General features: G+C 59.6%; 57 protein-coding genes, 2 tRNA genes, 1 pseudogene and 1 riboswitch (2 of these 61 only partly in view). Of the genes and pseudogenes, 30 read left to right on the top strand and 30 right to left on the bottom strand.

What is annotated here, in order from left to right:
- Positions 1-138, top strand: partial view of a tetraacyldisaccharide 4'-kinase gene (lpxK, locus tag ACTG36_RS02230; protein WP_375281116.1) — the 3' end only. It extends 837 nt beyond the left edge of the window; the window shows 138 of its 975 coding nt (coding positions 838-975); its start codon lies beyond the left edge, outside the window; it ends in the stop codon at positions 136-138.
- Positions 139-177: 39 nt separating this feature from the next.
- Here the strand turns inward: lpxK and ACTG36_RS02225 are convergent.
- A pseudogene (locus ACTG36_RS02225) lies at positions 178-696 on the bottom strand (DsbA family protein).
- A gap of 143 nt (positions 697-839) precedes the next feature.
- Positions 840-1,355, bottom strand: a complete 516-nt coding sequence (locus ACTG36_RS02220; protein ID WP_375281117.1) for a DUF721 domain-containing protein — start codon at positions 1,353-1,355, stop codon at positions 840-842.
- Positions 1,356-1,422: 67 nt separating this feature from the next.
- Between ACTG36_RS02220 and mutY the strand changes: the two genes are divergently transcribed.
- Both mutY and ACTG36_RS02210 read left to right on the top strand, forming a co-directional pair.
- A complete protein-coding gene (gene mutY / locus ACTG36_RS02215) occupies positions 1,423-2,481 on the top strand; it encodes an A/G-specific adenine glycosylase (protein ID WP_375281118.1) in 1,059 nt (352 codons plus the stop codon).
- A gap of 50 nt (positions 2,482-2,531) precedes the next feature.
- Positions 2,532-3,680 (top strand): alkane 1-monooxygenase, encoded by a 1,149-nt coding sequence (locus ACTG36_RS02210; protein WP_375281119.1) that lies wholly within the window; start codon positions 2,532-2,534, stop codon positions 3,678-3,680.
- Here the strand turns inward: ACTG36_RS02210 and galE are convergent, their stop codons facing one another.
- From galE to ACTG36_RS02185, 5 genes are all read right to left on the bottom strand, one after another.
- Positions 3,681-4,685 (bottom strand): UDP-glucose 4-epimerase GalE, encoded by a 1,005-nt coding sequence (gene galE, locus ACTG36_RS02205; RefSeq protein WP_375281120.1) that lies wholly within the window; start codon positions 4,683-4,685, stop codon positions 3,681-3,683.
- A 154-nt stretch (positions 4,686-4,839) separates the two neighbouring features.
- A complete protein-coding gene (locus tag ACTG36_RS02200; RefSeq protein ID WP_375281121.1) occupies positions 4,840-5,949 on the bottom strand; it encodes a site-specific DNA-methyltransferase in 1,110 nt (369 codons plus the stop codon).
- 111 nt (positions 5,950-6,060) lie between these two features.
- Positions 6,061-6,669, bottom strand: a complete 609-nt coding sequence (locus tag ACTG36_RS02195) for a ribonuclease HII (RefSeq protein WP_375281122.1) — start codon at positions 6,667-6,669, stop codon at positions 6,061-6,063.
- A gap of 41 nt (positions 6,670-6,710) precedes the next feature.
- Entirely contained in the window at positions 6,711-6,866 is a 156-nt protein-coding gene (locus ACTG36_RS02190) for a hypothetical protein (RefSeq protein ID WP_375281123.1), read from the bottom strand.
- Positions 6,867-7,049: 183 nt separating this feature from the next.
- A complete protein-coding gene (locus ACTG36_RS02185) occupies positions 7,050-7,469 on the bottom strand; it encodes a hypothetical protein (protein WP_375281124.1) in 420 nt (139 codons plus the stop codon).
- Positions 7,470-7,634: 165 nt separating this feature from the next.
- On the opposite strand from ACTG36_RS02185, the gene ACTG36_RS02180 reads away from it, so the two are divergent.
- The 3 genes from ACTG36_RS02180 (at position 7,635) to ACTG36_RS02170 (ending at position 9,079) form a co-directional block, all read left to right on the top strand.
- Entirely contained in the window at positions 7,635-7,916 is a 282-nt protein-coding gene (locus ACTG36_RS02180) for a hypothetical protein (protein ID WP_375281125.1), read from the top strand.
- Positions 7,888-8,592: a winged helix-turn-helix domain-containing protein gene (locus ACTG36_RS02175; RefSeq protein WP_375281126.1), complete on the top strand. Its 705-nt coding sequence runs from the start codon at positions 7,888-7,890 to the stop codon at positions 8,590-8,592. The genes ACTG36_RS02180 and ACTG36_RS02175 overlap by 29 nt, the downstream gene beginning before the upstream one ends.
- Before the next feature lie 61 nt (positions 8,593-8,653).
- Positions 8,654-9,079 carry a hypothetical protein gene (locus ACTG36_RS02170; RefSeq protein WP_375281127.1) on the top strand — a complete coding sequence of 142 codons (426 nt, stop codon included), beginning with the start codon at positions 8,654-8,656 and terminating at the stop codon, positions 9,077-9,079.
- On the opposite strand, the gene ACTG36_RS02165 is transcribed toward ACTG36_RS02170, so the two are convergent.
- A complete protein-coding gene (locus ACTG36_RS02165) occupies positions 9,076-10,533 on the bottom strand; it encodes an NAD-dependent succinate-semialdehyde dehydrogenase (protein WP_439141317.1) in 1,458 nt (485 codons plus the stop codon). The genes ACTG36_RS02170 and ACTG36_RS02165 overlap by 4 nt on opposite strands.
- A gap of 170 nt (positions 10,534-10,703) precedes the next feature.
- On the opposite strand from ACTG36_RS02165, the gene ACTG36_RS02160 reads away from it, so the two are divergent.
- Genes ACTG36_RS02160 through ACTG36_RS02135 form a run of 6 tightly spaced genes read left to right on the top strand, consistent with a single transcriptional unit; the run spans position 10,704 to position 17,696 of the window.
- The gene (locus ACTG36_RS02160; protein WP_375281129.1) at positions 10,704-11,303 is read left to right on the top strand and encodes a TetR/AcrR family transcriptional regulator; all 600 of its coding nucleotides are present in this window, start codon (positions 10,704-10,706) and stop codon (positions 11,301-11,303) included.
- A 4-nt stretch (positions 11,304-11,307) separates the two neighbouring features.
- Positions 11,308-12,471: an acyl-CoA dehydrogenase family protein gene (locus ACTG36_RS02155; RefSeq protein WP_375281130.1), complete on the top strand. Its 1,164-nt coding sequence runs from the start codon at positions 11,308-11,310 to the stop codon at positions 12,469-12,471.
- Positions 12,471-14,078: a carboxyl transferase domain-containing protein gene (locus ACTG36_RS02150; RefSeq protein WP_375281131.1), complete on the top strand. Its 1,608-nt coding sequence runs from the start codon at positions 12,471-12,473 to the stop codon at positions 14,076-14,078. Before ACTG36_RS02155 ends, ACTG36_RS02150 begins: the two co-directional genes overlap by 1 nt.
- A gap of 9 nt (positions 14,079-14,087) precedes the next feature.
- Positions 14,088-16,067, top strand: a complete 1,980-nt coding sequence (locus tag ACTG36_RS02145) for an acetyl/propionyl/methylcrotonyl-CoA carboxylase subunit alpha (protein ID WP_439141314.1) — start codon at positions 14,088-14,090, stop codon at positions 16,065-16,067.
- A complete protein-coding gene (locus ACTG36_RS02140; RefSeq protein WP_375281133.1) occupies positions 16,060-16,908 on the top strand; it encodes a hydroxymethylglutaryl-CoA lyase in 849 nt (282 codons plus the stop codon). Before ACTG36_RS02145 ends, ACTG36_RS02140 begins: the two co-directional genes overlap by 8 nt.
- Positions 16,905-17,696, top strand: coding sequence for a crotonase/enoyl-CoA hydratase family protein (locus ACTG36_RS02135; RefSeq protein ID WP_375281134.1), 792 nt, complete (start codon positions 16,905-16,907; stop codon positions 17,694-17,696). The genes ACTG36_RS02140 and ACTG36_RS02135 overlap by 4 nt, the downstream gene beginning before the upstream one ends.
- On the opposite strand, the gene ACTG36_RS02130 is transcribed toward ACTG36_RS02135, so the two are convergent.
- The 7 genes from ACTG36_RS02130 to ACTG36_RS02100 form a co-directional block, all read right to left on the bottom strand.
- On the bottom strand, positions 17,693-18,823 hold the full coding sequence (locus ACTG36_RS02130) for a phenylacetate--CoA ligase family protein (protein WP_375281135.1): 1,131 nt from the start codon (positions 18,821-18,823) through the stop codon (positions 17,693-17,695). The genes ACTG36_RS02135 and ACTG36_RS02130 overlap by 4 nt on opposite strands.
- Entirely contained in the window at positions 18,820-19,647 is an 828-nt protein-coding gene (locus ACTG36_RS02125; protein WP_375281136.1) for an ABC transporter ATP-binding protein, read from the bottom strand. The genes ACTG36_RS02130 and ACTG36_RS02125 overlap by 4 nt, the downstream gene beginning before the upstream one ends.
- 67 nt (positions 19,648-19,714) lie before the next feature.
- On the bottom strand, positions 19,715-20,998 hold the full coding sequence (locus ACTG36_RS02120) for an ABC transporter substrate-binding protein (RefSeq protein WP_375281137.1): 1,284 nt from the start codon (positions 20,996-20,998) through the stop codon (positions 19,715-19,717).
- Positions 20,999-21,062: 64 nt separating this feature from the next.
- Entirely contained in the window at positions 21,063-22,139 is a 1,077-nt protein-coding gene (locus tag ACTG36_RS02115; RefSeq protein ID WP_375281138.1) for a branched-chain amino acid ABC transporter permease, read from the bottom strand.
- An 18-nt stretch (positions 22,140-22,157) separates the two neighbouring features.
- A complete protein-coding gene (locus ACTG36_RS02110) occupies positions 22,158-23,153 on the bottom strand; it encodes a branched-chain amino acid ABC transporter permease (protein WP_439141310.1) in 996 nt (331 codons plus the stop codon).
- 17 nt (positions 23,154-23,170) lie between these two features.
- Positions 23,171-23,992: an ABC transporter ATP-binding protein gene (locus tag ACTG36_RS02105; protein ID WP_375282056.1), complete on the bottom strand. Its 822-nt coding sequence runs from the start codon at positions 23,990-23,992 to the stop codon at positions 23,171-23,173.
- The gene (locus ACTG36_RS02100; RefSeq protein ID WP_375282055.1) at positions 23,989-25,947 is read right to left on the bottom strand and encodes an AMP-binding protein; all 1,959 of its coding nucleotides are present in this window, start codon (positions 25,945-25,947) and stop codon (positions 23,989-23,991) included. Before ACTG36_RS02100 ends, ACTG36_RS02105 begins: the two co-directional genes overlap by 4 nt.
- A gap of 147 nt (positions 25,948-26,094) precedes the next feature.
- On the opposite strand from ACTG36_RS02100, the gene ACTG36_RS02095 reads away from it, so the two are divergent.
- Together ACTG36_RS02095 and ACTG36_RS02090 are read left to right on the top strand one after the other, a co-directional pair.
- Positions 26,095-28,011: a PAS-domain containing protein gene (locus tag ACTG36_RS02095; protein WP_375282054.1), complete on the top strand. Its 1,917-nt coding sequence runs from the start codon at positions 26,095-26,097 to the stop codon at positions 28,009-28,011.
- Positions 28,008-28,712, top strand: coding sequence for a response regulator transcription factor (locus ACTG36_RS02090; RefSeq protein ID WP_375282053.1), 705 nt, complete (start codon positions 28,008-28,010; stop codon positions 28,710-28,712). Before ACTG36_RS02095 ends, ACTG36_RS02090 begins: the two co-directional genes overlap by 4 nt.
- Here the strand turns inward: ACTG36_RS02090 and mmsB are convergent.
- Genes mmsB through ACTG36_RS02065 form a run of 5 tightly spaced genes read right to left on the bottom strand, consistent with a single transcriptional unit; the run spans position 28,709 to position 33,695 of the window.
- On the bottom strand, positions 28,709-29,578 hold the full coding sequence (mmsB, locus tag ACTG36_RS02085) for a 3-hydroxyisobutyrate dehydrogenase (RefSeq protein WP_375282052.1): 870 nt from the start codon (positions 29,576-29,578) through the stop codon (positions 28,709-28,711). The genes ACTG36_RS02090 and mmsB overlap by 4 nt on opposite strands.
- A complete protein-coding gene (locus ACTG36_RS02080) occupies positions 29,575-30,612 on the bottom strand; it encodes an enoyl-CoA hydratase/isomerase family protein (protein ID WP_375282051.1) in 1,038 nt (345 codons plus the stop codon). Before ACTG36_RS02080 ends, mmsB begins: the two co-directional genes overlap by 4 nt.
- A gap of 3 nt (positions 30,613-30,615) precedes the next feature.
- On the bottom strand, positions 30,616-31,761 hold the full coding sequence (locus ACTG36_RS02075; protein ID WP_375282050.1) for an acyl-CoA dehydrogenase family protein: 1,146 nt from the start codon (positions 31,759-31,761) through the stop codon (positions 30,616-30,618).
- Entirely contained in the window at positions 31,758-32,948 is a 1,191-nt protein-coding gene (locus tag ACTG36_RS02070) for an acetyl-CoA C-acyltransferase (protein ID WP_375282049.1), read from the bottom strand. The genes ACTG36_RS02075 and ACTG36_RS02070 overlap by 4 nt, the downstream gene beginning before the upstream one ends.
- A gap of 9 nt (positions 32,949-32,957) precedes the next feature.
- Positions 32,958-33,695 (bottom strand): SDR family NAD(P)-dependent oxidoreductase, encoded by a 738-nt coding sequence (locus ACTG36_RS02065; RefSeq protein ID WP_375282048.1) that lies wholly within the window; start codon positions 33,693-33,695, stop codon positions 32,958-32,960.
- Positions 33,696-33,764: 69 nt separating this feature from the next.
- On the opposite strand from ACTG36_RS02065, the gene ACTG36_RS02060 reads away from it, so the two are divergent.
- Positions 33,765-34,775 carry an AraC family transcriptional regulator gene (locus ACTG36_RS02060; protein ID WP_375282047.1) on the top strand — a complete coding sequence of 337 codons (1,011 nt, stop codon included), beginning with the start codon at positions 33,765-33,767 and terminating at the stop codon, positions 34,773-34,775.
- Here the strand turns inward: ACTG36_RS02060 and ACTG36_RS02055 are convergent.
- The 3 genes from ACTG36_RS02055 to ACTG36_RS02045 all read right to left on the bottom strand — a co-directional run bounded on the left by ACTG36_RS02055 (position 34,772) and on the right by ACTG36_RS02045 (position 36,755).
- On the bottom strand, positions 34,772-35,845 hold the full coding sequence (locus ACTG36_RS02055; protein WP_375282046.1) for a Gfo/Idh/MocA family protein: 1,074 nt from the start codon (positions 35,843-35,845) through the stop codon (positions 34,772-34,774). The genes ACTG36_RS02060 and ACTG36_RS02055 overlap by 4 nt on opposite strands.
- Positions 35,832-36,614 carry a ThuA domain-containing protein gene (locus ACTG36_RS02050; protein WP_439141304.1) on the bottom strand — a complete coding sequence of 261 codons (783 nt, stop codon included), beginning with the start codon at positions 36,612-36,614 and terminating at the stop codon, positions 35,832-35,834. Before ACTG36_RS02050 ends, ACTG36_RS02055 begins: the two co-directional genes overlap by 14 nt.
- A gap of 64 nt (positions 36,615-36,678) precedes the next feature.
- A tRNA-Arg gene (locus ACTG36_RS02045) sits at positions 36,679-36,755 on the bottom strand.
- A 99-nt stretch (positions 36,756-36,854) separates the two neighbouring features.
- On the opposite strand from ACTG36_RS02045, the gene ACTG36_RS02040 reads away from it, so the two are divergent.
- From ACTG36_RS02040 to ACTG36_RS02030, 3 genes are all read left to right on the top strand, one after another.
- Complete coding sequence (locus ACTG36_RS02040; RefSeq protein WP_439141302.1) at positions 36,855-37,880, top strand: LacI family DNA-binding transcriptional regulator; 1,026 nt, start codon at positions 36,855-36,857, stop codon at positions 37,878-37,880.
- Positions 37,881-37,883: 3 nt separating this feature from the next.
- The gene (locus ACTG36_RS02035) at positions 37,884-38,303 is read left to right on the top strand and encodes a hypothetical protein (RefSeq protein ID WP_439141300.1); all 420 of its coding nucleotides are present in this window, start codon (positions 37,884-37,886) and stop codon (positions 38,301-38,303) included.
- Positions 38,304-38,372: 69 nt separating this feature from the next.
- Entirely contained in the window at positions 38,373-39,119 is a 747-nt protein-coding gene (locus tag ACTG36_RS02030) for an O-methyltransferase (protein WP_439141298.1), read from the top strand.
- Here the strand turns inward: ACTG36_RS02030 and ACTG36_RS02025 are convergent.
- Positions 39,114-39,189 (bottom strand) — tRNA-Lys (locus ACTG36_RS02025). The two genes, ACTG36_RS02030 and ACTG36_RS02025, sit on opposite strands and share 6 nt — an antisense overlap.
- Before the next feature lie 96 nt (positions 39,190-39,285).
- On the opposite strand from ACTG36_RS02025, the gene dapF reads away from it, so the two are divergent.
- The 8 genes from dapF to ACTG36_RS01985 all read left to right on the top strand — a co-directional run bounded on the left by dapF (position 39,286) and on the right by ACTG36_RS01985 (position 46,194).
- A complete protein-coding gene (dapF, locus tag ACTG36_RS02020; protein WP_375279669.1) occupies positions 39,286-40,101 on the top strand; it encodes a diaminopimelate epimerase in 816 nt (271 codons plus the stop codon).
- The gene (gene mtaB / locus ACTG36_RS02015; protein WP_375279668.1) at positions 40,098-41,360 is read left to right on the top strand and encodes a tRNA (N(6)-L-threonylcarbamoyladenosine(37)-C(2))-methylthiotransferase MtaB; all 1,263 of its coding nucleotides are present in this window, start codon (positions 40,098-40,100) and stop codon (positions 41,358-41,360) included. The genes dapF and mtaB overlap by 4 nt, the downstream gene beginning before the upstream one ends.
- A gap of 24 nt (positions 41,361-41,384) precedes the next feature.
- The gene (locus ACTG36_RS02010; protein WP_375279667.1) at positions 41,385-42,011 is read left to right on the top strand and encodes a glutathione S-transferase; all 627 of its coding nucleotides are present in this window, start codon (positions 41,385-41,387) and stop codon (positions 42,009-42,011) included.
- 16 nt (positions 42,012-42,027) lie between these two features.
- Positions 42,028-42,645 carry an FMN-binding negative transcriptional regulator gene (locus tag ACTG36_RS02005; RefSeq protein ID WP_375279666.1) on the top strand — a complete coding sequence of 206 codons (618 nt, stop codon included), beginning with the start codon at positions 42,028-42,030 and terminating at the stop codon, positions 42,643-42,645.
- A gap of 4 nt (positions 42,646-42,649) precedes the next feature.
- Positions 42,650-43,252: a glutathione S-transferase gene (locus ACTG36_RS02000; protein ID WP_375279665.1), complete on the top strand. Its 603-nt coding sequence runs from the start codon at positions 42,650-42,652 to the stop codon at positions 43,250-43,252.
- 148 nt (positions 43,253-43,400) lie between these two features.
- Positions 43,401-43,964 carry a ubiquinol-cytochrome c reductase iron-sulfur subunit gene (gene petA, locus ACTG36_RS01995; RefSeq protein WP_375279664.1) on the top strand — a complete coding sequence of 188 codons (564 nt, stop codon included), beginning with the start codon at positions 43,401-43,403 and terminating at the stop codon, positions 43,962-43,964.
- A gap of 12 nt (positions 43,965-43,976) precedes the next feature.
- The gene (locus tag ACTG36_RS01990) at positions 43,977-45,320 is read left to right on the top strand and encodes a cytochrome b (protein ID WP_375279663.1); all 1,344 of its coding nucleotides are present in this window, start codon (positions 43,977-43,979) and stop codon (positions 45,318-45,320) included.
- Positions 45,321-45,336: 16 nt separating this feature from the next.
- Positions 45,337-46,194: a cytochrome c1 gene (locus tag ACTG36_RS01985; RefSeq protein WP_375279662.1), complete on the top strand. Its 858-nt coding sequence runs from the start codon at positions 45,337-45,339 to the stop codon at positions 46,192-46,194.
- Positions 46,195-46,245: 51 nt separating this feature from the next.
- Here ACTG36_RS01985 and ACTG36_RS01980 read toward each other — a convergent pair whose 3' ends face one another.
- From ACTG36_RS01980 to ACTG36_RS01970, 3 genes are read right to left on the bottom strand one after another with little or no spacing between them, the layout of a single operon-like run.
- On the bottom strand, positions 46,246-46,938 hold the full coding sequence (locus ACTG36_RS01980) for a thiamine ABC transporter ATP-binding protein (RefSeq protein WP_375279661.1): 693 nt from the start codon (positions 46,936-46,938) through the stop codon (positions 46,246-46,248).
- Entirely contained in the window at positions 46,925-48,421 is a 1,497-nt protein-coding gene (locus ACTG36_RS01975; protein ID WP_375279660.1) for a thiamine/thiamine pyrophosphate ABC transporter permease ThiP, read from the bottom strand. Before ACTG36_RS01975 ends, ACTG36_RS01980 begins: the two co-directional genes overlap by 14 nt.
- Positions 48,397-49,383: a thiamine ABC transporter substrate-binding protein gene (locus ACTG36_RS01970; RefSeq protein ID WP_375279659.1), complete on the bottom strand. Its 987-nt coding sequence runs from the start codon at positions 49,381-49,383 to the stop codon at positions 48,397-48,399. Before ACTG36_RS01970 ends, ACTG36_RS01975 begins: the two co-directional genes overlap by 25 nt.
- A gap of 41 nt (positions 49,384-49,424) precedes the next feature.
- A riboswitch (TPP riboswitch) is annotated at positions 49,425-49,529 on the bottom strand.
- A 72-nt stretch (positions 49,530-49,601) separates the two neighbouring features.
- Between ACTG36_RS01970 and aroC the strand changes: the two genes are divergently transcribed.
- Positions 49,602-50,705 (top strand): chorismate synthase, encoded by a 1,104-nt coding sequence (gene aroC / locus ACTG36_RS01965; RefSeq protein WP_375279658.1) that lies wholly within the window; start codon positions 49,602-49,604, stop codon positions 50,703-50,705.
- Here aroC and ACTG36_RS01960 read toward each other — a convergent pair.
- The 3 genes from ACTG36_RS01960 to ACTG36_RS01950 form a co-directional block, all read right to left on the bottom strand.
- Positions 50,702-51,568, bottom strand: a complete 867-nt coding sequence (locus ACTG36_RS01960) for a DMT family transporter (RefSeq protein WP_375279686.1) — start codon at positions 51,566-51,568, stop codon at positions 50,702-50,704. The genes aroC and ACTG36_RS01960 overlap by 4 nt on opposite strands.
- A 75-nt stretch (positions 51,569-51,643) precedes the next feature.
- Positions 51,644-51,934, bottom strand: a complete 291-nt coding sequence (locus ACTG36_RS01955; protein WP_235262021.1) for an HU family DNA-binding protein — start codon at positions 51,932-51,934, stop codon at positions 51,644-51,646.
- 143 nt (positions 51,935-52,077) lie between these two features.
- Positions 52,078-53,553 (bottom strand): AMP nucleosidase, encoded by a 1,476-nt coding sequence (locus ACTG36_RS01950; protein ID WP_439141383.1) that lies wholly within the window; start codon positions 53,551-53,553, stop codon positions 52,078-52,080.
- A gap of 188 nt (positions 53,554-53,741) precedes the next feature.
- On the opposite strand from ACTG36_RS01950, the gene ACTG36_RS01945 reads away from it, so the two are divergent.
- The 3 genes from ACTG36_RS01945 to ACTG36_RS01935 all read left to right on the top strand — a co-directional run.
- Complete coding sequence (locus tag ACTG36_RS01945) at positions 53,742-54,722, top strand: DNA topoisomerase IB (RefSeq protein WP_375279656.1); 981 nt, start codon at positions 53,742-53,744, stop codon at positions 54,720-54,722.
- Positions 54,723-54,796: 74 nt separating this feature from the next.
- Positions 54,797-55,552: a class II aldolase and adducin N-terminal domain-containing protein gene (locus ACTG36_RS01940; protein ID WP_375279655.1), complete on the top strand. Its 756-nt coding sequence runs from the start codon at positions 54,797-54,799 to the stop codon at positions 55,550-55,552.
- On the top strand, positions 55,542-55,884 hold the beginning of the coding sequence (locus ACTG36_RS01935; RefSeq protein ID WP_375279654.1) for a sterol desaturase family protein. 641 nt of this gene lie beyond the right edge of the window; 343 of the gene's 984 nt are visible here — the first part of the coding sequence; its start codon is at positions 55,542-55,544; its stop codon lies beyond the right edge, outside the window. The genes ACTG36_RS01940 and ACTG36_RS01935 overlap by 11 nt, the downstream gene beginning before the upstream one ends.

The raw sequence follows: 55,884 nt of genomic DNA, 5'->3' as shown, positions 1-55,884 counted from the left end.
GGTCTACAGTTGGTCACGACCGAAAAAGACGCCATTCGCCTGCCTGACACCTTCCGTCCCAAGGTCATTACGATCCCTGTGCGACTGTCCGTGCAAGACTGGTCCGCCTTGGACAAAAAAATCGCGGCACTAACCTAGCGCCGCGATCTATTTCGTTCGCCCGATGATGGGGACTGACTAGTTGGCCTCGGCCAGCTTTTCGTCCAACTCAGCTGCAAAATCCGCATAGTTCATGTTGGAATATTTTTCACCATTGATGATGAAGGTCGGTGTGCTGGTGACATTGTCCAACTCAGCATTGGACCGATACCACGCCATCAGCTCCTGCGCGGTGTCACCGTCCGCCATGCAGGCATCCAGTTCTTCATCCGTGATGCCCGCGATTTTGCCGATCTGCCGCAGGGAGGCCGCGATGGCAGCGCCATCTTCCTGACGGGCCCATTCCTGCTGTGTTTCATAAAGCACGTTGGTGATCCCAAAGAACCGCATCTCACCGCCGCAACGCGCCACCATGGAGGCCCACAATCCCGGCTGATCGAAATAGACCTCACGTTAGGTGAAACCGATCTGGTCGGTGTCGATGTAGTTCTCTTTCAACTGCTGATACTGGTTGGCGTGAAACGACGCACAATACGGGCAAGTGTAGGACGCATATTCGATCACCTGAACCGGCGCATCGGGATTGCCTTGCAGCATGTCGACCACATTAAACAGCGGACGTTCCGCATCGCTTGTGGCCTGCGCCACAGCCGACGATGGCTGGTTCTTGAAATAGGCGTCACCGGCAATGGCCACTACAGCAACAGACGCGAGGAGGAAATTATTAATCGGAACGTCTTTCAGGTGTCGGAAGGACGCTTGGATATGACATTGGCCCCTAGCGCCTCAAGCGCAAGCCGCAATGCTTCGTTTTCGACAGGCGCGGCAACATGTTGCGCCGCAGCCCGCGCCTCAGGCGCGGGGCCGGTCTTGGCTTTGGGGGCGTGGTCGAAGGCCATTTGCCCCTCGGCAAAGCCGGTGCGCGCGGTCTGGGTGATGCGGATGCGCGCAATGGCGTTGTAGCCATAGCAGGCGTTCACCTTTTCGCGGATCTGTTCTTTTTGCATTTCCAGCATCGGGGCCTGCGCACCCGACGTCAGCACCGTCAACGTGGCCCCGAACCCGCCCTTGGCGTAGCTGACATCAACGGGATGGGCGATCTTGGCCGTGGCCTTCCCGACGATTTCGACCCAATGGGTCAAAACACGGGTCTGGGCGAAGCCACGGGTTTCAGTCGCGCCCCGGATGCTTTTCTGCATCAAGGTCGACGCACGGGAGAATCCGCGCTTGGCGTTATAGGATCGGGACTGTTTCATTGTTGCGCGCTACTCTAAACCCATCTGGGAACAACGCCAGACCCACCACCACCGAAAGGGCAATAACTTGGGGAAAACCGCAGTCACTTCCGCGTTATTGGACTGGTATGACATCCACGCCCGCGAAATGCCGTGGCGCGTGATGCCTGCCCAGCGCAAAGCGGGCGTTCGCCCCGATCCCTATGCGGTCTGGCTGTCCGAAGTGATGCTGCAGCAAACCACCGTCGCCGCAGTGCGCGACTATCACCGCAAATTCACCTCCATCTGGCCGACAGTTGCGGACTTGGCCGCGGCGAAGGACGCCGATGTGATGGCCGCTTGGGCGGGTCTTGGATATTACGCCCGCGCGCGGAACTTGTTGAAATGCGCGCGCGTGATTGTGGCAGATCACGGCGGTGTCTTTCCACAGACCTACGATGCGCTGATCGCTCTGCCCGGCATTGGCCCCTACACGGCTGCCGCCATTTCAGCGATTGCCTTTGATGAACCGTCGACGGTGCTGGATGGCAACGTGGAACGGGTGATGGCACGACTTTATGATGACCACACGCCCCTGCCCGCCGCAAAGCCCGTGTTTATGAACTACGCAGAGAGGCACACGTCACAAGACCGCCCTGGCGACTACGCGCAGGCGGTCATGGATCTGGGCGCCACCATCTGCACCCCCAAAACCCCGGCCTGCGGCATTTGCCCTGTGCGGCCTGACTGTAACGCGCAATCGGCGGGATCGCAGGCGACCCTGCCCAAGAAGACCCCGAAAAAACCCAAACCCACGCGGCATGGCATAGCCTATATCGCGCGTCGTGCCGATGGTGCGTGGCTGCTGGAAACCCGCCCCGACAAAGGGCTTTTGGGCGGAATGTTGGGCTGGCCGACGACAGAGTGGGGCGATGATCCGGCACCCGCAGCACCCTGTGACGCGGTGTGGGAGACGCTGAACGAACCGGCACGTCATACCTTCACCCATTTTCATCTGATCTTAACCGTTCAGACCGCATGGCTTGCGCAAAGTGCCACGCCCGATCGGGGGCATTTTGTGGATGGGGCTGAATTCAACGCCACAGCCCTGCCCACCGTGATGCAAAAGGCCTACACCCTTGCCGCTGCGACGCTACGGCAGGTTTGATATACCGAGGCAACTGCTTATGATGCGGTAACTTGAAGGACCCAAAGCCCATGACCTCCTTTCCGATCGTGTCCCAATCCAACATGGCCCGCATCAGCCGCGCCGCGCCATTCTGGCTGTCCGCGGTATTGATCCCACTTGCGTGGATCGGGGCCGTGTTTGGGGGCTGGACGGTGCTGCTGTTACCGGTGGCCACGTGGTACCTGTTCTCCGCCATTGACGCACTGGCCGGCACCTATGAGGCAAACGCCGACCTTGAAACGTCGGACGATGATCTGTTCTGGTATCGCGCCATCACCATCATCTGGGCGCCTCTGCAATTTGTAACAGTGTTTGGCATCCTGTGGTACGTGGCGGCCTCAGGCCATTTGTCCGGCCTTGAAATGGTCGGACTGTTCTTTGGGATCGGCGTCATTTCCGGAACCATCGGCATTACCTATTCCCATGAGCTGTGCCATCAAAAGCCAAAGTTGGAACGTTGGATGGCGGACATTCTGCTGGCGATGGTTCTCTATTCCCATTTCCGCAGCGAACACCTGCTGGTGCATCACCGCTATGTGGCCACGCCACGCGACCCTGTGACCGCGCGCTATAACGAAGGGTTTCACCGCTATTTCCCCCGTGTGCTGACCCAACAGCCTGTGTCTGCCTTTAAGGCCGAGGCCGCGATGCTGGCCCGCAAAAAACTGCCGTGGCACGATCTGTCCAACCCCTTCTGGCGCTATGCGGCGTTGCAGCTTGGGATGCTGACGCTTGCGGTGCTCATCGGCGGGTGGCTAGGTCTTGCGCTTTTTGTTTGGCAGGCGTTCATTGCCATTTGGCAGTTGGAACTGGTCAACTATGTCGAACACTACGGCCTGACGCGCAAACATCTGGGCGACGGCAAATATGAACACGTCAAGCCGCGCCATTCGTGGAACGCGTCGCAAATGGCGTCCAACTGGCTGCTCATCAACCTGCAGCGCCATTCCGATCACCACTACAAACCCGACCGGCGGTTCCCGCTGCTGCAAACCTACGATGACACTGAGGCCCCGCAGCTGCCTTACGGCTATCCGATCATGACCATGGCCGCGATGATCCCACCGATCTGGCGTCGGATCATGAACCCCAAAGTGCGTGCGTGGCGCAAACAGTATTATCCTGAGATCACCGATTGGGCGCCCTACAAAACGGCAGCCAATCCAATGCCGCGCTGATCACTTATCGTTGCGGCGCTGTCCGCTGACCCAAGCCCAGCTGGACCGGCACATGTCGGCCAGCGTGCGCGTGGCTTCAAACCCCAGCTCCGCCTTGGCCTTGTCAGGCCGCGCCGTCAGAACAGCCACATCCCCATCGCGACGCGGTGCAATCGCATAGGCAATGTCGTCACCACAGGCCGCACCATAGGCCCTCACCACGTCCAGAACGGATGATCCCTCACCTGTGCCCAGATTGACCGTGTGGCTTTCACCTGTGTCGATCAGCCGTTTGAGCGACAGCACATGGCCGTTTGCCAGATCCTCCACATGGATATAATCGCGTACGCCAGTGCCATCAGGCGTATCATAGTCGTCGCCAAACACGCTGAGTTTTGCCAGATCGCCCGTGGCAACCTTCGCGATATAGGGCACCAGATTGTTCGGGATATCCTCAGGATCCTCACCGATCATGGCAGATCGGTGCGCGCCCACGGGGTTGAAATACCGTAAAATACCAACGGCCCAGTCATCCGTCAGCTGTTCCAAAATCTGTTCGCCTGCGATTTTCGTGAACGCATAGGGGGAGGTGTAGGTGCGGGGATGATCTTCGGGGATCGGCTGCACATCGGTGTCGCCGTAGACTGTAGCTGAGGAGGAAAAGACGATCCGCCGACAGCCCCCGGCCTCCATCGCGGCCAACACGTTGAGCAAGCCGCCCACGTTGGTGTGCATATAGTCGAGAGGTTTTTCCACGCTCTCGCCGACGGCCTTTTTCGCCGCAAAATGCACCACGCCGTCGATCTGGTGCGCCGCAAACGCCGCGTCCAAATCGGTACGGTTCAGAACATCGCCCTCGACCACATGGACCCGATCGCCAGCAATATCCTGCAAACGCGCGGGCACATCCGGCTTCGCGTTCGAGAAATTGTCGAAAATTACGACCTCAAACCCTGCGTCGATCAGTGCCAAATAGGTGTGGGACCCAATATAACCTGCCCCACCCGTCAAAAGAATTTTCGCCATTACATGCCCCGTTCATCAATGCCGCCCTTATGGCGAGGTTTCAGAACAGAAAAAACCCCTTGTCAGGTCTTGGGAACCGACAAGGGGCAAAAGTGGTGCCACGGCTGGAGGCCGCAGGCACAGGCGGTAATCGTAAATTCTGGGGTGTGTCGGCTTAGTTGGCCCGCATTTCGGACCGGATTTGCTGACGCAACAGATCAATCGGGACTTTCTTGCCCTCACGGCGGAAGTGCCAGTAGGTCCAGCCATTGCAGCTGGGCGCGTTTTCACACGCCGCGCCGACCTGATGGATCGATCCTTTGGAATCAGCACCAATCAAGGTGCCGTCAGCGCGGACTTTGGCCTTGTGGCGGCCATTGATGGACCACAACTCCTCACCCGGGCGCAACATGCCACGTTCGACGACCTGACCGAACGGCACACGCGGTTCGGCGCGCTTGGATTGCGTGACTTGCAATGCGTCGCTGTCAAACTTGCGGATTTTGGCCAGACGCTTTTCAGCAACAGCGCGGTATTCAGCCTCACGTTCGATCCCGATGTAGTCGCGGCCCAGCATCTTGGCGACAGCCCCTGTGGTGCCGGTGCCAAAGAACGGGTCAAGCACGACGTCACCGGGGTTGGTGGTGCCCAGCAGCGCACGGTGCAGCAGGCTTTCGGGTTTTTGTGTCGGGTGGGCTTTCTCGCCGGCTTCGTTTTTCAAACGCTCATGTCCTGTACAAATCGGGAGCACCCAGTCGCTGCGCATCTGTGTGCCTTCGTTCAGCGCCTTTAGCGCTTCATAGTTAAAGGTGTATTTCGACTTCTCGGATTTGGACGCCCAGATCAGGGTCTCATGGGCGTTGGTCAGCCGCTTGCCGCGGAAGTTTGGCATCGGGTTCGATTTGCGCCAGACCACATCGTTGAGGATCCAGAAGCCTTGGTTCTGAAGCTCAGCCCCCATGCGAAACACGTTGTGATAGCTGCCGATGACCCAAATCGCGCCATCGGGTTTCAGGATGCGACGCGCAGCCTTGAGCCAAGCGGTCGTGAACTCATCATAGATGCGGAAGCTTTCGAACTGGTCCCAATCGTTGTCGACCGCGTCGACCTTGGAATTGTCCGGACGGTGCAAATCACCACGCAGCTGCAAGTTATAGGGGGGGTCCGCAAAGATCAGGTCAACACTGCCCTCGGGCAGGCTGTTCATGACGTCAATGCAGTCACCATCAATGATCGTATTCAGCGGCAGTGCAGGCGCACTTTCCGCGTTCATTTTCTTTGTCATCGTCTGCCTCTGTCCCACGGCGGTTATCCGCTCGTTTGTTGGGACCAATGTGAGTCATTGCTGATTCGCAGTCAAAAACTTTATTGAATCAAGAGGTTACGATTTTTCTTGTCACAACATATTGTGGATCGGTTTGAACGACCGTCTATGGTGTGGGGTAATCCCAAGATTTTGGATCGCAGACATGTGGCTTTTCGATCCATATCCCGCGTTCGTTTCCCAACCATAGCCGGGATACTGTTGCGCCAATTCAACCATGATCCGGTCGCGACATATTTTGGCCACAATTGAGGCCGCCGCGATGGACAAAGACCGCGCGTCGCCTTTGACCACGGTTGTCGCGGGGCAGGTCAGCGCCCGTGGGATCATATTTCCGTCAATCAGCGCATGGTCCACTTGGCCCAATCCGGCGACCGCACGTTCCATTGCAAGGTGGGACGCGCGCAGGATGTTGATTTCGTCGATTTCCTCCACCGTCGCATGGGCGATGGAAACCTCAGCGGTGGCAAAGATCAGGGGTTCCAGCACAGCGCGGCGTTTCGCGGTCAGTGCTTTGCTGTCGTTCAGACCATCGGGGATGTTGGCGGGGTCCAGAATAACGGCAGCGGCTGTAACGGGCCCTGCAAGCGGGCCGCGCCCGACCTCATCCACGCCAGCGATGCGTAGGGCGCCCGTGGCGCGCAGGTCATTTTCAAAGGAAAAATCAGGTGTGCTTTTCATGGGAACGGGTCAATCAGACCCGCCGCCCCAAAGCAACCAGATCAGAGCCAGAAGGACCCCGACAAGCGACGCCCCTTGGTATAGTTGTCTGCAGCGGGTGTTTTCGCGGCTTTGGTCTTGGCAGGCTGTGGCTTTGTCTCACGGCGCTGCGCGGGCTTGGCGGATTGGAATTTGGCGGTCAAGCGGTCTTGGATCATCTTCTCTCTCACTCTGGTTATGATGCTAATATAGTCAGTACTCCTGACCCAGTTAGCCGCACAGCCGCATCCCCGATTTGCACAATTTGCATGGAACAAACAAAAGAGGCAGGGGGCCATGTCCTCCCCCCTGCCTCAAATCGGGCGACCCAGTGGGCAGGCCGCCCGTGATCCGCGCCGGCCTTAGTGCCGGTTGAAGCGGAACCCTTCGTTGCGCAGACACCGCGCACGCCAGCCCGCCCGACGTTGACCATTTTGAGTGCGGAACTGGACGTGGCAGCGATCTGGCAGACGCGACACGTAGTTGTAGTTGTTGTTCATGCAGCGCTGCGGGAAAAACCGGATCGGATCGCCGTTGCGGCGGATGACCCGACGCAGGCAGTTGTCAGGCAGCCTCAGATGCGCATTGGGATCCACACGCGGACGTTCGGGGCGCGTATCAGAGTCGCGACTGTTGTGAATGGCAGCCCCCAGCAGCAGCAGCGTGATGATCCCCACAACGGCATCTTCCTCGGAGAACGAGGCCTGCGCGGGGCTGGGCGCCATGCTGGTGAGGGACAATGAAATGGCAAGAACGCCTGCCGTCAGAGTTTTGGTAGACATTGGGTCGATCCTTTCGGTTGTGCCGACAGTGGGCGTCGACGGGACTGGATCAACGATGGCTGTTGGGCGGTTTGCCTCTCAATAACGGCGCGCGGTTATGGGATGGCGCACAAAAGCCGGTCGGCAGATATTGAATAACAATCCACCAAAGGTCATGGTTCAGGCATGACACGTACTCTTATTCTGACAGCCACGCTGATGGCCCTTTCGGGAACGGCCCAAGCGGCCTGTTTCGCCGACTACAAAGCCAAGCGTGACGATCCCCTTCGGCTGCACTACGGTGTGGCGGAAATTACAGGCGACTGCACGGTGAACGCTGCTACGCAGGAGCTGACCCCACGGCTGGCCCAAGACGATTGGCAACTGCTGAGCGTCGAGGGCGTCTTTGACGAGGCCGGATTGGAAGAGAGGGAAGAGAGTGCAGGAGAAAACTACCTCCGCTATTGAGGCGCGCCAGACCGGCAATCGGATTGTCATCGGCGGGATCGCGGCCATCGTCCTAATCCTAGGGACGGCGGCAGTGTTGCTGTTTTTGAACCTGCCCGATGCCAACGCGTTCAATGCGCGGGTGGAACAGTTGTTTGTGGAAAACGCATCGCTGACCGGCCAAGCGGAAATCAAACTGCTTGAAATTCTGGCCCAGTCCGGCACCGCCTTCAGTGCCACCTTGGACAGCTACCGTTTTGTGATTTTCGTGCTGCTGGTCTTTGCGACGGCCCTTCTGATCGCGGCGGTGGCGTTCCTCGTTATGCTGATCGCGATGAACCGGCGGATGGGCCAGATTGAACGCAAAGGGATTGAGGTAAATTCCCTGCTGATCAGCCGCGACCAGAATATGGTTTATCTTAATAACTTCGAATTCAAGCTGACCGATGCGGCCATTGAAACCCTATCCGTTCTGGCCGAGGCCCGTATGGATGATGAGGTTTTGTCCGGGGCTGAAATTGAGGGCGTGATTTCCGGCCGTCCGTCGTCTGACTGCGAAGAAGCCGCCGGTGCCACGCGGATCAAACGGCTGCGCGATACTTTAGGCAACCAGATGATTTCGGAACTGCTGGTGCGTAACATCGCACGGCGAGGGTATATGCTGGCGATCGATAAAGATGTCATCCGAATGGTATGATGGGGAATCCGCATTACCGGTTCCCCGTTAAACCGCTGGGTGGAGCACCCACATCACTAACATGAAGAGACGAGACTTTCTTCGCTCTGCCGGGGCGACAGCGATCATCCCAGTGCTGCCGTTGCCTGCTGTGGCCGTCCCAGTGGCCGCTGCCCCAGTTCAAGCCATCCAGCTGAACTGGGCGGCCTTGTTTGCACGCACCCACGCCAAAGCATCCCCCGCGTTGATCCAGTCATGGTTAGGCGTTGGTCCAGCACAGGCGCAGGCTGTCATGACCGGTTTGGTGGAACGGGGCATCGTGGGCGCCCCTGTCGCGGGAACGGCAGCCGCGGTACAGCCCATCTATCAAAGCCGCGCCGTGCCTGGTGCACGTGTGGCCGTTGCCAAGGTCAAAGACATGGTCGAAGGTTTCGTGCGCGATGCGTTGGACGATGATCCCGAAGACCACGAGGACGACACCCATGACGCATCGCCCGACGCTGGCTAGTCGATGCTGCCCATGCAGATGTATTTCGATTCCATGAATTCATCCAAACCCTGATAGCCGCCTTCGCGACCAAGGCCGGAGGATTTCACGCCTCCAAACGGGGCCTCTGCGGTGGACACATGGCCGGTGTTCACGCCCACCATCCCGTAATCCAACGCCTCAGACACACGCCACGCGCGCCCGATGTCACGGCTGTAGAAATACGACGCAAGGCCGAATTCCGTGGCATTGGCCGCATCTACGGCCTCTTGTTCTTCGGTGAACTTGAACAGGGGGGCGACGGGGCCAAAGGTTTCTTCAGTCGCGACCGCCATGTCTGAGGTCACACCGGTAAGGATCGTGGGTTGGAAGAACGTCCCGCCCTTCTCATGCGGTTTGCCACCCAGTTTGATGTCCGCGCCCTTGGCGGTCGCATCTGCGATGTGATTGGTGACCTTTTCAAGGGCTGCTTCGTTGATCAGGGGACCGAAAACCACGCCCTCCTCCGCGCCATTGCCGACCTTCATGCCCGCGACCTTTTCGGCCAGCTTTTCGGCAAAGGCATCGTAGACGCCCGCCTGCACGTAGATGCGGTTTGCGCAAACGCAGGTCTGGCCGTTGTTGCGGTATTTCGACAGGATCGCGCCCTCAACGGCGGCATCCAGATCGGCGTCGTCGAACACAATGAACGGTGCGTTGCCGCCCAATTCCAGACCTAGCTTCTTGATCGTCTTTGCCGATTGTTCGTAGAGCATCGCGCCCACACGGGTGGACCCGGTAAAGGTGATTTTGCGCACTGTCGGGCTGGATGTCATGACACCCCCGATGGTCGCAGCGTCGCCAGTGATGACTGAGAACAGGCCGGACGGCAGCCCCGCCTCTTGCGCCAGAACAGCCATGGCGGTGGCAGAAAACGGCGTCAGTTCGGACGGTTTCAGAACCATGGCGCAGCCTGCCACAAACGCGGGGCCCGCTTTGCGGGTGATCATCGCGTTGGGGAAGTTCCACGGCGTGATTGCAGCGGTCACGCCCACGGGCTGTTTGATGGTGATGATCCGTTTGTCGGGCGTGTTCGTCGGGGTCACGTCGCCATAGGCACGACGGGCCTCTTCCGAGAACCACTCAAGAAAAGACGCGCCATAGCCCACTTCGCCCCGCGCCTCGGCCAGGGGTTTGCCCTGTTCGGCGGTCAGAATCTGGGCGAGGTCCTCTTGGTTGGCCATCATCAGGTCGAACCAGCGGCGCAACACGTTGCTGCGCTCTTTCGCGGTTGTCTTGGCCCATTCCTTTTGGGCGACTGCGGCGGCATCGATGGCCTCTTGCGTCTCGGCTGCGCCAAGGTCGGGGATGTGGCCGATCAGATCGCCGGTCGCGGGGTTCGTGACGGCGATGCCTGTTCCATTCGCCTCAATCCAGCGGTGCCCGACAAGGGCGGCTTCGCGCAGCAGGGCGGGGTTTTTCAACGACAGGGTCATGGGGGCGGCCTTTGCTTTCTGGTCAATGCTGACGCGCAGGTTTCACGCCGCGCGGGGTGCGGTCAAGCCAGAAGTAGCCGCACATTGGGATCGGTCAGTCACGCGGACAGGCTGGACAGAGCGAAAATCGCCGCCTATAGAATAAATGAACGTACATTCATTTTAGCAGCATGGCCAAAGAACACCAAACCAAACAGTTCATCCGAAACGCCGCGCGCAAGCTCTTTGCCGCGCGCGGCTACAACGCGGTCGCCATGCGCGACATCGCGGAGGCCATCGGCAAACAACCGGGCGGCATTTACAACCATTTCGGATCGAAACAGGCGATTTTGGTCGATCTGATGCAAGAGAACCTTGAACGGGCGGAGGCCGCAGCGATTGCGCCCTTGACCGACCTGTCGGACCCTGCTGACCGGCTTGAGGCCTTTGTGCGCGGCCATATCGCCCACAACATCGACAACCCCGACGACATTTTCATCGCCTATATGGAATTGCGCAGCCTTGAGGGCGCGGGATCAAAACAGATTATGGCCCAACGCGACGCCTATGAGGCCGCCTTGCGCGGCGTCTTGCGCGATGGGCAGGCCAGCGGTGCCTTTGCCATCGCTGACCCCGCCATTCAGGCCCGCGCCATCCTGTCCATGCTGGGCGGCATCACCGTCTGGTATCGCCAGACCGGCCCGCAAAGCCCTGCGGATATCACCGAATGCTACGTCCAAGCCGCGCTGCAAAGCGTCGGCGCGACCTACACCGCCCCCTTAGAAAGGTAACACCATGTTCAACGCTTCCATGACTTTCGACCTTGGCGAAGACGTGAATGCCCTGCGCGACATGGTCCACCGCTGGGCCCAAGACCGCGTCAAACCGCTGGCCGCCGAGGCGGACGCAAAGAACCTCTTTCCGGCTGATCTTTGGGCCGAAATGGGGGAGCTTGGCCTGCTGGGCATCACCATTTCCGAAGACGATGGTGGCGCGGGCATGGGATACCTTGCCCATGTCATCGCGGTTGAAGAAATCGCGCGGGCGTCGGCCTCCGTGTCGTTGTCCTACGGCGCGCATTCGAACCTGTGTGTGAACCAGATCGGGTTGAACGGCACAGCAGACCAAAAAGCACGGTATCTGCCGGACTTGATCTCGGGCGCGTCTGTCGGTGCGCTGGCCATGTCCGAAGCCGGGGCCGGGTCCGACGTTGTGGGCATGAAATTGCGGGCAGAAAAGAAGAACGACCGCTTCATCCTGAACGGAACCAAATACTGGATCACCAACGGGGGCGAGGCGAACACGTTGGTCGTCTATGCCAAAACGGACCCCGACGCAGGGTCCAAAGGCATCACCGCCTTCCTGATCGAAAAATCCATGCCGGGCTTCAGCCAGTCAGACCACTTCGACAAGCTCGGCATGCGGGGGTCGAACACGGTTGAACTGGTGTTTGAAGACGTTGAGGTGCCTTTCGAAAACATCTTGGGCGAAGAAGGCCGTGGTGTGCAGGTTCTTATGTCTGGTCTGGATTATGAACGTGTGGTGTTGTCGGGCATCGGCACCGGCATCATGGCCGCCTGTCTGGACGAAATCATGCCCTACATGGTTGAACGCAAACAATTCGGTCAGTCCATTGGGCAGTTCCAGCTGATGCAGGGCAAGATTGCCGATATGTATACCAAACTGAACAGCGCGCGCGCCTATGTGTATGAGGTCGCAAAGGCCTGTGATCGGGGCGATGTGACCCGTCAGGATGCCGCCGCCTGCGTGCTTTACGCGTCAGAGGAGGCGATGGTCGTCGCCCATCAGGCGGTGCAGGCCATGGGCGGGACCGGGTTCATGAACGATACCGCCGTCAGCCGTATTTTCCGCGACGCCAAACTGATGGAAATTGGGGCGGGTACCTCAGAAATCCGTCGCATGTTGGTGGGCCGCGAATTGATGGCGGCGATGGTCTGATGGCGGTTCTACGATCCGATATTTCGCCGCGGTCCGAAGGTTTCAAAACCAACCAAGCCGCCCATGAGGCCGGTCTGGCCGAAGTCGCGGCCGCCGCTGATCTGGCCATGGCCGGTGGCGGTGACAAAGCGCGGCAAAGGCATCTGTCGCGGGGCAAACTTCTGCCGCGTGACCGGATCGCCGGTCTGCTTGATCCGGGATCGCCGTTCCTTGAGGTCGGCCTGTTCGGGGCGCATGGGCTCTATGACGGGGCCTCTCCGTCTGCCGGTGTGATCGCCGGTGTGGGCCGCGTGCAGGGCCGCGACGTGATGATCCTGTGCAATGATGCCACCGTGAAAGGCGGCACCTACTTTCCCATGACGGTGAAAAAACACCTGCGCGCCCAAGAGATCGCGGAGGAAAACCACCTGCCCTGCATCTATCTGGTGGACAGCGGCGGTGCGAACCTGCCCAATCAGGATGAGGTGTTCCCCGACCGCGACCATTTCGGACGCATCTTTTTCAATCAGGCACGGATGTCGGCCAAAGGGATCGCGCAGATCGCGGTGGTCATGGGGTCGTGCACGGCGGGCGGCGCCTATGTGCCCGCCATGTCCGATGTGACGATCATTGTGAAGGACCAAGGTACAATCTTTCTCGCAGGCCCCCCACTGGTCAAAGCCGCCACGGGGGAGGTTGTGTCAGCCGAGGAACTGGGCGGCGGCGATGCCCACACACGCCTGTCCGGTGTGGCCGATTATCTGGCCAATGACGACGCCCATGCGCTGGCCTTGGCGCGTGAGGCTGTGCGCAATCTGAACACGGCCCCAACCCATGCGCTGAACCTGCAAAGCCCCGAAGACCCACTTTACGATCCGGCGGAATTGCTGGGCGTGGTGCCTGCCGACCTCAAAACCCCCTATGACATCCGAGAGGTCATAGCGCGTCTGGTTGACGGGTCGCGGTTCGATGAATTTAAGGCCCGTTATGGCACAACATTGGTCTGCGGCTTCGCCCATGTGATGGGAATGCCCGTGGGCATCATCGCCAACAACGGAGTTCTCTTTTCCGAAAGCGCCGTCAAAGGTGCGCATTTCGTACAGCTGTGTTCACGACGCAAAATCCCGTTGGTATTCTTGCAAAACATCACCGGGTTCATGGTGGGCAAATCATACGAAAACGGCGGCATTGCCAAAGACGGTGCGAAGCTGGTCACGGCGGTGGCGACCACATCGGTGCCCAAGATCACTATGTTGGTCGGCGGGTCCTTTGGCGCAGGAAACTACGGCATGTGTGGCCGCGCCTATGCGCCCCGATTTTTGTGGACCTGGCCGAACAGCCGCATCAGCGTCATGGGCGGCGAACAGGCGGCAGGGGTTCTGGCGACAGTGAAACGCACGGCATTGGAACGTCAGGGCACGGACTGGTCGGCCGAGGAGGAGGCCGCGTTCAAACAGCCCACCATTGATATGTTCGCGTGCCAAAGCCATCCTCTTTATGCCTCCGCCCGTCTTTGGGACGACGGGATTATCGACCCGCGCACGTCACGCGATGTGCTGGCGCTGTCCTTGCGCACGGCCCTGAACGCACCCATAGAGGACACGCAGTTTGGCGTGTTCCGGATGTGAGGGCGGGCGATGTTTGACAAGATCCTGATCGCAAACCGTGGCGAAATCGCCTGCCGCGTCATCACGACTGCACGGCGGCTGGGCGTGCGCACGGTTGCCGTGTTTTCCGATGCCGACGCGGGCGCGAAACATGTGCGGCTGGCCGATGAGGCTGCGCACATCGGTGCCTCAGATGTCACCGAAAGCTACCTCAAAGGGGATCGCATTATTGAGGCCGCTTTGAAGACCGGCGCGCAGGCGATCCACCCGGGCTATGGCTTTTTGTCCGAGAACCCGCAGTTCGTGCAGGCGGTGGCGGACGCAGGTCTAACGTTCATCGGCCCGTCGGCGGACGCGATCACGGCCATGGGCCTCAAGGACGCCGCGAAGGCGTTGATGGTGACAGCAGGCGTGCCTGTGGTGCCGGGCTATCATGGCGCGGATCAGGACGCCGCCTTCTTATCGGGCGAGGCCGACAAAATCGGCTATCCGGTGTTGATCAAAGCCCGCGCAGGCGGCGGCGGCAAGGGCATGCGTCTGGTCGAGGACCCTGCGGATTTCGGAGATGCCTTGGCCGCAGCCCAGCGGGAAGGGCAGGCGAGCTTTGGCGACCCTGCCTGCCTGATCGAGAAATACATCACCCACCCCCGCCACATCGAAATTCAGGTCTGTGGGGACAGCCATGGCAATGTCATCCACCTGTTCGAGCGCGATTGTTCCCTGCAACGTCGCCACCAAAAGGTGATCGAAGAGGCCCCTGCCCCCGACATGCCCGACGCGGTTCGGGCCGCCATGGGTAAAGCAGCGGTCGAGGCTGCACGCGCGATCAATTACGTAGGCGCGGGCACGGTGGAATTCATCGTCGACGGGTCCGGACCGCTGCGCGAGGATGGCTTTTGGTTCATGGAAATGAACACGCGATTGCAGGTCGAACACCCCGTGTCCGAGGCCATCACAGGTCTTGATTTCGTGGAATTGCAGCTGCGTGTCGCGGCGGGGGAGGCCCTGCCTGTGCAGCAAGAAGACCTGACCATCAACGGCTGGTCGATGGAAGCCCGCGTCTATGCCGAGGACGTGCCCAAGGGCTTTTTGCCCGCCACAGGCACGTTGCACCATCTTTCGTTTCCAAATGGCACTGCCTTTGAACGCGGGTCCGTACGGATCGATTCCGGTGTGGACCAAGGCGATGAGATCAGCCCGTTCTACGACCCGATGATCGCCAAGGTCATCGTCCACGCCCCCACCCGCGCCGCCGCCGCCAGCCTGATGGCATCAACGTTAAAGGACTGCCGCATCGCGGGGTGCGTAACGAATGTGGAGTTTCTGACGGCCCTCGCACGGCATGACGGGTTCCGGCGTGGTGAGGTCGACACGGGGCTGATTGCCCGCGATCTAGAGGCGTTGACCGCACGGGAGGAGGGCGACGCCACCACTGAAGCACTGGCTGCCGTTGCGGCGTTGGACGTTGTCGATGAAAACGTCGGTTGGGCCGCGATGGCGGGCTTTCGCACTTGGGGGCCTGCAGCGCATTCCGTCGATTTGATGAACGGTGGTGATGTGCAAACCCACCGTGTCACGCTCCTTGGCGCAAACAGTTTTGATGTGGATGGAACCGTGTTGACCATTGCGCCACAGCCAAGCGGTTGGCGAGTGACCTCGGAAGGCCAAACGTTTGCGGCACATGTCGTACGCTATGACAATACGCTTGCGGTGTTCCGCGACGGGCGCTGCGATGTCTTTGCTGTGCCGGACCCCTTGGCGCAGGACACAGCAGAGGCAGGCGGCAGCGACGCGGTCACCGCGCCCATGCCCGGTGTGGTCAGTCAGGTCATTGCTGCCGCCGGGGACATGGTTGCCAAGGGCGATCCCCTCCTGATCCTTGAGGCGATGAAGATGGAACACACCTTGCGCGCGCCCCGCGATGGAACAGTGGCCGAGGTCATGTGTGCCACTGGGGATCAAGTAAGCGATGGTATCATCCTGCTGCAGATGGACCCTGCGGATGACTGACCTCGTCACGCTGTTTGAAATGGCCCCCCGCGACGGGTTGCAAAACGAAGCCCGCCAGATTGCGACCGCAGACAAGGTGCGGCTGGTGGACATGCTCAGCACATGCGGCTTTCGCAAGATTGAAGTCACAAGTTTTGTCAGCCCCAAATGGGTGCCGCAAATGGCCGATGCGGCAGAGGTTTTGGGCAGGATCAGCCGTGCGGATGGGGTGGCCTATACCGCCCTCACCCCCAATCTGCGCGGGTTGGAGGGTGCGATGGCGGCCCGAGCGGACGAGGTCGCGGTCTTTGCCTCTGCCTCCGAAGGGTTCAGCCGCAAAAACATCAACTGTTCCATTGCCGAAAGCCTTGAAAGGTTTGCGCCTGTGGTCGCTGCCGCAACGGTGCCGGTCCGCGGCTACGTGTCCTGCGTCACCGATTGCCCCTATGACGGGCCAACGCCGCCAGCCTCCGTCGCGGGGGTGGCGAAGGCGTTGATCGACATGGGCTGTTATGAGGTCAGCCTTGGCGACACCATCGGGCACGGAACACCGCAAAGCGTGGCCGCGATGTTGGATGTGGTGCTGGACGTCGTGCCCGCAATGAGGCTGGCCGGGCACTTCCACGACACCAAAGGCCGCGCGTTGGGCAACATCGAGGTCAGTCTGGATCGCGGACTGCGCACCTTTGACAGCTCGGTCGCGGGTCTGGGGGGCTGTCCCTATGCGCCCGGTGCCAAGGGCAATGTGGCGACCGAAGCCGTGGTGGACCTGCTGGAGGCACGCGGTTTCGAGACAGGGATCGACCGGGACAGATTGGCAAAGGCCGCAGCCTTTGCCGCAACGCTAAGGAGCGATGGATGAGCTATGAGACATTAGGCGTCAACATGGACGCGCGTGGGGTGGCCACGGTCACGCTGAACCGTCCCAACAAACGCAACGCCCTGTCGGCCCAGATGATGGATGAGTTGACGGATATGGCCCAGACACTGGGCGCGGATATCGCCACGCGGGCGATCGTGCTGCGCGGGGCGGGGTCCGTGTTTTGCGCGGGCGGTGATCTGGCGTGGATGCGCGATCAGATCACTGCCAACCGCGCCACACGCAAGGTCGAGGCCGCGCGGCTGGCCGACATGCTGACAGCGCTGAATGAAATGCCGACGCCGCTGATCGGACGCATCCATGGCGCGGCTTTGGGCGGTGGCGTGGGCATGGCCTGCATCTGCGATGTGGCCATTGCGGATACCAGCGCGAAGTTCGGCCTGACGGAAACGCGGCTGGGCCTGATCCCCGCCACCATCGGGCCATACGTGATTGCCCGCATGGGTGAAGGCCGCGCGCGAAGGGTGTTTATGTCGAGCCGTGTGTTCGACGCCCCCGAAGCGCAGGATTTGGGGATCATCGCAAAACACGTCCCCGCCGGGGATCTGGACGCCGCGATAGAGGCAGAAGTCGCCCCCTATTTGTCCGTCGCCCCCGGTGCGGTCGGCGCAGCCAAGGCCTTGGCACGGTCCCTTGGGCCGGTCATCGACCGCACGACAATCGACGAAACCGTCGACCGCCTGACCCACATCTGGGAGGGCGAGGAGGCAGCCCATGGGCTGGACGCCTTCCTGACAAAGACGCCGCCCCGCTGGGCGAAAGACGACTAGGTCGGCGCGTCGCGCAGGTCGGACACCAGCACGCCGTCACGGGGCAGGCTGCCCACGTCCACGACCGTCACGGTGCTGCGGAGTTTCAGCATATCGTGGACCATGGCCTCAAATACGGCGGTGTCGGTGGTTGCGCTTTCCAACTTCACCTCAATCAGGTCACCTTTGCCGTTGCTTGAAACCTCAACCCGTGCGCGGGTGATGTCGGGGGAACTATCAACAAGGGATGAGACCTGTTCAGGCCGGATGAACATGCCCTTCACCTTGGTGGCCTGATCAGCGCGACCGCGCCAGCCCACGATGCGGGGGCGGGTTTCGCCGGACGGGTCGTTATCGGTGGCAAAGGCGCTGAGATCACCCACCGAAAACCGGATGATCGGATGGGCGGGGTTGAGGACCGTCACAACGACCTCACCGATTTCGCCATGGGGGACAGGCGTGCCAGTCCCGGGGGAGACGATTTCGACGATCACATCGTCATCGATCACCATGCCGTTGGTGCAGGTCGCCGTTTCAAAAGAAATCATGCCCACGTCGGCAGTGCCGTAGGTCTGACGACACAGGATACCTTGATCGGCGTAGGCTTGGCGCAGGTGCGGGAACAAGGGCCCCGCGCTGACGGCGGCAAATTTGATGGCACTCAGATCGCGGCCATCTTCTTCGGCGCGGTCGAGGATCAGCTGCAAAAAATCAGGCGTGCCCGCATAGGCGGTAACTCCCGTGGCTGCGGCCACTTCGGCCTGCTGACGGGTGTTGCCCGGCCCCGTTGGCACGACGACAGCGCCAACAGCACGCGCCGCACTTTCGAACATCGCACCGGCGGGGGTGAAGTGATACGAAAACGTGTTCATCACCACATCATCGGCGCCCATCCCGATCTCCGCCAAAAAGCGGCCAAAACGCCAATAATCGCCGTGGCCGATCTTGGCCTCATAGATGGGGCCAGGGGATTGGAAGATATGGGTCACGCCTACGGGAGCGGTGCCACCAAAGGGCGGGGCCTCGGCCTGTTGGGTCAGCAGTTCATCCTTGCGGATCACCGGCAGCGACACCAGATCGTCCAGCGAGGCGAGCGCGCGGTCCGATCCGAGGATCGCATTCAGACGGTCGAGTTTCGACATATTCATGACAGCCACCTTTTGCGACGCCGGTAGGACCGCACATCGCGGTAGGATTTGCGCCCCTCCTCGGACAGGCCCAGATAAAACTCGCGCACGTCTGGGTTTTCACGCAGCTCAGCCGCCGTGCCCTCCATCACGACGCGACCGGATTCGAGGATATATCCCGTATGGGCAAATCGCAGCGCGACGTTGGTGTTCTGTTCGGCCAAAAGAAAGGACACGCCTTCGTTCTCGTTGACGGATTTCACGATCTCGAAAATCTGTTCGACCAGTTGCGGGGCCAACCCCATGGAGGGTTCATCCAGCAGGATGGTTTCCGGGTTCGACATCAGCGCGCGGCCAATGGCGCACATCTGTTGTTCCCCGCCCGAGGTATAGCCCGCCTGCGATTTGCGGCGTTCCTTGAGGCGGGGGAAATAATGATAGACCTTTTCAAGCTCTGCCGCGATGGCGGCAGCCCCGTCGGTGCGCGTGTAGGCACCGGTCAAAAGGTTTTCTTCGACGGTCAGGTGTTCAAAACAATGGCGGCCTTCCATGACCTGCACGACGCCCATTTTCACCAGCGTTTCGGGGTCCATGTCCTGCACCCGTTTTCCACGGTATTCGATGGTGCCTTTGGTGACCTCTCCGCGTTCGGAATGCAGCAGGTTCGACACCGCCTTCAACGTCGTTGTCTTGCCCGCACCATTGCCGCCCAACAGCGCCGTGATGCCGCCCTTGGGCACGCTTAGGCTGACGCCCTTCAGCACAAGGATCACGTGATTGTAGATCACCTCGATGTTGTTGACGTCCAAAAGCGTCTCAACCTTGGGGTCTGTGGTGTCCAGCATGGCAGCGTTCCGTTTCAGGTCAGGGGGTGCGGGGGCGACCACATGGGCCGCCCCTGCGATAGAGGCCTTAGAGGCAGCCAGGTTCGATGTTGTTTTCAGCGGCAAAGGCCATCGAGTCTTCCGAAATCAGCGGATCGATGACCGCGTTGTCAGGCTCGATGTAATCCGTCAGCGGTGTCCATGTGCCCGAAGACGCATTCCACTGCTGAACGATGCCCAGACCGGACCCACCGTGGTTTTCACAAGAGACCGAGAATTCAGGCCCGATGTTGGCCATGCCGAGTTCATCCATACGTGCGGATGTAATCTCAAGCGCTTCCATGCCGTCGCGGACCATGGCTGCGGTCACATCGGAGACACCGTGGATTTCCTGCGCCTTGGCGATCGCCTCAGCGGCCAACATGGCGGCATACATGCCACGGGTGTACAGAACCGACCCGATGTTGGACCCGTCACCGGCAGCATTGCCGGCCTCATGGACCATCGTTTCGATTTCACCAAACACAGGCAGATCACCGATGCGGTTCATGTTCAGCGAGAGATATCCGTCCGCTGCGGCACCTGCAGGCGTCACGTCATGTTCGGCACCGGCCCACCAGTTGCCGATGAACTGATCCATCGGATAGTTGATGTTCGCAGCTTCCTGCACGGCGACTTGGTTCATCACACCCCAGCCCCACATCAGCACGTAATCTGGACGTTCACGACGGATTTGCAGCCATTGGGATTTCTGCTCCTGACCGGGGTGGTCAACGGCGATCTGTGTCAGTTCAAACCCCATATCGGAAGACAGCGTTTCCAGCGTGCGGATCGGCTCCTTCCCGTAGGCGGAGTTGTGGTAAAGCAGCGCGATGGTTTTCCCTTCAAGCGACCCGCCGTTCTGTTCGGTCAGGTAGTTGATCATCACCGACGCCGCGTCCCAGTAGTTCGCGGGGTAGTTGAAGACCCAGTTGAAGACCTCACCGTTGGCGGCAGACGTCCGGCCATAGCCCATCGTGTGGATCGGGATTTCGTCAACGGTCGCTTTGGGGATCAACTGATAGGTGATGCCGGTGGACAGCGGTTGATAGATCAACGCGCCTTCGCCCTTCGTGGCCTCATAACATTCGACGCCTTTTTCAGTGTTGTAACCGGTTTCACATTCCAGAATGCGTATTTCCTCGCCGCCAATGCCGCCGTCACGGGCGTTGAGCAGGTTGAAGTAATCCTGATACCCGTCCGAAAACGGCGTGCCGCCTGCCGCGTAAGGGCCGGTGCGGTAGCTGAGGTCTGGAATGACCAGATCCGCGGCGGCCATGCCTGCCGTCAGGGCGCCGGTCAGGGCCAGCGTGCTAAGGGTCTTCATTTTCATCGGTATATCCTCCCATGGTTGCCGATGGTTTCGGTTGGGCGGGGCTCCTCCTCCCCGCCGGTCGTTAGTGCGGGAAGGGCCAAAGGCGGAGCTTTTCCTTCGCCAACCGCCACAGCTGGGCAAGGCCATGCGGCTCCTTCACCAAAAAGAACATGATCAGAAGGCCCACGATCACCAGTTGGAAATACGCCACAAGGTCTGTGGGCCATCCCAGCAAATCGACGCCAATCAGTTTGAGGACCACAGGCAGACACACAAGAAACGCAGCCCCCGCGAAGGCCCCAAAGATCGACCCAAGACCGCCGATGATGATCATGAACAAAACAAGGAATGATTTGTTGATGCCGAAGGCTTCCCCGACTTCAACCGCGCCCAGATACACCGCGAAGAACAGCGCCCCCGAGATGCCGACAAAGAACGACGACACGGCAAAGGCGGTCAGTTTCGCCTTGAGGGGGTTCACGCCGATAATCTCAGCCGCGATGTCCATATCGCGGATCGCCATCCACTGTCGCCCCAGCGCTCCACGTGTCAGGTTCCGCGCGATCAACGCACAGACCGTGACGAAGACCAGACAGACCAGATAGCTGGCCCATGCGGGTGTGTTCGGGCCAGTCACGGCCACACCCAGCACCGTCCGCTCCGGTGCGTTAATCTGACCTGAGGCGGAGTAGTTGTAGAACCACGACACTTTGTTGAACAGCCAGACAAGAAAGAACTGTGCCGCAAGCGTGGCCACAGCCAGATAAAACCCTTTGATCCGCAGGCTGGGCAGGCCAAACGCCGTGCCCACAGCGGCCGTGATCCCGCCCGACAAAACCACAAGGATCAGGATGTTCACATCAGGAAAGGCCGTCATCAGTTTATAGCAGGCATAGGCCCCCACGGCCATGAATCCGCCTGTGCCAAGGCTTACCTGACCTGCGTAGCCTGTCAGGATGTTCAACCCGATGGCGGCGATTGCATAGATCAGGAAGGGCAGCAGAAGGGCGTTGGCCAGATAGTCGGTGATGAAGAACGGAACGACCAGAAATGCCACGGCCAGAACCACCCAATACCGGTAGCGGTCAAAGGCGATTGGAAAGGTCTGGCTGTCGGCCACATATGAGGTCTTGAAATCCCCCGCTTCACGATAAAGCATCAGATCGCTCCCTTTGCGTCACACACGTTCAATGATCTTCTCCCCGAACAGGCCTTGCGGACGGAACACCAGAAAGAGCAGGGCCAGCACATAGGCGAACCAGTTTTCGGTGGCCCCGCCGACCAAGGGGCCGACCAGATATTCAAACAGCTTTTCACCCACACCGATAATCAACCCGCCGACAATCGCGCCGGGAATGGACGTGAACCCACCCAGCATCAGGACCGGCAGCGCCTTAAGCGCGATCAGCGACAGTGAAAACTGCACGCCGGATTTCGCGCCCCACATGATGCCCGCGACCAAGGCGACGAAGCCCGCAAGCGACCACACCAAGATCCAGATGAAGTTGAGGGATATGCCCACCGAAAGTGCCGCTTGGTGGTCATCGGCCACAGCGCGCATGGCGCGTCCGTGTTTGGTGTATTGGCTAAACAGGATCAGCCCCGTCACCAGAACAATCGCCACGCCGGTGGCCACGATATCCAGCTTGTCGATGAAGAACCCGTAGAAGTCATCACCGCCCAAACCTGCGGTCGCATCCTCGATCCAGCGGGCACCGCCTTGGGGCAGGCCCAGCGCCAACGTTTTGATGTCAGACCCCCACATAAGGTCGCCCATACCTTCCAGAAAATAGGCCAAACCGATGGTCGCCATGAACAAGATGATCGGTTCCTGCCCGACAAGATGCCGAAACAGGAACCGTTGCACAGCCCATGCAAAGGCGACCATCACACCGACCGTCAGCAGGATCGCCAATACGGCTGGAACCTCCCACCCGAATTGGTGGATTTCGGTGCCAAAGATCGCGTTGAACAGATGCGAAAATGGCACCTGTCCCTCCATGATCCCCACAAGCGTCAGCGCAGCAAACAGCGCCATGACCCCTTGGGCAAAGTTGAAAATGCCCGACGCCTTGAAGATCAGCACAAACCCAAGCGCCACAAGCGCATACATCACACCAGCCATCAGACCGTTGATGACAACTTCGATGCCATAAAGAAATTCAGCGGACATGGGTGCCTCCTGCAGTGTTATTCATCGTGGGCCACGCCAAGGTAGGCGTCGATGACGGCCTGATTGTTGCGCACCTCATCGGGCGTGCCGTCGCCGATCTTTTTGCCGTAATCCATCACGACCACGCGGTCGCTCAGATCCATGACCACACCCATGTCATGTTCGATCAACGCAATGGTCGTGCCGAATTCATCGTTCACGTCGAGGATGAAGCGGCTCATGTCCTCTTTTTCCTCGACGTTCATGCCCGCCATCGGCTCATCCAGCAGCAGCAGTTTGGGTTCAGCGGCCAGGGCACGGGCCAACTCAACACGCTTTTTCAGACCGTAAGGCAGCCGCCCCACGGGTGTCTTACGGATCGCCTGAATTTCCAGAAAATCGATGATCCGCTCGACCTTTTCACGGTTCTCGGTCTCTTCACGTTCGGCTTTGCCCTTCCAGATCGCCTGCGCCAGCATCCCCGATTTTATGTAGTTCAGGCGGCCCGTCATGATGTTGTCCAGCACGGTCATTCCTTCGAACAGGGCAATGTTCTGGAACGTGCGCGCGATGCCTTGGCGGGCGACTTGATAGGGTTTCATCTGGGGCCGCTTGCGCCCGTGAAACCAGACCTCACCCTCTTGTGGGATGTAGAAGCCTGAGATCACGTTAAGCATCGAGGATTTACCCGCACCGTTCGGCCCGATAATGGCACGGATTTCGCCCTCTCGGATATCAAAACTGATGTCCTTGATCGCCTCAACCCCGCCAAACCGCAGGGTGATATTGCGCAAATCCAGCATCACATCGCCAATGGTGCGTCCGTCTTCGGTGACGTAGCTTTCAGTCATGTCTTTCATTCGGCGGCCACCTTCATCGGGGTCAGAACCTTGGCGTCACGGATATCCAAAGTCGCCTTGATCTTGCCTTTGCGGCCATCCTCATAGGTGACCTCGGTTTCGGTGTAGATCGTGGGCGCGTCGGAATAGAGGGCGGTGATCAGGTCATCAAATTTCTCCGCAATCACACCGCGGCGGACCTTGCGGGTGCGGGTCATTTCACCGTCGTCAGCGTCCAGTTCTTTGTGCAGCACCAGAAAGCGATGGATCTGGCAGTTGGCCAGCATTTCATCCTGCGCGATCGAGGCGTTGACGGTTTCCACATGGCCCTGAATCGTGTCCAGCACCTGCTGGTTCTGGGACAATTCCTGATAAGAGGAATAGGCGATGTTGTTGCGTTCCGCCCAGTTGCCCACCGCTGTCAGGTCGATGTTGATGAAGGCGGTACAACGGTCGCGGCCTGCGCCAAAGACAACGGCTTCAAGAATGTCGGGGTAGAACTTCAATTTGTTCTCAACGTACTTGGGCGCAAACATGGACCCATCGGCCATTTTGCCCACGTCCTTCACGCGGTCGATGATGCGCAAATGGCCCGAGGTTTCTTCGATAAATCCGGCGTCCCCCGTGGCGACCCAGCCGTCAGCGTCTTTGGTGTCCGCCGTGCTGTCGGGGTTGTTGAAGTATTCAACGAACACACCGGGAGACCGATAGAACACTTCACCACTGTCTGAGATTTTCAATTCAACCCCCGGCGACGCGACACCCACCGTGTCGGACCGCACCTGCCCATTGGGCTGTTGGGTGATGAACACCGTCGCTTCGGTCTGACCGTAGAGCTGTTTGAGGTTGATCCCGAGGGACCGGTAGAACGAAAACAGTTCCGGCCCGATGGCCTCACCCGCCGTATAGCCGACCTTCACGCGGCCAAGGCCCAGCGTGTCCTTCAACGGCGCATAGACAAAGTAATTGCCAAGCCGGTACGCGATCCGGTCTTTCAAAGACACCTCTTCGCCGTCCAGCAGTTTCGGCCCAACCCGTTTGGCGACGTCCATGTAGAGGTGGAACATACGCTGCTTGAGAGGGCTCGCGTCCTCCATCCGGATCATGACCTGCGTCAGTTGGCGTTCAAACACCTGCGGCGGGGCAAAGAAATAGGACGGGCCGATTTCGCGCAGGTCGTGCTGCATGGTGTCGGCGCTTTCAGGGCAGTTCACACAGAACCCCGACCAAAGGGCCTGTCCCATGGAAAAGATGAAATCCCCGACCCACGCCATCGGCAAATAGGCGAGGATTTCTTCATCCGATTTCAGGCTGTCAAAATCGCAGGAATTCTTCGCGGTCTCAATCACGTTGCGGTTGGACAGCACGACGCCCTTGGGACGACTTGTGGTGCCGGACGTATACAGCATCACGCAGGTGTGGTCGTAGGTCAGCGCATCGGTGCGACGCTTGAGGTCGGCGCCATTGCCCGCAGTGCGCCCCGCCTCTTGAACCGACCTGTAGGATGTCAAATCGCTGTGGTCGTATTTGCGCAGGCCACGCCCATCAAGGTAAACGACATGCTTCAACTTGGGCAGCTGATCGCGCACATCCGCAATCTTGTCGACCTGTTCTTGGTCCCCCACAACGGCGAACTTTGCCCCGCAGTGATCCAGCGCATAAGCAATCTCTTCTGCGGCGGCGTCTTGGTACAGGGGGACAGGGATCGCCCCCACAGATTGCGCCGCCAGCATGGCCCAGTAGAGCGCCGGACGATTGCGCCCGGACACCGCCACAAGGTCGCCTTCGGCCACACCCAAAGTGATCAGACCCTTCGCCAAATCAGCGACTTCACCCGCTGCCTCAGCCCAGGTCCAGGTCTGCCAAATGCCGAATTCCTTTTCGCGATAGGCGGTCTTACCCCCCATCGTTTGCGCATTGCGTGCCAGCAGGGCTGGCAGGGATGCCACGCCCGTTTTGTCCGGTCCAGCCGACATGTATATCCTCCCGCACCGCGCCTCCCCGCGCGGCGTGTCTAGGACGGTAGCCAATGATTCCTTCGGCAGTTTTTCCCAATCCTAACCAATTGTTGCATGTTCAGGTTGTGCCCTGTCCAGCACTGATTTCGTGCCTATGGTGAAAAGATGAAAACACGAAACCCCCAACTTGTCGGCATGATCCGGTCGGGTTTGAACCTGATCTCTCAGGCGATTTCGATCCATGATCAGGACCTGCGACTGGTCCATGCAAACCGCAGGTTTCAGACCATGTTCGGCCTGCCTGACACGCTGATGGAGCCCGGCACCCATTTTGCCGAAACCCTGACCTATGTGGCTGAGAACGGCGAATACGGACCGGTCGATGACATCCCGTCCTTTGTGGCAGACAAAATGGCCCTCGCCCTGCAGTTTGAGCCGCATTATTTCGAACGCACACGTGCGAACGGCACATCCATTTCCGTGGATGGGAGCCCGTTGGAAGAAGGCGGTTGGATCACCGTTTACACCGACATTACGGCCATTAAGCGACAAGACGAAATCGTCCGTTCCCGCGCCGAAAGTCTGTCAGAAGAACTGATTGAACGGTCCGCGGCACTTGCTGAAACCAACCGTGAATTGACGGCCACCGTGCGCGCGTTGGAGGCCGCGAAGGACGACCTGCGCGCCAGTCGGGAACGGCTCGACCTGATCAACCGGATGACCCCGGCCCATATCGCCCACGTGGATGAAACAGGCCACTACACCCATTCCAACGGGCGGTTGCATTCCATTCTACCCGACACCGGACACGACATCATCGGCCACCATATGCGCGACGTTCTGGGCGATCATATCTGGACGCACGTGGAACCCCGATTGGCCGATGTTATGGCAGGCACGCCCGATGTGTCTGAATTTCGGGATGATCAATCGGGCCGGTTTATCCGGCTGGCCATGACGCCCGATATGGGCCCGCGCGGCACGGTCCATGGGGCCTATATCCTGTCCACGGACGTGACCGAAGAAGTGACCGCGCGCAACGCGCTGACCTTCGCGCGCAGGCGTGAACTGGCGACGAAGCTGACGTCCGCCATGGCACATGATTTTTCCAACCTGTTGACGATCATCATGGGCGAACAATCCCGTCTTGATGCGATCAGCGGGCTGGACCCGAAGGTGCGCGATATCTCGGACACCATTCGCACGGCGGCACGGCGCGGGGCTGACTTGGTGGGTCGGTTGAACAGCGTCTCCCCCCGCCCGTCTCTTGACCCGACTGCAGTCAATCTGCCTGCCTTTGTAAAAGCGTTTGAACCCTTGGCGCGGGCGGCTTTGCCCGATGGCTTCACATTCACGATCACTTCGGATTTGCCCGATGACAGCCTGATTTTTGATGCAGGCTTCGCGCAGGATGCTTTGCTGAACCTTGTGATCAATGCGGGGGAGGCCTGTGGTGACGCCGGGATCATTGATGTCAGCGTCCGCAAAACGCCCGATGCGCAATTGCAGTTTGTCGTGACAGACAACGGGTCCGGCTTTGCCGATGCCGCGATGGAGGAGGCGTTGAACCCGTTTTATTCCACCAAGGGCGATAAGGTCGGGCGCGGGCTGGGCCTGACCTCGGCCTATGATTTTGCGAAATCCTCTGGGGGGATATTACATTTTGGCAACCGTAAGGACGGCGGCGCGCGGGTCGAATTGCGTATCCCCTATTTGCGTGCCGCCCCCGATGACACAGGGCTCGTTTTGTTGGTCGACGACGAAGACGCCGTGCGCCGCAGCGTGCGCAATCACCTGCGGGCCTGCGGCCACGACGTGATCGAAGCCGCCACAGCACAAGAGGCCGCCCAGCTGATGGGGGTCAGCGGGCTGACCTTGATCGTCACCGATCTGGATATCGGCGGCACAGGCACCGGCCTTGACGTGGCCGCCGCCGCGCCACCCGATGTGCCCGTGGTTGTCATCACCGGCCTGCCTGCGAACGATCCCTTGCGGATCAAGGCACAGACAGCGCATCTTGTCCTGCAAAAGCCCTTCGGCTTCGACGACCTCAAACGCCAGTTGGACAAAATCACCCGATGACCGCGATCCGTATTTCGATCCTTGAGGACACGCTGGAACTTCAGCGGTTGATTGGCGATGCGCTGACCGGTGTGGGCTATGAGGTCCGCACCTACGGCCGTGCGCAGGATTTTGAACGTGATCTGGATGGGTTCCAGCCCAAGGTCTGCATCATCGATCTGGGGCTGCCGGATCAGGACGGGCTGGGCCTGCTGCAAAAGGTGTCTATGGGGCGCGATACGGCGATCCTCGTGATCTCCGGACGATCCAGCCTGACCGATAAAATCGCGGGGTTCGAACTGGGCGCCGATGATTATCTGGCCAAACCGTTTGAGATGCCCGAACTGGTCGCTCGCGTGCGTGCCTTGTTGCGGCGGTCCAAACCGGCGGCCACCCCGCAAATCCAAACCCTGCACCATGTGGCGGATATGACGGTGGATCTGTCGCGCTTCACCCTGACGGACGCCGAGGGGCGTGAGGAAAGGTTGTCTGCCAGTGAGGTCGCGATCCTGACCGTGTTCCTCAACAATCCCAACCGCCTGATCACCCGCGACAAACTGCGTCTCGAATTGCAGGACCGCAGCGACGAACACTCGTTTGATCGTGCGATTGACGTGCGGGTGTCGCGGCTGCGGTCGAAACTGCGTGACACGCCCAAAGACCCCAAGATCATCAAGACGGTCTATGGGGCGGGATACATCCTGATCTCAGACGCCGATTAGTCGCGGGTTTTTGCCGCAAGCCACGGCAACACACCAGAGAAGTCTGTCCCCCTGCCACCCTCATCATTCACGAAGGTCGCATACAGCGTCTGGGCCAGCGCGCCCATGGGTGTGGCGGCGTCAGTGGCTGTGGCAGCGTCCTGGCTCAGCCCGAGGTCCTTCAACATCAGCTCCGCCGCGAAGCCGGGGGTGTATTTGTTGTCCGCAGGGCTTTGTGGGCCGACACCTGGTGCGGGGCAATAAGCATTCATCGACCAGCTGTAGCCCGACGAGGTGCTGACCACATCAAACATCGCCTGCCGATCAAGGCCGAGCTTATCGGCCAGCGCAAAGGCCTCACACGTGCCCAGCATCGTGATGCCAAGGATCATGTTGTTGCAGATTTTAGCGGCCTGTCCGGCCCCTGAGGCCCCACAATACACGGCCTTCTGACCCATGATGCCGAAAAGGGGGTTCGCGGTTTCAAACGCATCCTCACCCCCGCCCACCATAAAGGTCAGCGTCCCATCTGCCGCGCCCTTGATCCCGCCAGACACAGGCGCGTCCAGCGCGCCAAGACCTGCCGCAGCCGCGTCATCCGCCACGGCGCGCGCGCTGTCCACATCGACGGTCGAACAATCCAGAAAGACGCCGCCTTGTGGCAAGGCAGGAATCACCTCAGCCGCGACAGTGCGTAGGATATCCCCGTTGGGCAGCATGGTGATGGCCACGTCGGCATCACCGCAAGCCTCTGCCACAGAGGACGCCATGGGCAGACCATCGGGAGCCACAACAGGATCGACACCTACGACATCATGACCGGCTGCTGCCAGATTGGCAGCCATAGGCGCGCCCATGTTGCCCAGCCCGATAAATGCAATTTTCATGTGTGGTCCTCCGCCATGGTCCAGTCGTCGGCACCCAAAGGGGCCATCATCTTGTCGATGTCCACCTGCGGGACGTCTTTGGTAGTATGCAGCCACTTGGGCGCGAAATCACGGTCAATGATCTGGGCGCGGATGCCTTCAAGGAAATCGCCCTGCTCCGTTGCCCGCGACGTGAACCGGTATTCGCGTCGTAAGGCCGTCGCGATGTCGCCCCCTTTCGCCGCACGAATGGCCTGCAACCCGCAGGCCTGCGCAAGGGGGGATCCTTTGGCCAGACGTTTGATCGTTGAGGCCGAAAAGGCGCTGTCCGTGGCATCAAGGCCGATCGCGATTTGGCCCAAATCCGAATGGTCGAAATGGGTGTCGATCTGGTCTTGCAGCCCGGCCAAACTACCCCCGTCTGCCGGCGCTTTGGCCGCATCAATGGCCGCAAGATCAGCAGTGTCGATCAATCCGGTTTTCAGGGTGTCCCATGCAGCCTCAGGCACGAAGACATCCGCAAAGGTCGCATAGATGGCGTCCGCCGCGTTCATCCGCGTGCCGGTCAGGCCAAGGTAGGCCCCGACCGCGCCGGGGCCACGGGCCAACAGAAACGACCCACCCACATCGGGGATCAGACCGATGCCGCATTCGGGCATGGCGACCTGTGACGTCTCCCCCACGATCCGGTGGGATGCGTGGCAGGCCAGTCCGACGCCGCCGCCCATGGTGAACCCCTGCATGAACACAACGACCGGTTTGGGATAGGTGGCGACTTTTAGGTTAAGGCGATATTCCTGCCGCCAGAAATCGCGTCCGAACTGGTGGTTTCCTGCGATGCCTTGTGCATAAAGATCGGCAATATCACCGCCCGCGGAAAACGCCTTGTCGCCCAGCGCATCAATGATGACGACCTCAACCGTATCGTCCTTGCGCCACGCATCCAGTGCTTGCTCGGCGGCCACCAACATATCCGCCGTCAGCGCATTCAACGCCTTGGGACGGTTCAACGTCATGCGACCAGCGCGGCCTTCGGTGCGGATCACGATATCCATAAATCAGCCCGCAGCCTCCGCGATAACTGCGCGAGCGATGACAACACGCTGGATTTCGCTGGTGCCTTCGTAGATCTGGCAGATCCGCACATCGCGGTAGATGCGTTCCACAGGGTGATCGGCCAGAAACCCGTACCCACCGAGGATCTGGATCGCCTGCGAACAGACCTTTTCCGCGATCTCTGAGGTGAACAGTTTCGCCATGGACGCCTCTTTTAGACAGGGCAGCCCGGCGTCCTTTAGGGCGGCGGCGTGAAACACCATCTGACGTCCGGCCTCAAGCTGGGTGTCCATGTCGGCCAGTTGAAACGATATGCCTTGATTGGCGGCAATGGGCTGGCCAAAGGCCGTCCGATCCGCCGCGTAGTCCCGAGCATATTCAAAAGCAGACCGCGCCATGCCCACGGCCTGTGCAGCGATCCCGATGCGCCCACTTTCAAGATTGGCGAGCGCGATTTTATACCCCTGCCCTTCCTCACCCAGCAGGTTTTCGGCCGGCACCCGCATGTTTTCAAACGCGATCTGGCATGTGTCGGACGAATGGATGCCCAGCTTGCGTTCGACCCGCACGACTTCATAGCCCGGAGTGTCCGTTTCGACGATAAACGCAGAAATGCCCCGCTTGCCGGCCGCCTTGTCGGTGACCGCGAAGACGATAATCATGCTGGCAGACGACCCGCCGGTGATGAACTGTTTGGCCCCGTTCAACACGTAATGATCGCCGTCACGGGTGGCTGTTGTCCGCAGATTCGACGCATCCGATCCGGCCTGTGGTTCTGTCAGGGCAAAGCCGCCGATCCATTCACCGGAGGCCAGTTTCGGCAGGTACTTTTCCTTTTGCGCATCGGTGCCATAGTCACGGATCGGGCCACACCCGACCGAGCTGTGAACGGACATAATGGTCGAACAGGCCCCGTCCCCTGCGGCGATTTCTTCGACGGCGCTGGCGTAGCTGACGAAATCCGCGTCAAAACCGCCGTAGCGTTCGGGCACCTGCATGCCCAGAAAGCCAAGCTCCCCCATCTTGGCAAGCTCCTCTTTGGGAAAGCGCGCTTCACGGTCGCGGCCTTCGGCACCCGGCCAGAGTTCGGCTTTGGCGAACTGTCGGGCCATATCGCGGATGGCGGTTTGTGTCTCATCTAGGATCATGATCCCCCCATCAGTTCTATGGCGATTGCGGTGCCTTCACCGCCGCCAATACAGATCGCGGCCATGCCGCGTTTGACACCACGGGCGCGCATGGCGTGCAACAGCGTAACCATGATCCGCGCACCCGACGCGCCGATGGGATGGCCCAGCGCGCAGGCGCCGCCATTCACATTGACCTTGTCGTGGGGCAGGCCCAGTGAATGCATGGCAGCCATGGCGACCACGGCAAAGGCTTCGTTCACTTCGAACAGACCATAGTCATCCAAGGTGGTGTTGGTTTTCGCCAACAGCTTTTCCACCGCACCGATAGGCGCAATGGGGAATTGATCGGGGGCGACCCCATGGCTCGCGTGGCCGGTGATGCGGGCGATCGGGGTCAGGCCCTTGGCCTCGGCGACGGACGCGCGGGTTAGCACCAACGCTGCTGCCCCGTCTGAAATAGACGAGGCATTGGCCGCCGTCACAGTGCCGTCTTTGGCAAAGGCCGGACGCAGGGTGGGGATTTTCTCGGGCCGAGCAGATTTGGGCTGTTCATCGCGGGTGATGGTGTTGGTCGCTTTGCGCGTCGCGACGCCTACCGGAGCGATCTCCGCATCGAACGCGCCAGCGGCGTCTGCCGCCAAGGTCCGCCCCAGCGAGGCAATGGCGTATTCATCCTGTGCTTGCCGTGTGAACTGATAGTCCGACGCGCAACGTTCGGCAAAAACACCCATCAGCGTGCCGCGTTCGTAGGCGTCTTCAAGGCCATCAAGGAACATATGATCCTGCGTGACCCCGTGCCCCATCCGCAAACCATCACGGACCTTGGGCAACAGATAGGGCGCGTTCGACATGCTTTCGGTGCCGCCTGCCAGCGCCATATCAATCGATCCCGCGGCCAGCAGGTCATGGGCCAGCATTGCGGCCTTCATGCCCGATCCGCACATTTTGTTGATGGTGGTGGAAACCGCGTCGAGCCCCAATCCAGCGCCCAAAGCGACCTGCCGTGCGGGGGCCTGACCCTGTCCCGCGCTCAGCACATTGCCGAAAATGACTTCGTTGATGTCATCAGGGGCGATATCGGCCTCAGCGACAGCGGCCTTGGCCGCGACGGCGCCCAGTTCGGCGGCGGTCATCGGGCTTAATTCGCCGCCCAAGCCGCCCATGGGGGTGCGTTTGGCAGACAGAATCACAATCGGATCGGTCATCGGTCTCTCCTATTTGGCAGCCATGCGGAGGGCACCGTCCAGCCGGATCACCTCCCCATTCAGGGTGGTGTTCATCAAGACGTGTTCCACAAGGGCCGCGAAATCATCTGGGTCGCCCAATCGGGGCGGGAACGGGACTGTCGCCCCGATGGAGGTCTGAACCTCCACCGGCATGGCCTGCATCATCGGGGTGTTAAATACCCCCGGCGCGATGGAGGCGACGCGGATGCCATCCCGGGCCAGTTCGCGGGCCGCAGGCAAGGTCATCGCGGCAACGGCCCCTTTGGAGGCCGCATAGGCAATCTGGCCGATTTGCCCTTCGAAGGCCGCGACAGAGGCCGTGGTTACAATCACACCACGCTGGCCTTTGTCATTGGGCGCATTGCGCTGCATGGCAGCCGCGCAGGATGACATCAGATGAAAGGTGCCCATAACATTCACTGCCATGACCTTGGCAAACAGGTCTGGATCATGGGGGCCGGATTTGCCGACAAGCTTGGCCCCCGGCGCAATACCAGCGCAGGTCACAAGGGCTGAGATGCCGCCGATCTTATCGATCACCTTTTGGACCGCGCCCGCGTCCGTGACGTCGCACGGGTAGGCCGTGCACCCCTGTGGCAAGGCGTCGGCAGGAATGTCTTGCAAGTCCACAACCGCAACCTTGGCCCCGGCTGCTGCCAATCGCATCATCACCGCCTGACCCAATCCAGATGCGGCCCCTGAAACGACGATTGTATGTTCGAACATGGCGTACCCCCCGATTGAATGGTTGATAGCACTTGGCCCCCCTCACCTACAGTGTCACAGTGTTTTCAAATGTTGACACAAAAAGACACACCCGTAGCCCCCCCTGCCGTTGCCCCGATTTTCGTGGACGAAGCGATTTCGCGCGCGCGCAGTGGGGGTGTCGATCTTGATCAGCTTCTGGCGGATGCGGGCCTTGTCCTGACCGATCTGGCGCAATTGAACACCGAACAGTTTGGCCGCGTCTGGTTGCACCTGTCCTATCACCTGCAAGACGAATTTTTCGGCCTCGGCGGGCGGCCCATGCGACCGGGCAGCACCACTTTGATCGGTCACGCCATCCGAAACGCCCCCTCGGTTGAGGCCGCTTTGCACCGCACCTTGCGCTTTCTGCGTGTCGTTCTGGATGACCCCCACGCCACTGCACGGATCGACGGGCGGTCCTGTCTTGTCGAACTGCATGAGACCAACCACCTGAGTGCCTTTGCCTACCGGACCTTCTTTCTGATCGTGCATGGTTTTACTTGTTGGGCCGCCAAAGAACGCATCCCCCTCACTTCTGTCGATTTTCCCTGCGCAGAGCCTGAGGCGCAAAACGACTACGGTGATTTCTTTGGGGTTCCGGTCCGGTTCAACGCACCGACCGCGCGGATGGTCTTCGACCGCCGATACCTCACCCGTGCGGTGGATAGATCGGAACGGGACCTTAAACGGTTCTTGCGGTCTTTGCCGGAGGCGTTTTTGCGCGGCTATCGTGACACCGAAGGTCTCAAACATATCATCGTCAAAACCTGCCTGAACGGCCCTGCCGAAGACTGGCCCGATGCCAGTGCCATTGCAGATCAGCTGGGCATGTCGAGGTCGACATTGCACAGGCTGCTGAAGGATGCAGGACATTCTTTGACCGACCTCAAGGACGAACAGCGGCGCAACCGTGCCACGGCGCTGCTGTCACGCACCAAGATGACCATATCTGACATATCGGCGGCGGCGGGTTATGCAGACGAAGGCGCGTTCTATCGCGCATTTCATCGCTGGTATGGAACAACACCCAACACATTGCGCAAGACCAAGCGGGCCTAGGTCGGCAGGTTGATCTGCAAACTGCCCTGTGCGTGGGACGCCTCGGCTGCATCAAGAACGGCTTGCAACTGCGCGCCTGTGGCAAAATCCGGCTGACACGGCGCGCGCGTTTGGACCGACGTTAGAAACCTATCAAACAGGTCATACCCGCCCTTTACGGTCCGATCCCGCCAGACTTGCGGCTCTAAGTCATCACCGGTGCAGGTTCGCAAACGGCCCGTGCCGTTTTCAAAAGCAGCCTCAATCCCGCCTTGATCGCCGTACAAACGCAACCGCAGATCGTTCAGATGACCAGAGGCAAAGCGGCTTGCGCTCACGACACCCAGCGCGCCATTTTGCAGGCCGACCGTCATGACGCAGCTGTCATTTGCATCCAAGGTGTAGTCACCAATCCGGTTGTCTGGTGCCTTATCAAACGTCCGCAACTGGCACGACACATGGGCCGCAGTGCTTCCGGCCACGTGAGATACGAAATCGAGGATATGGATACCCACATCCCCCAACACGCCCTTTGACCCATGGGCCTCGGACAGACGCCACAACCATTCCGACCCGGTGCGCCAATCGCCCCAAGCCGGTTGGGTCAGCCAGCTTTGTAGGTAGGACGCCTCAAAATGACGGCAGGCGCCGATTTCACCAGCGGCGACCAGACGCGCCGCCTCTTGTACCACCGGCACGTTGCGGTAGCTGAGGTTGACCATATTCTTGATGCCCGCCGTTTGGGCCAATTCCGCCAAGTCCTGCGCATGGGCGTGGGATGTGGCGAGGGGTTTTTCACACAAAACGTCTTTGCCCGCCGCGATCAACGTCTTGGTCGTCGGATAATGGGCCGCATCCGGCGTGACGTTGGACACAGCGTCAAATCCCCCCCATGCAATCGCGTCCTCAAGTGACGTGAAAGAGCGATCGATGCTATGCGTTTGGCAAAAGTTCTGCACACGGGTTTCGTCAAGATCCACGGCCCCCACAATTTGCGCCTCGGGATGTGCGGCATAGGCCTTGGCATGGGTGTTCGCCATGTTGCCCGTGCCAACTATCAAAATCCGAACAGGCGCTTTAACGGAACCCATCTTCACCATCCTTGTGCAAACGCCCACCCTTTTGGGTCAAAGGTTCAAGCGCATTTTCGATGGGCACATTGGGCGCACCATGAACATCATTGAGGCGCGGCATAGGATTGTGCGCCCATCGCACAGCATTCGCCAAAACCCGCTGGATCACTGGCTGGTGATAGGTTGGATAGGTTTCATGCCCCGGACGGAAATAGAACACATTGCCCGCACCGCGGCGGTAGGTCAGACCTGATCGAAACGCCTCGCCGCCTTCAAACCAGCTCAGAAACACGGTCTCGAGCGGCTGGGGCACGCCAAAGGGTTCGCCATACATCTCTTCGTTCTCAAGCTCGAAGGGGTTGGGCAAACCGGCAGCAATGGGATGACCCGGCTCTGTCACCCAAATGCGCTCCCTCTCACCCGCTTCGCGCCACGTGAGGTTGCATGCGGTGCCCATCAGCTTCTTGAACGGTTTAGCAAAATGCGACGAATGCAGAAAGATGATGCCCATGCCCGCCAAGACCGCATCACACACACGGTCGCAGACAGCATCAGAAACATCGCCATGTGCCGCATGCCCCCACCAAATCAACACATCCGTGTCGTCCAGACGGCTTTGCGGCAAGCCATGTTCGGGATCCTGCAAGGTGGCCGTTGTGGCCGTCACCCCATCAACTGTGTTCAAGGCAGCAGCGATACACCCATGGATGCCATCGGGGTACATCCCACGAACCACATCACTTTCTTGTTCATGTACGTTTTCGTTCCAAACCACGGCACGGATCATAAGGGCCCCCTCGCTTTCATTTGAAGCTGACCCAACAAGGGTCCAGCGCGCAATGCAAGCGCCATGGCGACCCCGGCAGGATTCGAACCTGCAACCTGCCCCTTAGGAGGGGGCTGCTCTATCCAGTTGAGCCACGGGGCCTCGCTGCATCTGTTTGCCTTCCCGCGCCGCCGCGTGCAAGGGCTTGGACATCTCATGCAGAGGGCGGTATGAGGGGAAAACACCACTAGGATTGGCCCAGTGCAGACCCGTTCCAAACGCCCCCTGACCCTTCGCGATGTCTCTGAGGCCTCTGGCGTAAGTGAGATGACCGTCAGTCGCGTATTGCGCAACAAAGGCGATGTGAGTGCGGCGACCCGCGAAAAGGTCAAAGAGGCCGCGCGCCAGCTGGGGTATGTCCCCAACAAGATCGCGGGTGCCTTGGCCTCCCAGCGGGTCAATCTGATCGCGGTCATCATTCCCAGTCTTAAGAACATGGTCTTCCCCGAGGTTCTGTCCGGCATCAGCGAAGAACTGGATGGCACCGGGTTACAGCCGGTCGTCGGCGTCACGGATTACAAACCTGAGAAAGAAGAAAAGGTCCTGTTTGAGATGCTGTCATGGCGTCCATCGGGCGTCATCATCGCAGGCCTTGAACACTCCGATGCGTCACGTGCGATGCTGTTGCAGGCCGGTATCCCTGTGGTTGAAGTCATGGACACCGATGGTGAACCCATTGACACAGCCGTTGGCATTTCGCACCGCCGCGCCGGGCGCATGATGGCGGATGCCATCGTCGCTGCAGGCTACAAACGGATCGGGTTCATGGGCACAAAGATGCCCCTGGACCACCGCGCCCGCAAACGCTTTGAGGGGTTCACGCAGACCCTCGCAAAAAACGGGATCGAGATTGCAGATCAGGAATTTTATTCCGGTGGGTCCGCCTTGGCCAAGGGGCGTGAAATGACGGCCGCCATGTTGGACAGAACGCCCGACCTCGACTTTCTGTATTACTCCAATGATATGATCGGCGCGGGTGGTTTGCTGTGTTTGCAGGACCGTGGCGTCGATATCCCCGGCACCATTGGCCTTGCCGGTTTCAACGGGGTTGAGCTGCTGGACGGGTTGCCCCGCCAACTCGCCACCATGGATGCGTGCCGGTTTGAGATCGGCCAGACCGCTGCGCGTATCATTGCCGCCCGCAATACCGAAGGCGCCAGTGATGACGGCCAAGTGGTTGAACTGGAACCCAAGCTGACCTTTGGCGATACCCTGCGTCAGGCCTAGACCATGGTCGCGACGGACAGCCTAAGCGGAAGTTGGACAGGGCGCTATGACTATACCGGCCTATCGTTTGGCGCGCCTGTGTCCTTTGATGCCGTTTTGATTGAAACCGCAGGCACGCTGCGCGGAGAGATCGTGGAACCCAATACCTTTCGGCATGAAGCCACAGATACATTGTTGGCGGTTCTGAGCGGGACACGGACGGGCAACCGCGTTCGCTTTATCAAAACCTACACAGATTTTGACGCAGACGATCATCCTGTTTACGAGGGCCAGATCAACGCCACTGCGACCCGGATCACCGGCCGCTGGCACTTTCCCAAAAGTCTCGGTGTCTCCGGCACCTTTCTTTTGGCGCGCACGGCACAGGCCGCGGCCCGCAGACCCGCAAAGGCAGCTGTGGGGCTGGTTTTCGACGAAACCTGATATCATCTCTGGGCGGGGAGAGCCTAATCGGACATGGTATGGAAGATCACCTAACCAAGGGGCGTTTTGATGCCAGTTCAAATCCATACACTGCGCGCCAATGACGACAGTGAGGCTGCCGCGATCTTTGCGCAGTACAGCCAAGACCAACCAGATTTTGACGCAGCCCATCGCGCACAGTTCGGCGCGATTGAAGGTGCGATTGCAGCCACCCAGCAGTTGGGCCGTTTGCCGTTGTGGGAGGAATACACCAAGCTTGACGGATATGGCCGGAACATGGGCCCCACCCCCAAACGCGCCATGAATGACGTGCGAACAAAGGGCAACTTTTGCCGCTTCTATGCCTACCTTGCAGCCACGCTTGCACCTGCGGCGATTATTGAAGTCGGGGCGGCCTTTGGCGCCAGTGGCATGTATTGGCTGGCCGGTCTTAAAACCGCTAAATCCGGGACGCTGTATAGTTTTGAACCCAACCCCGAATGGCATCCCATCGCGCAAGAGAACTTTAATCTCGTCAGCGACCGGAACTGTCTGACCTTGGGCACATTCGAAGACAATGTCTCGGTGGTTGAGGCGCCTGCCCAAATTGCTCTCATTGATGCTATTCACACCGGCGATTTTGTGCGTCAGCAATTTGACCTGATCCAAAAGACCGCAGCACCTGGCGCATTGGTCCTGTTCGATGACATCAATTTTTCCGATGACATGAAAACATGCTGGGCGGAAATCGCTGATTCCCCAGACTGGACAGGCGTCTGGACACTGGGCCGCCGCGTGGGCGTGGTAGAACTTCGTAAGGGGAAGGGAAAGTGGTGAGCCGTGTTGGGTTCGAACCAACGACCTACTGATTAAAAGTCAGTTGCTCTACCAACTGAGCTAACGGCCCACGAGGGGTGCATTTAGAAACCATCGCCTAGACCGTCAACCCCTAATCATGCGGTTGGTCTGGATTCATTTTCCGACCTCCCCTATATGCCGCCCCATGACCCAGATCCCCACCTCCGGCGTGCCCTTCATGAAAATGCACGGGCTTGGCAACGATTTCGTCGTGATCGACGAACGTGATGGCATGGACCGTGTCACGGATGCACTTGTTGTGGCTATGGCCGATCGCCATCGCGGCGTGGGATATGACCAACTGGCTGTGATCACACAGCGTGGCAATGCCGATGCCCACCTGACGTTCTACAACGCGGATGGCAGCACCTCTGGCGCATGCGGCAATGCCACCCGCTGCATCGCGCGGCATCTGATGGTTGAGACCGGCAAGACCGCCCTGACCCTGACGACAGATCATGGCACCTTACTGGCCGAAGACAAAGGGAACGGGCTGACGGCCATCAACATGGGGCACCCGCAGCTGGACTGGCGCGATATCCCGCTTGCACAGGACGTCGATATCGATGCCCTACCAATCGAGGGGGCGCCGCTGGCCACGGGCATGGGCAATCCGCACTGCACCTTCTTTGTCGATGATGCTGTTGCCATCGACCTTGAAGCACGCGGTGCTGAAATCGAACACCACGCCCTCTATCCGGAACGCACAAATGTGCAGTTCGCCCACCTGATCGGGGAAAACCACCTGCGGATGCGGGTATGGGAACGGGGTGTGGGCGTGACGCTGGCCTCTGGATCATCTTCTTGTGCCACGGCCGTGGCAGCGCACCGCAAGGGGCTGACGGGCCGCACCGTCCGCATTGATCTTGACGGTGGCACCATTCACATTGACTGGCGCGAGGATGGCGTCTGGATGACCGGCCCCACCGCCCATGTCTTTACCGGCGTGTGGCACCCATGAACGCGCCCAAGTTCACGACGCTTGGCTGCCGCCTGAATGCGTATGAGACCGAAGCGATGAAGGAACTGGCCACAGCCGCTGGTGTCCGCGATGCGATGGTCGTGAACACCTGCGCTGTCACGGCTGAGGCTGTGCGCAAGGCCAAAAAAGAAATCCGCAAACTGCGCCGCGAACATCCCAACGCGCCCATCATCGTTACCGGTTGCGCCGCCCAGACCGAGCCCGAAACCTTCGCCGCCATGCCTGAGGTCACCAAGATCATCGGCAACACCGAAAAGATGCAGGCAGAGACATGGGCCGGCATGGCCCCTGACCTCATTGGTCAGACGGAGGCGGTACAGGTCGATGACATCATGTCCGTCACGGAAACCGCAGGCCACCTGATCGACGGGTTCGGCACGCGCTCCCGCGCCTACGTGCAGGTGCAAAACGGCTGCGATCACCGCTGCACGTTTTGCATCATCCCCTATGGCCGCGGCAATTCGCGGTCAGTCCCGGCTGGTGTGGTGGTCAACCAGATCAAACGGCTGGTGGACACAGGCTATAATGAGGTCGTGCTGACAGGTGTCGACCTGACGTCATGGGGCGCAGACCTGCCCGCAACGCCCAAACTTGGCGATCTGGTCATGCGTATTCTGAAATTGGTGCCTGACCTCCCGCGCCTGCGCATCAGCAGCATTGACAGCATCGAGGTGGATGAAAACCTGATGCAGGCCATCGCCACAGAACCGCGCCTGATGCCGCATCTGCACCTCAGCCTGCAACACGGCGACGACCTGATCCTCAAACGCATGAAGCGCCGCCACCTGCGCGACGATGCGATCCGCTTTTCCGAAGAGGCCCGCAAATTGCGCCCTGACATGACCTTCGGCGCCGACATCATCGCAGGCTTCCCGACGGAGACCGAGGCGCATTTCGAAAACTCCCTCAAACTGGTGGACGACTGCGCGCTGACATGGCTGCACGTCTTCCCATACTCGCCCCGCCAAGGCACCCCTGCCGCGCGGATGCCCGCCGTAAATGGCCACAACATCAAAGCCCGTGCCGCCCGCCTGCGCGCGGCCGGTGACGCGGCCGTGGCCAAACACCTTGCGGCACAACAGGGCACGACCCACCGCGTACTAATGGAAAATCCGCGCATGGGGCGCACGGAACAATTCACCGAAGTCACCTTCGACACCGACCAGCCCGAATCCCAAATCGTCACCGCACAAATAACCGGCCAGACAGACACGCAGCTCCTGTCTTCATCTGGCTAGAAAAACTCCCCCCGGAGGGCCGATTTGCCTCAAACACCCACCCTCTACAGTTTTCGCCGCTGCCCCTACGCCATGCGAGCTCGGCTGGCGATTGCGTCCAGCGGCCTGACGGTTGCATTGCGTGAAATCACGTTGCGCAACAAACCCGACGCGATGGTTCAAGCATCCCCCAAAGGCACGGTGCCGGTTCTGGTGACACAAGACGGCATCATCGACGAATCCCTCCACATCATGCTTTGGGCACTGGGCCAATCAGACCCGGAGGGGCTTTTGGCCTACGACGCCAGTACGCTTATTGCGGAAAACGACGGCCCGTTCAAAACCGCGCTCGATCGTACAAAATACGCCGTACGCTATCCCGACCTTGATCCTGCCGAAAGCCGCGCAAATGCGGCGGCCTTCATCGCCAAACTCAACACAAGACTGAACGGCCAGCACTGGCTTTACAGCGACCGGCCAAGCTTGGCTGACCTCGCGATTTTGCCATTCGTGCGCCAGTTTGCCCATACGGATATCGATTGGTGGGATGCGCAACCCTTCGCCCATGCTCAGCGCTGGCTATCTACTTTCAAAACCTCCGACAGGTTTGCCGCGATCATGACCAAATACACCCCTTGGAAAGACGGCGACGACGTGATCCTCTTTCCGTGAAAGGAGGAGGGCCCCGATGCACCCCAACCCAATTTTTCGCAAAACGGCCGATGCGCGCGCACTGGACCTCATCCGCGCACGCGCCTTTGGGCAGCTGACGGTCCATGCAAATGGCCAACTGCATGCGGCGCATGTGCCAGTGCTTTTGTCGCCCGACGCCGAAACCCTCGACATTCACCTCGTGCGCTCCAACCCCATCGCCCGCGCGCTGACCACGCCGCAAGATGCGCTGTTGTGCATCAACGGGCCAGATGGATATGTCTCCCCCGATTGGTACGGGGTGGCGGATCAGGTGCCCACGTGGAACTACATCGCCGTGCAGCTGCGCGGCACCTTGGAACAGCTGGATCACAAGAAAATGCGCGAGATGCTGGATCGGCAGTCCGCGCATTTTGAGGACCAACTGCCCAAAACGCCATGGACCACCGACAAAATGACGCCTGATGTGCTAGACCGCATGATGCGCCAGATCGTACCCTGCCGCATGACGATCACGGACCTGCAAAGCACCTTCAAACTCAGCCAGAACAAACCTGACGATGTGCGCTTGCGTGCGGCTGACGGGATGGAAACGTCTGGCATCGGAACAGACACAGCAACCCTTGCCGCCCTCATGCGCAACCCACCGGAGTAATCCCATGCATTTGATTATGTCGCCGCCGTCCCCCTATGCCCGCAAATGCCGCGTGATGCTGCGCGAAACCGGCCTTATAGAGCGGGTAGAGGAGGTCCAAGTGTCGTCCAGCCCCCTCAAATCAGCAGCGGAGATTCTGGCCGCCAACCCCACCGGAAAAATCCCCGCGCTGGTGCGCGCTGATGGCCCTGCGATCTACGACAGCCGTGTCATCACCCGTTATCTGGACGATCAGGCAGATGCAGGGCTGTATCCAGCGCGGTCCCTCTATGAGCTTCTCACGCTTGAGGCGACGGCGGATGCCATCATGGATGCCACGGTCGGTATGGTCTACGAAACACGCCTGCGCCCTGACACCCAGCAAAGCCCCGAATGGCTGGAGGCACAGTGGGGCAAAGCGGAACGCGCGATTGCTGCAATCAACAGCCGCTGGATGTCCCATCTGACAGGTCCGTTGAATGCCGCCCATATCGCCGTTGGCTGCGCCTTGGCTTATGTCGATCTTCGGCACGGACATCGCAACTGGCGGGCGGGCAATGAAACCTTAGCAAATTGGCAGGCTGAATTTGCTGCACGCCCTTCAATGGTGGACACAAATCCCGCCTAGGGGCCAAACGCTGCAGATTGCCGCACGGGCAGGAATGATGCTGGACCTGTGGGGGTGTTGGGGCTAAGTAGCACGCTGAAAGGACTCCATTTTTGGCGTTCTCACGCATTTCGACGGGCATTTCGCCCCAAACTTCGGAGATGGACACGTGTCAAACCCAGAAGACCATCAAGGCACACGCCGCGACTTCATCTACTACGCCACTGGCGGCGCAGGTGCAGTTGTAACCGGCGCAGCGGTATGGCCGCTCGTCAATCAAATGAACCCCTCGGCTGACGTTCTGGCCCTCGCATCGATTCGAGTCGATATCAGCGCCGTTGATCCCGGCACGCAGATGACCGTTTTGTTTCAAGGCAAGCCGGTCTTTATCCGCCGCCGTACGGAAGCAGAAATTGCCGAAGCCCGCGCCGTAGACGTGGCTGATCTGATCGACCGAGAGGCAAACAACGCTAACCTGGCCGACAGTGACCCCGCCACGGACGAAAACCGCACGCTGGATGAAGCGGGCGAATGGCTTGTCCAAATCGGTGTTTGCACGCACCTCGGTTGTGTGCCCGTGGGCGACGGTGCCGGTGATTTCGGCGGTTGGTTCTGCCCCTGCCACGGGTCGCACTACGACACTGCCGGTCGTATCCGCAAAGGTCCTGCCCCGCGCAACCTGGTCATTCCCGAAGCGTCGTTCGTCGACGAATTCACCCTGCAACTCGGTTAAGGAGAACGACCCATGGCCGGAATTCCCCACGACCATTACGAACCAAATTCAAACGGCGAAAAGTGGCTTCACAGCCGCCTGCCGATTGTCGGACTTATGTACGACACATTGATGATCCCCACGCCCAAGAATCTGAACTGGATGTGGATTTGGGGCATCGTTTTGACCTTTACGCTGTTCTTGCAGATCATCACGGGCATTGTGCTGGTCATGCACTACACACCGCATGTCGACATGGCCTTCGCCTCGGTCGAACATATCATGCGTAACGTGAACGGCGGCCACATGATCCGCTATTTCCACATGAACGGTGCATCGCTGTTCTTCGTGGCGGTCTATGCACACATGTTCCGCTCGCTCTATTACGGGTCCTACAAGGCCCCGCGTGAGGTCACGTGGATCATCGGTATGCTGATCTTCCTGCTGATGATGGGTACGGCGTTCATGGGCTACGTTCTGCCCTGGGGCCAGATGTCATTCCACGGCACGGCCGTGATCACCGGCCTCTTTGGCGCTGTGCCGTTTGTGGGTGAAAGCCTGCAGACGTGGCTTTTGGGGGCATCTTCCGTTGGTCAGCCTGCGCTGAACCGCTTCTTCTCGCTGCACTATCTGCTGCCGTTTGTGATCACCGGTCTTGTGATCGTGCACATCTGGGCGTTCCACACCACAGGTAACAACAACCCAACAGGTGTTGAAGTCCGCCGTACGTCCAAAGCAGACGCCGAGAAAGACACGCTGCCCTTCTGGCCCTACTTCGTGATCAAGGACCTCTTTGCACTGGCTGTTATTCTGGCTGTGTTCATGGCGGTCGTCGGCTTCATGCCAAACTACCTTGGCCACCCGGACAATTACATCGAGGCGAACCCGCTGGCGACGCCTGCATACATCGTGCCCGAATGGTATTTCCTGCCGTTCTACGCGATCCTGCGGGCCTTCGATAACACTGTCTGGGTCGTGATTATCGCCGAATGGATCTCGTTCGGAATTATCGACGCCAAATTCTTCGGCGTGCTCGCCATGTTCGGCGCGATCGTTGTGATGGCGCTGGCCCCGTGGCTCGACACGTCGTCGGTTCGGTCCGGTCGCTATCGTCCGATGTTCAAGTGGTGGTTTGCTATCCTCGTCGTGGACTTCATCGTCCTGATGTGGGCTGGGGCCATGCCCGCCGAGGGGATCTACCCAATCATCGCCCTCATCGGCTCCACTTATTGGTTCGCCTATTTCCTCGTAATCCTGCCGCTTCTGGGCGTCATCGAAAAGCCGACGACACCCCCCGCGACGATCGAGGATGATTTCAACGCGCACTACGCGCCGAAAGTCGGTGGCACCCATACCATCGTCGAACCGGCCGAGTGAGAAAGGACAAAGACTGATGTTCCGTAAACTTACCCTCACCGCAGCAGTTGCCCTTGGCCTTGCCTCGGGCGCTGCACATGCCGCCGGTGAAAGCGAAGTCATCGATTACGACTTCTCCTTCGAAGGGCCTTTCGGGTCTTTCGACACCAATCAGTTGCAACGCGGCCTGCAGGTCTACACCGAAGTCTGTTCCGCCTGTCACGGGCTGAAATACGTGTCGTTCCGTAACCTTAGCGACGAGGGCGGCCCCATGCTGCCCGAAGAGCAGATGCGTGCCTATGCCGAGTTCTACGAGGTGTTCGACCCGCTCCTGTTCGATGGCGAAGGCGACTTCCGTCCGGCAACCCCGGCGGACCAGTTCCCCGAAAGTTCCCTCAGCAATGCACCCGACCTGAGCCTTATGGCCAAGGCACGTAAGGGCTTCAGCGGTCCCTATGGCACCGGCATCAGCCAGCTTGTCAACGGAATGGGCGGCCCGGAATATATCGCCTCGCTGCTGACCGGCTACGCGGAGGAGCCCGAGTGTGCGGCCAACATGGAAACTCCCATGGATGGCTATTACAACACGGCCTTCGCCGCGGGCGGCTACCCCGAGGAATGCACCTACGAGGACGGCACCAATAAATATCCGGGCAGCTGGATCGCGATGGCGCCGCCCCTCTACGGGGACGACGTGTTCTACGAGGACGGCGCACCGACCGATCTGGAAAGCGTGTCCAAGGATGTCGCCGCCTTTCTGATGTGGACGGCAGAGCCCAAGATGATGGCACGGAAACAGGCTGGTCTGACCGGCGTTATCTTCCTGACGGTTCTGTCCGTGCTGCTGTATCTGACGAACAAACGGATCTGGGCGCCGCACAAGAAGAAAGACTAAAAGTCTTTTGATCCCAATATGAAGGCCCGCCAGTTTGGCGGGCCTTTTGCGTTAAAGGGGGCTGAAATAGTCGCGCATCTCAGCCGGTGGGTTGGTCAGGAAAGTCTGCGTCGCGACGGGCGGCAGCGCCTGTCCGGGCACCACGCCGATGACCGCATCGGCGATCCGGCCCGCATCTGCTGGATCATGGGTGATCATCACAACAGTCCGCCCTTTCGCCAGTGAAACCGACAAATCCAACATCTCGTCCTTCAGTGCAGGCCCCAAGGCACTGAACGGTTCATCCATCAACATCACGGGCCGGTCTTGCAGCAACGCCCGCGCCAGCGCGACGCGGCTTTGTTGGCCACCAGACAGTCCTGCGGGTTTGCGGTCCGACAGGCCGTCCAGACCGACACGGGTCAGCATGTCCTGGACCCGATCCTGCTTATCCCGACCGGGTCGCAGCGTGGGCCCCAGCGCCAACGCGACATTCTGCATCACGGTGAGATGGGGAAACAGATTGTTGTCCTGAAACAGCATCGACACGGGCCGGTCCTGCGGCGGTGCTGCCGCGATGTTTTGTCCATCCCACATCAACTGGCCCGTGACCTGTGGTGCGAATCCTGCGATCCCGTGCAGCAATGTAGACTTGCCCGCTCCCGACGGGCCGATCACCGCAGTCACCCCGCCTGTAGGCACCTCAAAATCAGCAGAAAGCGTGAAATTACCTTGCTGGAATACGGCCTTTTCAAACGTCAGCATTCACGCGTCCTCCTCGGTCGAAGACCCAAAACAGCGCCAGCGACGTCGCCACAAGCACCAGTGCAGCACCATAGGCTGCGTCCATCTGATAGCGTCCCATCAATTCATACATCGCCAGTGGCAATGTCCCCTGTCCGGGGCGCGAAAATAGTGTGATGACCCCAAGGTCGCCCATCGCCAAGGCGCCGGTCAAACCTGCGGAAAACCCCATAGGCCTCCGCAATCGCGGCAAGTAGGCAATCCGCCACAACGCCCACCCCCGCAGGCCTAGTGACGCGCCCAGCCGCCCATAATCGGCCTTCGCGCTGTCAACGCCGGTGCGCAGGATACGAAGAACAAACGGCAGCGACATCAGCACGTTCACCAATAACGTCACCGGCAGCGCGACCGATGCTGGCCGCACAAAGGGCTGCACGATCAAGAAAATACCGGTTCCAAGGACCAAGCCTGACACAGAAATCCCCAGCAACGACGCGGCCTCCCCCGCCTTCGTCGCAAGCGGCAGGGCCAGCGCCATTGTCAGCACCACTGCGCCCAGCGCGATCATCACAGACCGCCCCGTCGCCGCCCAGATGCCGTCAGGCAACAGTGCCAGTCCGGGAATGCCGGCGGCCAACAAAGCACCCAAAGGCGCCAACAAGAACAGCGCGGCCAACCCGATCCACGTCGCGTCCAGAACGCGGCTGCCATCCCAACGCTGAACCACACGGTCCAACCCAGCGCCCAACATATCTCCCCGCGCGAGAAGTAGCGCGATGACCCCCGCACCAAGCCCCAACGCCAGTTGGACCACGGCCAATGACGCAGCTTTGCTGAGATCAAAATCAAACTTGAACGCCTGATAGATTGCCAGTTCAACCGTTGTCGCCTTTGGCCCGCCGCCCAAAGTCAACGCCACCGCGAACGACCCCAGACAGATCACGAAAATCACCGCAAAGGCCCCCGGCACGATGCGCTTTAACATCGGCCACTCCAGCAGCCAAAGTAGGGGGGCACCGAGGGATGCGGCGACCTGAAACCTTTCAGACGGGATCGCAAGCCACCCTTGCAGGATCAGCCGGACAGCCAGTGGCAAATTAAAAAACACATGCGCCAGAATGACGCCATGTGCGCCGTAAATATCCAGACGCGGAAGTCCCACAGGCCCCAGCAGCGCGTTGATTAAACCGCGCCCACCAAAGACCGCGACCAACCCCAGTACCGCTACGATGACGGGCAAAATAAAAGGGGCCCCCATCACGGCAATGAGGGCCCCTCGCCCCGGAAACTGACGCCGTGCCAAGGCACGCGCCACCGGGACAGCCAACGCAACACTGATCAAGGCCGACCAAAAGGCCTGCCACACCGTGAACGCAACCGCGTCGGCATCTGCATCAGACAGGGCGGTGAAACCACCGCCCCGCCAAAGCACCGCCGCCACAGGGCCAATCACCAGCCCCGCGACGATCAGTGCCGGAATTATTGAGACAAGGCGGCGCGCCACGCTTCGATCGCAGTGTCACGCAGCGCGGCTGCCTCATCTTCGCTGTAGAAAAGGACAGTTTCAGGCCGAGGGAGTGTCTGAAACCCCTCAGGCCAATCAGCCTCAGGCAAGGCAGCGGGGAAGGACCAATTGGTCGTGGGGATCAAGTTTTGAAACTCAGGCGTCAGGATGAACGCCATGAACTGATCGGCAAGGCCTGCATTGTCCGTGCCTTCGACCTTGGCGGCGAGTTCGACGAAGAAGTAGTGACCCTCATCAAAGATCGCGGCCGACTTGGTCAGGTCTTCTTCGGCGATGATGTGATAGGCAGGCGACGTTGTATAGGACAGGACCACATCGGCCTCCCCATCGGTGAACAAGCCGTAGCTTTCGGACCACCCCTGTGTCACGGTCACGATCTTTGGGGCCAAACGGGCCCAAGCGGCCTCGGCCTCATCGCCGTAGACGGCCTGCACCCAAAGCACCAACGCCAGACCAGAAATCGACGACCGCGGGTCCTGAATGACAACGCGCACATCGTCGGGCGCGTCCAACAAGGCATCAAAGCTGTCGAAACCGTCCAGTTTCGTGTTGTCGTAGATGAACGCCGTGTGGCTGTAGTTGAACGGCACGAAGGTGTCGTCGGCCCAGTCAATCGGCAAGGTCAACGCGGACAGGTCTACGCCATGGGGTGCCATCAACCCGCTTTCGCGTGCGCGTTTCGTGACGTCGGTGTTCAGGCCGATGACCACGTCGGCCTCGGTGTTTTTCCCCTCCAGCAACAGGCGCGGCAACACGTCGCCGGTCTGATACACCAAATCGCAGCCGCATTGTTCTTCAAACGCAGCCTCAATCGAAGGGCCAGGGCCCCATTCAGACCCGAAATAATCGGGGGCATAAACTGTCAGGGTGTTTGCATGACCATCCGCAAAGGCGGTGGTGGCTGCAAACAGTCCTGCGACAGTGAGTAGGGTCTTTTTCATCGGTTCTATCCTCTCAATGCGCCGGACGGTGGGGGCATTGGGTTTGAACCCGTTACCTTCCCTCCGCCGGTCTTAACCGGTTCAGGTTCAACGGGTCCGCCACTGTGGCATCTCAGCTTCATAACAAAGCCCCCCGAGGTGACGTTAGACCTAAGGCGCGGCGCACCACTTGGCAAGGCCTGCCCGCACCGCTATCCACGCCCCAAAGGAGCCATCGCATGAGCATGAACAGCTACGGACACCTCTTTCGTGTGACCACTTGGGGCGAAAGCCACGGGCCCGCTTTGGGTGCGACTGTTGATGGCTGCCCCCCCGGCGTGGCGCTGACTGCACCGATGTTGCAGCAATGGCTCGATAAACGCCGCCCCGGCGTGTCGAAAATGACGACCCAGCGCAATGAACCGGACGCCGTGGAAATTCTGTCTGGTGTGTTTGAGGACACAACAACGGGCACGCCCATCCAGCTAATGATCCGCAACACCGATCAGCGGTCGAAGGACTACGGCGATATCGCCAACACCTTCCGTCCCGGTCATGCCGACATCACCTACCACCAGAAATACGGGTTGCGCGATTATCGCGGTGGCGGTCGGTCCTCTGCCCGTGAGACCGCCGCACGGGTGGCTGCCGGTGGTGTGGCGCGTGAAGCGATCAAGACCATCGCGCCGGACATACAGATCAAAGGCTACATGGTGCAGATGGGCGAAAAGCACATCGACCGGGACCGCTTCGATTGGGATGCCATTGATGGCAATGATTTCTGGTGCCCCGATGCGGGTGCAGTTGATGAATGGACAGACTACCTCAACTGGCTCCGTAAGGATGACCACAATTCCGTCGGCGCGATGATTGAGGTTGTGGCGCGGGGCGTACCTGCAGGTATCGGCGCACCGGTTTATGCCAAGTTAGACACTGATCTGGCTGCCGCGATGATGTCGATCAACGCCGTGAAGGGCGTCGAAGTAGGTGAGGGCATGGCCGCTGCGGGCCTGACAGGCCGCGCCAATGCGGATGAGATTTTCATGGGTCCAAACGGGCCGGAATACTCCTCCAACCACGCCGGCGGCATCTTGGGCGGCATCAGCACGGGACAGGACATCGTTGTGCGCTTCGCCGTAAAACCCACGTCTTCGATCCTGTCCCCCCGCGCGTCGATCCGCATGGACGGCACCCCGACCGAGGTTGTCACCAAAGGCCGCCATGACCCTTGCGTTGGCATCCGCGCCGTCCCTGTGGGCGAAGCGATGATGGCTGCTGTGGTCCTTGACCACATCCTGTTGGACCGCAGCCAAACCGGCGGCGTGCGCGGACAGATCGGCTAGGTTTTCTGTTTGCTCAACTGAACCGCCAGAATACCGGCGGTGATGATCATTACGCCCACCACGTCGAGGGACCCCAGTTCCTCACCCAGCAACAGCGCCGCGATTGTGACCCCGAAAAAAGGCGTCAGGAAGTGGAACACTGCCGCTGGCGTAGCACCGATCCGGTCCACCAGCAAAAACCAGATCAACGTTGCCGCCAGCCCTGGGATCAGCACGGTGTAGGCAAAGGCCACGCCCAGCTGCCATGTCCAGGTGACGGCAAAGGTTTCAAACGCGAGGGCAGGCACCCACAAGAAGGCTGACCCCACCAACATCTGAAGCCCGACGATCATCAGGAAATTTCCGCCACTTGAGGCCCCCCGCACGGACAGCGTAGCCACCGTCAACGACACGACCCCCAGCACGCACAGGCCCAGCCCGAACAGATCGACCTGCCCTTGCAGCCGTGCGCCCATAATCAACGCCACACCCAGCACACCAGCCAATAATCCGGCCACGCCCAAGGGCCGGATCTTTTCGCCAATCGCCGCCCAACTGGCAAAGGCCACCAGCAGCGGCATGGTCGACGCAACAATGGCGGCCAATGACGCCTCTACCGTTTGCATGGCCACAAAATTCAGACCCAGATACAGCGCATTTTGACTGATCCCGAAGATCACAACCGCGCCCCACTGCGCGCGCGTCAGATGCCACGACTGCCCCATCGCACGGGCCAGTGTGACGCCGATCAGACCCGAAATCAGGAACCGGATTGCCAAAGCATAAAGCGGCGGCGCGTAGGCCACGATCACCCGCGCGGATGTAAACGCCGACGCCCACATCAACCCGAACACCACGCCCATCAGCACGGCCTTGCCGTCAATCTTGCCCATGATGGTCTCCAACAAAAAAGGGCCGCCCGTTATGGGCGACCCTTTATCAGGTAAAGGATGGGAACGTTAGCCGTTCACGCTGTCCTTGAGTGCCTTCGCAATGGTCATCTTGACCACCTTGTCGGCTTCTTTCTTGATCTGCTCACCGGTGGCAGGGTTGCGCACCATGCGCTCGGGGCGCTCACGGCAGTAGATTTTGCCAACGCCGGGCAGTGTCACAGCGCCGCCGCCGGATACTTCGTCGGTGATCAGACCGGTGATCGCGTCCAGAGCAGCGGATGCGGATTTCTTGTCTGTGTCCATTTTCTCAGCCAGAGCAGCAACCAGCTGCGTCTTGGTCATTGGTTTCGTCGCCATTGTTAGATCTCCTCGTTCTGCCCTTTTGGCTGGGGCTTATTGCTCAGTCAGTAAACTGTATGTCGCTATGTTCCACAACGCTTTGTGCAACATTACAAGGGAAAAACTGCATATTGTATGGGTTTTTCCCAGATTTCACGGCGTCAAAGGAACGCGGTCTCCTCAAATGACCGCAATTTCCGGCTGTGAATACGTTCCAACGGCATCTCACGTAGACGTTCCATCGCGCGAATTCCGATCATCAAATGCCGCGCAACTTGCGTTTTGTAAAAGTCGGACGCCATGCCGGGCAGCTTCAATTCACCGTGCAGAGGTTTGTCCGATACGCACAGCAACGTCCCATAGGGCACGCGGAACCGATAGCCGTTGGCGGCAATCGTTGCACTTTCCATATCCAGCCCGATGGCGCGGGATTGGGACAACCGTTGCACCGGGCCGGACTGATCACGCAATTCCCAGTTGCGGTTGTCGATGGTAGCGACGGTGCCTGTCCGCATGATGCGTTTCAACTCGAACCCTTCTAGTTCGGTCACGTCGGCCACGGCCTCTTCCAGCGCGATCTGGATTTCTGCCAGCGCCGGAATGGGCATCCAGACGGGCAGGTCATCGTCCAACACGTGGTCTTCGCGCAGATAACCGTGGGCCAAAACAAAATCACCCAACCGTTGGGAATTCCGCAAACCGGCGCAATGTCCGACCATCAACCACGCATGGGGGCGCAGCACGGCAATATGGTCAGTCGCTGTCTTGGCATTGGACGGCCCGACGCCAATGTTGACCAAGGTGATGCCAGACCCGCCCTCACGACACAGATGATACGTCGGCATTTGCGGCATCTTTTCTGGCATAACCAAAGCGGCATCTGGGTCCGTGATAACCTGATTGCCAGTGGCCACAAACGCGGTGTAGCCGCTGTCTTTGTCAGCCAACATAGCGCGGGCAAAACCTTCAAATTCCTCGAAGTAGAACTGGTAATTGGTGAACAGTACGTGGTTCTGAAAATACTCCGCCCGGGTCGCAGTGTAGTGCTGTAGCCGTGCCAATGAATAGTCGATCCGTTGGGCCGTAAACGGTGCCAAGGGGCTCGATCCGTCGGGGTAGTGGAAATCCACACCGTTGACGATGTCGTCATTGGTGGTCGCCAGATCAGGCACATCAAACACATCGCGCAACGTGTATTCCAACGATCCTTCCTGCGGGACGGTGACTTCGCCCGTCACCGCAAAATGCACGGGCATCGGTGTTTCAGATGCACCGATGATCACGGGCTCATCATGGTTTTCGATTAAAAGGCTGATCTGTTGCTTGAGGTAACCTTCGAACAGGTCGGGCCGGGTGACCGTCGTGGAATAGGTACCAGGGCCGGCCACGTGGCCGAAAGACAGGCGCGAATCCGTTTGCGCAAAGGTCGCGGTTTCAATGCGAATTTCGGGGTAGAAAGCGCGATACCGTGCATCGGGCTTTGGCCCTGCGACCTTCTCTTCAAACTGTTCGGTCAGAAATCGGACCGAAATATCGTAAATCTCACGCAGGCGCGCAACGGCTGCGGCGGCATCGCGAAAAGCCTCCGGGTTGGGGACTTCGGGGCTTATGACCTGCGGTTTGGATGTTTGTGTCATCATGGAGTTTGCCTCCCTTTCTTGTTTTTCACGCCCTATACAAAAAACGCCGCAGACGGTTCTGCGGCGGATGGGCGGTGGTGTCTTTGTCTTTTCATGGCCTAATGTGCCACTGGTCGGCGCCCGACTGCAAGTCATAGCCGCCCTGCAAAAGCGGAACCACCGTAGGAACTTCGCGTTTAGCTGTCATGAACGCCCCCGATTTAGTGTATTACAGCGACGATCGTCCCGGAATTCGCCGTCGTAAGCGGGGGCGGGGCTGGTCCTATCTGGCCCCCGACGGAACCCGCATTGACTGTGCCAAAGAACGAAAACGCATTGATGCGCTTGCGGTGCCACCCGCCTATGAGGACGTGTGGATCAGCCCCAAGGTGAACGGCCATTTGCAGGCCACTGGTCGCGATGCCCGTGCGCGAAAACAATATAGGTATCATGCCGATTGGACCGCTTTTCGCGCCCTGACCAAATTTGATGCACTCGCCGATTTCGGTGCCATGCTGCCCCGTATCCGCCGCCGTATCCTCGCAGACCTCAAAGATGATCCGGGTGACAAATCCTTTGCCATTGCGGCCGTCTTGGCCCTTCTTGACCGCACCGCGATCCGCGTGGGCACCGCTGATTATGCCGCCGAGAACGGGACCTATGGTGCCACGACCCTGAAGCCGCGGCATCTGTCCCTCAAAAGCGGTGAAATCAGGCTCTCTTACACCGGAAAAGGGGGTAAATCGGTTCGCAAACAGCTGCGCGATCAGACCCTGAACCGTGTGCTCAATCGGTTGCAGGACTTGCCCGGTGCCGATCTCATTTCGTGGGTTGATGACAGCGGCACGCCACAAAGCATCACAGCCGACGCGATTAATGCCACGCTGCACGACATCACCGGAGATGACCGTCTGACCGCCAAGACCTTTCGCACCTGGGCAGGGACGACCGCCGCGTTTGAGGCCGCCATTTCTACCCCCGATTTGACAATCAAGACAATGGCCGAAGCGGCCAGTCAGCGTCTGGCCAATACCCCCACCATCGCGCGCAACAGCTACATTCACCCGCGCGTTATCGATCTTGCCGAACGGCCCGCCGATGACCGCGCGGTCCTTTTGGAAAACCGCGAAGACGTCGACAATCTGCGCCAGTCCGAGGCGGCATTGCTGACGTTTCTATCCACCTAGCGACACGCGGTGACGCCCCCAGACTTGCCAAATGCAAACGCACCTGCCAGCCTTCCTACATAAGGGAGATCACCATGTCCGTTTCGCACCTGCGCCCCAACCTTGATCATTGGCAAAGCCGTGTCGATCTTGCGGCGGCATTCCGTTGGACCGCACGTCTGAACATGCATGAAGGCGTGGCAAACCATTTCAGCCTTGCGATCAATGACGACGGAACGCAGTTCCTGATGAACCCCAATCAAATGCATTTTTCGCGCATCAAAGCGTCAGACATGATTGTCGTAGATGCCAATGATCCCAGCACGCTTGAGGGGCCAAATGCACCCGACCCCACCGCATGGGGCCTGCATGGCGGCATTCACCGGCATTGTCCCCACGCGCGGTGTGCGATGCATGTTCATTCGATCCATGCGACTGTGCTGGCGTCCCTTGCGGACAGCCGCCTTCCCCCCATCGACCAGAACTGCGCCACCTTCTTCAACCGCTACGTCATCGACGATGGCTACGGCGGCCTCGCGTTTGAAGAAGAAGGCGAACGCTGTGCCGCCCTTCTGACCGACCCCAAAAAGAAAGTCATGATTATGGGCAACCACGGCATCATGATCATCGGCGCCACCGTCGCCGAAACTTTCAACAGGCTCTATTATTTCGAACGCGCCGCCGAAACCTACATCCGCGCACTTCAAACCGGTCAACCCCTACGTGTTTTGCCCGACGATGTGGCAGAAAAGACAGCGCAGGACCTTGAAGACTATCCTGATCAAGACACCCGTCATCTGACCGAACTCAAACTGATCCTTGATGAGGAAAACACTGACTATGCCAGCTGAAACCGCCGCTAAACGGGCCGAATGGAACCACCTGCCCGACACACCCATCGTCGTGTCCCCGTTGTGGCAATGGCCCCCGAAACCGGTCGCGGCCCTAAAATGGTACTTGGACAGCTGGTTCTTCATCACAGTCAATATGATGATCGTCGGCTTGGCATTTGCCGCGTTATATTGGGCCAGCCCCGCACTGGAAACAACGCAAACGCCGGGCCTCTGGATCCTTGGGATTTGGGTCAGAAACGGCGTAATAGTGTCGATTGTCGCAGGGGCGTTGCATCTGTGGTTTCACAAATACGCCATGCAAGGAACCGATCTGAAATACGACCCACGTC

The sequence above is a fragment of the Pseudooctadecabacter sp. genome, from assembly GCF_965657175.1.
Classification (GTDB): domain Bacteria; phylum Pseudomonadota; class Alphaproteobacteria; order Rhodobacterales; family Rhodobacteraceae; genus Octadecabacter.
This window is presented reverse-complemented; position numbering and strand designations above follow the sequence as displayed.

What these genes read in the sequence shown, in the direction of transcription:
- mtaB (WP_375279668.1), top strand. Translation starts at nt 40,098, where the DNA reads ATGAACGCGCCCAAGTTCACGACGCTTGGCTGCCGCCTGAATGCGTAT.
- ACTG36_RS02050 (WP_439141304.1), bottom strand. Translation starts at nt 36,614, where the DNA reads ATGATCCGTGCCGTGGTTTGGAACGAAAACGTACATGAACAAGAAAGT.
- ACTG36_RS01970 (WP_375279659.1), bottom strand. Translation starts at nt 49,383, where the DNA reads ATGAAAAAGACCCTACTCACTGTCGCAGGACTGTTTGCAGCCACCACC.
- ACTG36_RS02000 (WP_375279665.1), top strand. Translation starts at nt 42,650, where the DNA reads ATGCATTTGATTATGTCGCCGCCGTCCCCCTATGCCCGCAAATGCCGC.
- ACTG36_RS02115 (WP_375281138.1), bottom strand. Translation starts at nt 22,139, where the DNA reads ATGCTTTATCGTGAAGCGGGGGATTTCAAGACCTCATATGTGGCCGAC.
- ACTG36_RS02185 (WP_375281124.1), bottom strand. Translation starts at nt 7,469, where the DNA reads ATGTCTACCAAAACTCTGACGGCAGGCGTTCTTGCCATTTCATTGTCC.
- ACTG36_RS01945 (WP_375279656.1), top strand. Translation starts at nt 53,742, where the DNA reads ATGAACGCCCCCGATTTAGTGTATTACAGCGACGATCGTCCCGGAATT.
- ACTG36_RS01955 (WP_235262021.1), bottom strand. Translation starts at nt 51,934, where the DNA reads ATGGCGACGAAACCAATGACCAAGACGCAGCTGGTTGCTGCTCTGGCT.
- ACTG36_RS02110 (WP_439141310.1), bottom strand. Translation starts at nt 23,153, where the DNA reads ATGTCCGCTGAATTTCTTTATGGCATCGAAGTTGTCATCAACGGTCTG.
- ACTG36_RS02125 (WP_375281136.1), bottom strand. Translation starts at nt 19,647, where the DNA reads ATGCTGGACACCACAGACCCCAAGGTTGAGACGCTTTTGGACGTCAAC.
- ACTG36_RS02120 (WP_375281137.1), bottom strand. Translation starts at nt 20,998, where the DNA reads ATGAAAATGAAGACCCTTAGCACGCTGGCCCTGACCGGCGCCCTGACG.
- ACTG36_RS02145 (WP_439141314.1), top strand. Translation starts at nt 14,088, where the DNA reads ATGTTTGACAAGATCCTGATCGCAAACCGTGGCGAAATCGCCTGCCGC.
- ACTG36_RS02060 (WP_375282047.1), top strand. Translation starts at nt 33,765, where the DNA reads ATGTTGACACAAAAAGACACACCCGTAGCCCCCCCTGCCGTTGCCCCG.
- ACTG36_RS01940 (WP_375279655.1), top strand. Translation starts at nt 54,797, where the DNA reads ATGTCCGTTTCGCACCTGCGCCCCAACCTTGATCATTGGCAAAGCCGT.
- ACTG36_RS02170 (WP_375281127.1), top strand. Translation starts at nt 8,654, where the DNA reads ATGAAGAGACGAGACTTTCTTCGCTCTGCCGGGGCGACAGCGATCATC.
- ACTG36_RS02065 (WP_375282048.1), bottom strand. Translation starts at nt 33,695, where the DNA reads ATGTTCGAACATACAATCGTCGTTTCAGGGGCCGCATCTGGATTGGGT.
- dapF (WP_375279669.1), top strand. Translation starts at nt 39,286, where the DNA reads ATGACCCAGATCCCCACCTCCGGCGTGCCCTTCATGAAAATGCACGGG.
- mmsB (WP_375282052.1), bottom strand. Translation starts at nt 29,578, where the DNA reads ATGAAAATTGCATTTATCGGGCTGGGCAACATGGGCGCGCCTATGGCT.
- ACTG36_RS01950 (WP_439141383.1), bottom strand. Translation starts at nt 53,553, where the DNA reads ATGACACAAACATCCAAACCGCAGGTCATAAGCCCCGAAGTCCCCAAC.
- ACTG36_RS02075 (WP_375282050.1), bottom strand. Translation starts at nt 31,761, where the DNA reads ATGATCCTAGATGAGACACAAACCGCCATCCGCGATATGGCCCGACAG.
- ACTG36_RS02080 (WP_375282051.1), bottom strand. Translation starts at nt 30,612, where the DNA reads ATGGATATCGTGATCCGCACCGAAGGCCGCGCTGGTCGCATGACGTTG.
- ACTG36_RS02195 (WP_375281122.1), bottom strand. Translation starts at nt 6,669, where the DNA reads ATGAAAAGCACACCTGATTTTTCCTTTGAAAATGACCTGCGCGCCACG.
- ACTG36_RS01990 (WP_375279663.1), top strand. Translation starts at nt 43,977, where the DNA reads ATGGCCGGAATTCCCCACGACCATTACGAACCAAATTCAAACGGCGAA.
- galE (WP_375281120.1), bottom strand. Translation starts at nt 4,685, where the DNA reads ATGGCGAAAATTCTTTTGACGGGTGGGGCAGGTTATATTGGGTCCCAC.
- ACTG36_RS02190 (WP_375281123.1), bottom strand. Translation starts at nt 6,866, where the DNA reads ATGATCCAAGACCGCTTGACCGCCAAATTCCAATCCGCCAAGCCCGCG.
- ACTG36_RS02100 (WP_375282055.1), bottom strand. Translation starts at nt 25,947, where the DNA reads ATGTCGGCTGGACCGGACAAAACGGGCGTGGCATCCCTGCCAGCCCTG.
- ACTG36_RS02005 (WP_375279666.1), top strand. Translation starts at nt 42,028, where the DNA reads ATGCACCCCAACCCAATTTTTCGCAAAACGGCCGATGCGCGCGCACTG.
- ACTG36_RS02200 (WP_375281121.1), bottom strand. Translation starts at nt 5,949, where the DNA reads ATGACAAAGAAAATGAACGCGGAAAGTGCGCCTGCACTGCCGCTGAAT.
- ACTG36_RS01980 (WP_375279661.1), bottom strand. Translation starts at nt 46,938, where the DNA reads ATGCTGACGTTTGAAAAGGCCGTATTCCAGCAAGGTAATTTCACGCTT.
- ACTG36_RS02070 (WP_375282049.1), bottom strand. Translation starts at nt 32,948, where the DNA reads ATGACCGATCCGATTGTGATTCTGTCTGCCAAACGCACCCCCATGGGC.
- ACTG36_RS02135 (WP_375281134.1), top strand. Translation starts at nt 16,905, where the DNA reads ATGAGCTATGAGACATTAGGCGTCAACATGGACGCGCGTGGGGTGGCC.
- ACTG36_RS02035 (WP_439141300.1), top strand. Translation starts at nt 37,884, where the DNA reads ATGGTCGCGACGGACAGCCTAAGCGGAAGTTGGACAGGGCGCTATGAC.
- ACTG36_RS02090 (WP_375282053.1), top strand. Translation starts at nt 28,008, where the DNA reads ATGACCGCGATCCGTATTTCGATCCTTGAGGACACGCTGGAACTTCAG.
- ACTG36_RS02140 (WP_375281133.1), top strand. Translation starts at nt 16,060, where the DNA reads ATGACTGACCTCGTCACGCTGTTTGAAATGGCCCCCCGCGACGGGTTG.
- ACTG36_RS02095 (WP_375282054.1), top strand. Translation starts at nt 26,095, where the DNA reads ATGAAAACACGAAACCCCCAACTTGTCGGCATGATCCGGTCGGGTTTG.
- ACTG36_RS01985 (WP_375279662.1), top strand. Translation starts at nt 45,337, where the DNA reads ATGTTCCGTAAACTTACCCTCACCGCAGCAGTTGCCCTTGGCCTTGCC.
- ACTG36_RS02030 (WP_439141298.1), top strand. Translation starts at nt 38,373, where the DNA reads ATGCCAGTTCAAATCCATACACTGCGCGCCAATGACGACAGTGAGGCT.
- ACTG36_RS02165 (WP_439141317.1), bottom strand. Translation starts at nt 10,533, where the DNA reads ATGACCCTGTCGTTGAAAAACCCCGCCCTGCTGCGCGAAGCCGCCCTT.
- ACTG36_RS02160 (WP_375281129.1), top strand. Translation starts at nt 10,704, where the DNA reads ATGGCCAAAGAACACCAAACCAAACAGTTCATCCGAAACGCCGCGCGC.
- ACTG36_RS02105 (WP_375282056.1), bottom strand. Translation starts at nt 23,992, where the DNA reads ATGAAAGACATGACTGAAAGCTACGTCACCGAAGACGGACGCACCATT.
- ACTG36_RS02220 (WP_375281117.1), bottom strand. Translation starts at nt 1,355, where the DNA reads ATGAAACAGTCCCGATCCTATAACGCCAAGCGCGGATTCTCCCGTGCG.
- ACTG36_RS02180 (WP_375281125.1), top strand. Translation starts at nt 7,635, where the DNA reads ATGACACGTACTCTTATTCTGACAGCCACGCTGATGGCCCTTTCGGGA.
- ACTG36_RS02055 (WP_375282046.1), bottom strand. Translation starts at nt 35,845, where the DNA reads ATGGGTTCCGTTAAAGCGCCTGTTCGGATTTTGATAGTTGGCACGGGC.
- ACTG36_RS02130 (WP_375281135.1), bottom strand. Translation starts at nt 18,823, where the DNA reads ATGAATATGTCGAAACTCGACCGTCTGAATGCGATCCTCGGATCGGAC.
- aroC (WP_375279658.1), top strand. Translation starts at nt 49,602, where the DNA reads ATGAGCATGAACAGCTACGGACACCTCTTTCGTGTGACCACTTGGGGC.
- ACTG36_RS02155 (WP_375281130.1), top strand. Translation starts at nt 11,308, where the DNA reads ATGTTCAACGCTTCCATGACTTTCGACCTTGGCGAAGACGTGAATGCC.
- ACTG36_RS02210 (WP_375281119.1), top strand. Translation starts at nt 2,532, where the DNA reads ATGACCTCCTTTCCGATCGTGTCCCAATCCAACATGGCCCGCATCAGC.
- ACTG36_RS02150 (WP_375281131.1), top strand. Translation starts at nt 12,471, where the DNA reads ATGGCGGTTCTACGATCCGATATTTCGCCGCGGTCCGAAGGTTTCAAA.